We start from the raw sequence: 56,262 nt of genomic DNA, 5'->3' as shown, positions 1-56,262 counted from the left end.
ACCGGCGACTACATCGTCGTGATCAACGCCGAGCAGGTACGTGTCACTGGTGCCAAGACTTCGGACAAAATGTACTACTCCCACTCCGGCTTCCCGGGCGGTATCAAGGAAATCAACTTCGAGAAGCTGATTGCCAAGGCCCCAGAGCGCGTGATCGAGACCGCGGTCAAAGGCATGCTGCCTAAGAACCCGCTGGGTCGCGACATGTACCGTAAGCTGAAAGTCTATGCGGGCGCTACTCACCCTCATACTGCTCAGCAGCCCCAAGAACTGAAGATTTAACGGAATAGTTCATTATGTCGGCGACTCAAAATTACGGCACTGGCCGTCGCAAGACTGCAACCGCTCGCGTTTTCCTGCGTCCGGGCACTGGCAACATCTCCATCAACAACCGTTCTCTGGACGTGTTCTTCGGTCGTGAAACCGCGCGCATGGTCGTTCGCCAGCCGCTGGAGCTGACCGAAACCACCGAGAAGTTCGACATCTACGTCACCGTTATCGGTGGTGGTGTCAGCGGTCAGGCCGGTGCGATCCGTCACGGTATCACCCGCGCCCTGATGGACTACGACGAGTCCCTGCGTGGCGCACTGCGCCGTGCTGGCTACGTCACCCGTGACGCTCGTGAAGTCGAGCGTAAGAAAGTGGGTCTGCGTAAAGCACGTAAGCGTCCACAATACTCCAAGCGTTAATTCGCTCAGAGTTTCAAAAAAAGCCCGGTTCCAAGTGGAACCGGGCTTTTTTTATGTCTTGAATAAAGGGGGCTGGCCATTCGTGTGACAACTTGCCGCATAGACGCAGATCAACACCTGCGCGGGATGCAGGCCTTTGGCCAGGGTAATAACCTTGCCAGTCATGGGTCTTTTCTTTACCATGCGGCAAATTTTTAGCGCTTCAGAAATTACTTAGTAGATGCCTGTTTCAACAGGCCACAAAGCTGATGGGAGAGGACTGAATGAGCAATGACGGCGTCAATGCAGGCCGGCGTCGCTTCCTGGTTGCAGCCACATCCGTTGTGGGTGCCGCGGGAGCGGTGGGGGCTGCGGTCCCGTTCGTAGGGTCATGGTTCCCCAGTGCCAAGGCGAAAGCGGCCGGTGCACCGGTGAAGGTCAATATTGCCAAGGTCGAACCTGGGCAGCAGTTGGTGGCCGAATGGCGTGGTCAGCCGGTTTTCATCGTCCGTCGTACCGAGGAGATCCTTGGTAATTTGAAGAAGATCACCGGAGATCTCTCCGATCCCGAGTCCAAGGCATCGGTCCAGCCTGCCTACGTCGACCCTTCGAATCGCTCGATCAAACCGGAAATTCTGGTCCTCGTCGGCCTCTGCACCCACCTGGGTTGCTCGCCGACTTTCCGCCCTGAAGTCGCTCCCGTCGACCTGGGTCCGAAGTGGGTCGGTGGTTATTTCTGCCCCTGCCACGGTTCCCACTACGACCTCGCCGGCCGCGTCTACAAGTCCCAGCCGGCACCGCTCAACCTGCCGGTGCCACCGCATTCGTACGAATCGGACGAGATCATCGTCGTCGGTGTCGATCAGGAGAAAGCGTGATGAGCAAGTTCATGGAATGGGTGGATGCCCGCTTCCCCGCCACCAAGATGTGGGAAGATCACCTGAGCAAATATTACGCACCGAAGAACTTCAACTTCCTGTACTTCTTCGGCTCCCTGGCACTGCTGGTGCTGGTCAACCAGATCGTCACCGGCGTCTGGCTGACCATGAGCTTCACCCCGTCGGCCGAAGAGGCGTTCGCCTCGGTCGAATACATCATGCGTGACGTCGAGTACGGCTGGATCCTGCGCTACCTGCACTCCACCGGCGCGTCGGCGTTCTTCATCGTCGTCTACCTGCACATGTTCCGCGGCCTGCTCTACGGCTCCTACCAGAAGCCCCGCGAGCTGGTGTGGATCTTCGGCATGCTGATCTACCTGGCGCTGATGGCCGAGGCCTTCATGGGGTACCTGCTGCCATGGGGTCAGATGTCCTACTGGGGTGCCCAGGTGATCATCTCGCTGTTCGGCGCCATCCCGGTGATCGGCGACGACCTGACCCAGTGGATCCGTGGTGACTACCTGATTTCCGGCATCACCCTGAACCGCTTCTTCGCCTTGCATGTCATCGCGCTGCCGATCGTCATCCTCGGCCTGGTGGTCCTGCACATCCTGGCGTTGCACGAAGTGGGTTCGAACAACCCTGATGGTGTCGACATCAAGAAGAAAAAGGACGAAAACGGCATTCCGCTGGATGGTATTCCGTTCCATCCGTACTACACCGTGAAAGACATCGTCGGCGTGGTGGTCTTCCTCTTCGTGTTCTGTGCCGTGGTGTTCTTCTTCCCGGAAATGGGCGGTTACTTCCTGGAGAAACCGAACTTCGAGCAGGCCAACGCCTTCAAGACGCCTGAGCACATCGCACCGGTCTGGTACTTCACCCCGTTCTACGCGATTCTCCGCGCGGTTCCGGACAAGCTCCTTGGTGTCATTGCCATGGGTGCGGCCATCGCGGTGCTGTTCGTCCTGCCGTGGCTGGACCGCAGTCCGGTGCGCTCGATGCGCTACAAGGGCTGGCTGAGCAAGATCTGGCTGCTGGTGTTCTGCATCGCCTTCGTGATCCTCGGCATCCTTGGCGTACTGGCGCCGACGCCTGGCCGCACGCTGCTCTCGCAGGTATGTACCTTCCTGTATTTCGCCTACTTCATTCTGATGCCGTTCTACACCAGGCTTGAGAAGACCAAACCGGTTCCGGAAAGGGTGACTGGCTGATGAAAAAGCTATTTGCAGTATTGATTCTGGCAGTGATGCCCGCGTTGACCTTCGCCGCCGGTGAGCACGGACCCGAGTTGGACAAGGTCGATATCGACCTGACCGACAAGGCCGCCATGCAGGACGGTGCCCGCACCTTTGCCAACTATTGCATGGGTTGCCATGGCGCCAAGTTCCAGCGCTACGAGCGTGTTGCCGATGACCTGGGCATCCCCCACGAGCTGATGCTCGAAAAGCTGGTGTTCACCGGCGCCAAGATCGGTGATCACATGAACACCGGCATGCAGGCTGCCGATGCCAAGGTATGGTTTGGTGCCGCACCGCCCGACCTGACCCTGGTAGCCCGGGTTCGCGGTACCGACTGGCTGTACAGCTACCTGCGCGGCTTCTATGAGGATCCGGCGCGTCCATGGGGCGTGAACAACAAGATCTTCCCGAACGTCGGCATGCCGAACGTGCTGGTGGGGCTGCAAGGTCGTCAGGTCGTGGGTTGCAAGCAGATCCAGACCGTGGTCGACGGCAAGAAGCAGTTCGACCCGCTGACCGGTGCTCCGCTGACCCATGAAGCCTGTGACCAGCTGACCATCGTGCCGAAATCCGGTACCCTGAACGAAGAGCAGTTCGACGAGAAGGTCAAGAACCTGGTGACCTTCCTGGCCTACTCGGCCAACCCGGTCAAGCTGGAAAGCCAACGCATCGGCACCTACGTGCTGCTGTACCTGGCCTTCTTCTTCGTATTCGCCTACCTGCTCAAGCGCGAATACTGGAAGGACGTGCACTGATCACGCAGTAGTTTCTGGTAGTTGAACGCGCGCCCTGGGGCGCCTCCGGAATACCGGAGGTACCCCCAGGGCGCGTTTGCGTTTATAGCGTTTACCCATTCACGCGAGGAGGAACCTTATGGGCATGACCAACCGGTTGGCCTGCTACTCCGACCCCGCCGACCACTATTCTCATCGGGTGCGCCTCGTTCTCGCCGAGAAGGGGGTCAGCGTCGAGATCATCAGTGTCGCGGCAGGCAATCAGCCTGCCCGGCTGCTGGAGGCCAATCCGTACGGCACCTTGCCGACCCTGGTGGATCGCGATCTGGCGTTGTACGAGTCCACCGTGGTAATGGAGTACCTCGACGAGCGTTACCCGCATCCGCCTTTGCTGCCGGTGTATCCGGTGGCGCGGGCGAACAGCCGGCTGCTGATCCATCGAATCCAGCGCGACTGGTGCGCACTGGTGGACCAGATCCTCGATCCCCGAGCCAAGGACGCCATGCGCGTTCAGGCGCGAAAGGAGCTACGCGAGAGCCTGACGGGCGTGTCGCCGCTGTTTGCCGACAAGCCCTGTTTCCTCAGCGAGGAGCAAAGCTTGGTGGATTGTTGTCTACTGCCCATCCTGTGGCGTTTGCCACTCCTGGGTATTGAATTGCCACGGCAGGCCAAACCTTTGCTGGACTATATGGAGCGACAGTTTGCCCGCGAGTCTTTCCAGGCAAGCCTGTCCGCTGCTGAACGAGAAATGCGCAAGCTTTAAGGAGCTGTTGATGAACTCCAGTCGCCCCTACCTGGTGCGTGCACTGTACGAGTGGATCGTGGATAACGATTGCACGCCTCATATCCTGGTGAATGCCGAGTACCCTGCGGTGCAGGTACCCCAGGGTTTCGCCAGCGACGGCCAGATTGTCCTGAACATCTCGCCTAACGCCGTGCGCGGCCTGCAGATGGAAAATGATGCGGTCAGCTTCGAAGGCCGCTTCGGCGGGGTTGCCCACAGCCTGTACGTGCCGATCGGTGCCATCCTTGGTATCTACGCCCGTGAGAACGGCCAGGGCATGGTCTTCGAGCTGGAGCCGCCGATGGTCGATGACGAAGATGATGTCGAGCCGGATGACGATGGTCCGCCAGACGGCGGGCAGCCGCCGCGCCCGAGCGGGCGGCCAAGCCTGAAAGTGGTGAAATGAAAAAAGGCGACCCCGAGGGGTCGCCTTTTTCGTGGGGCGTTTTTTCGCGATCAGTCGATGTACTCGAACAGCTTGACGATCTTTTGCACGCCGCCCACACCTTGCACCAGGTTGGTGGCGCGATTGGCTTCCGCCTGGGTCATCAGGCCGAGCAGGTAGACGATGCCGTTCTCGGTCACCACCTTGATCCGCGAGCCGGGGATGCTGTTGTCGGCGAACATCTGGGTCTTGATCTTGGTGGTCAGCCAGGCGTCGTTGTTGCGCGCCAGCAAGGAGGACGGTTGCAGCACCTGCAGCTCGTTGTGGACTTTCTTGACCTTCTGTACCTGGCTGGCGGTTTGCTCGGCGAGGGCCTTCAGGTCGGCGCGCGGGGTCTGGCCGGCCAGCAGGACCACGCCGTTGAAGCTGCTGACGACGATATGGGAGCCCTGGTCAAGATCCGGGCTGGCCTTGGCCACGTTGACCGCGACCTTGGTTTCGATCAGCGAGTCGTCGATCTTGCTGCCCAAGGTGCGGGTGCCGCGGTCATCGTCGATCGGTGCTTCGCGGCTGGCATTGATCACCGAGCTGCAACCGCTCAGGCTCAGGCACAGGGTCAGGGCCATCAGGCCGAGGCGTCTTGGGGTCATTCTTCACTCCCGAACAGTTGGCTGTCGATCAGGTCGCAGAGGCAGTGGATCGCCAGCAGGTGGACTTCCTGGATACGTGCGGTGACGTTCGCCGGTACGCGGATCTCGACGTCTTCCGGCAGCAGCAGCGAGGCCATGCCGCCACCGTCACGTCCCGTCAGAGCTACGACAATCATTTCGCGATCATGTGCGGCCTGGATCGCCTGGATGATGTTCGCCGAGTTGCCGCTGGTGGAAATGGCCAGCAGTACGTCGCCCGGCTGGCCGAGGGCGCGGATCTGCTTGGAAAAGATTTCGTTGTAGCTGTAGTCGTTGGCGATCGAGGTGATGGTCGAGGTGTCGGTGGTCAGGGCGATCGCCGGCAGGCTCGGACGCTCGCGCTCGAAGCGGTTGAGCAGTTCCGAAGAGAAATGCTGGGCGTCACCGGCCGAGCCGCCGTTGCCGCAGGCGAGCATCTTGCCCTCGTTCAGCAGGGCGTTGACCATGATCTGGCTGGCTTGCTCGATGTGGGGTGCAAGGACTTCCATCGCCTGTTGCTTGGTATTGATGCTGGCCTGGAAAAGCTGGCGAATTCGGGATTGCATGTCCATCAGTGTGACCTTGAAAGGGGGCTGGCCGGGCGGGGATCGAAAGGTTCCCGGCACATGTCTGTGCAGCCCGCGAAGCAAAGAGCAAAAAGGTGAATGGGTAAAGATGCGTCCGTCGGCACGGGGTCAGCTGTCGAAGGCATTCTGCAGCCAGTCGAGCGGTTGTCCCGAATGGCCACTGCCTTGCAGGGCGATTACATCGAAACGGCAGGGGTGGTTGGCCCAGCGTGACTCCTCCATCAGGAAGTGCTGCGCGGCGAGCGTCAGTTTTTCCTGCTTGCGGGCATCGATGCTGCCGAGGGCGCCGCCAAAGCCTGCGTGCAGGCGATAACGAACTTCGACGAATACTACTGTATCGCGGTCGAGCATGACCAGATCAAGCTCGCCGCGCCTGCAGCGCCAGTTCCGCGCCAGAAGCACCAAGCCCTGGGCCAGAAGGTAGTCCAGGGCTTGTTGCTCGGCCGCCATTCCGGCGGCCTGGCGCGAAGGGTTGGGCATCAGCGTGGGGTGTCGGGCAGGCGCTTGATCTGGCCGCCGGCGAACTCGGCCCACGGCAGCTGGCGCTCGATGCGCTGGCCCGGGTTCATGCTCAGGCTGCCGGAGAGGCCTTCGATACGGTTGTCCGGCAGGGTCTTCAGCTGGCCCAGGCGCGGCGCCAGGCTGTAGGCGTCGACGCCCATGGCGTACAGGCGGCCCAGGCTGCCGGCGGCCTGTGGCCACTGGCGTACTACCTGCTGGCGCAGGCCGTTGCTGCTGTCGAGCAGCCAAGGGGTTTCGCAGAAGCGAATGCCGGTCATGTCGTTGTACTGGTTGACGTCGCCGCTGGCGCTGTAGACGTTGGAGGTCGCGTAGACCGGTACGTCGCCGGCGTACTGGAAGTTCAGGGTCGGCTTGATCTGCTGCGCTTGCTGCGGGGTAGAGGCGAGGAAGATGAAGTCGATGTCCTGGCGTCGCGATGGTTGTGCGGAGACGTTGCCGCCCACGGTGCTTTGCAGGCTCTTGGCGCGGCCTTCGCTCTGGCGCAACTGGAACAGGTCGGCGATCTGCTGGGCGAGGGCGACCGGCTGGGCCACGCGCTCGGCAGCGAGCAGGGTGCCGCCCTTGGCTTCCCAGTCCTGGCGGAAGGCGTTCAGCACGCGGTCGCCCCACTCGCCACTCGGCACCAGGGCCACGGCGCGGCGCATGCCGTCGGCGTAGGCGCGACGAGATACTTCGCGAGCTTCGTCCTCGGCGGCGAGGCCGAACTGGAACAGCTGCGGCGGATTGTTCTGGCCGGCGTCGCTGTAGTTCAGGGCCAGGGTGGTGATCGGCAGTTGCGGGTAGTTGGCGAGCTGCTTGACCAGCGGCTTCTCAAGAGGGCCGGCCACCAGTTGCACGCCGGCGGCCTGGGCCTGGCGGTAGAAGTCGTCGAGGGAGGTCAGGCGCGAGCTGTCGAAGACCTGGATCGCCGGCGGGTTCTGTCCGGCTTGCTGGGCCTGGAAGTGTGCGGCCATGAAGCCGTCGCGCAGCGCGCGGGCCACGCCGGCCAGTTGGCCTTCCTGGGGCAGGAGCAGGGCGATCTTGGTCAGCGGCTGGCTGGTCAGGCTTTTCAGCTTCACCAGTGGCGAAGGCAGTTGCAGTGCGGCCGGGTGCTCGGGATGCTGGGCTTTCCAGGAGTCGATGGCGGCTTGTTGCTGTTCGAGGGTGCCGGCGCTTTTAACGGCCAGGGCCAGGCTGGTCCAGCCGCCGAGGGTGTCGTTGCCGGCGCCTTGCAGTTGCTCTGGCGGCAGCGCGGCGACCAGGCTCCAGATGGCGTCATTGTTGGCCGCAGCGGCGTTGCCGCTGAGCAATGGTGCCAGGGCGATGCGCTCCTGGGCGGCGGCGAGGGTCTGGCCATCGGCTTCGAAGGCAGCGGCGTGGACGCTGCGGGTGCGCGCCTGGAGATCGGCCGGCAGCTCGTTCAGGTGGGCCAGGCTTGGGTGGCTCAGCGCGGTCAGCGCGGCTTTCGGCTGGTTGCGGCTCAGGGCCAGCTCGGCGGAGAGGGTGCTGGCGAACACCTGCTGGGCAGGTTTCAGCGAGTCGATCTGGACCTGTTCGAGGATGCGTGCGGCGCGAGCGTTGTCGTTTTGCCGGTGAGCCAGGTCGGCGGCGCTCAGGCGCAGCAAGGCGGCTTTCTCCGGCGTCTTGCTGGTGGCCGCCTGTTCGAGCAGTTGCTCGATGCTGGCGTCTGGTGTGCGTGGCAGCTCACCCAGGCTGGACGAGGGCGAACTGGCGCAGGCTGCCAGCAAGGCAGCGAGGCAGAGGGCTGAGAGCAGCCGCAGGCATGCGATCATGTAAGGGTCCTGTTACTCGATCCGATTTAACCTGCGATTGTACCCAAGCGCTGGCCGGGGCGCGATCTTGCTGGCGTGAAACCTTCGCAGCAGGTCGCAGGAAATGTCTCTGGAAGGGAATTGTTTCCGGCGATCACGCTACAATGGCGGCTTTCATCCAGATGACAGGTGTGTGCTGTGACCGATGCTCCAGGTGCTTCCAATCCCGCTGCCGGGACTCTTTATGTGGTGGCGACACCCATCGGCAACCTGGACGACATCAGTGCGCGAGCACTGAAGGTGCTGGCGGGCGTCGCGTTGATTGCCGCCGAGGACACCCGTCATTCGATTCGGCTGTTGCAGCATTTTGGCATCAATACCCCGTTGGCGGCCTGTCACGAGCACAACGAGCGCGATGAGGGCGGCCGTTTCCTCACTCGTCTGCTGGCCGGCGACGATGTCGCGCTGATCTCCGATGCCGGCACGCCACTGATTTCCGATCCTGGCTACCACCTGGTGCGCCAGGCTCGCGCGGCGGGTGTCAGCGTGGTGCCGGTGCCTGGCGCCTGCGCGCTGATTGCCGCGCTGTCGGCGGCAGGGCTGCCGTCCGACCGATTCATCTTCGAAGGTTTTCTCCCGGCCAAGGTCGCGGGGCGTCAGGCGCGCCTGAACCTGCTGAAGGAAGAGCCGCGCACCTTGATCTTCTATGAAGCGCCGCACCGCATCCTTGAATGCCTGCAGGACATGGAGGCGATCTTTGGTGGTGAGCGCCCGGCGGTACTGGGGCGTGAGCTGACCAAGACCTTCGAGACCCTCAAGGGGTTGCCGCTGGCACAGTTGCGTGAATTCGTCGAAAACGACAGCAATCAGCAGCGTGGCGAGTGCGTGGTGTTGGTGGCGGGGTGGAGTGCGCCCGAGGACGAGCAGTCGGTCAGTGCCGAAGTGTTGCGCATCCTGGAACTGTTGCTGGCGGAGATGCCACTCAAACGGGCAGCTGCATTGGCGGCGGAAATTACCGGTGTGCGCAAGAATGTGCTGTATCAAATCGCGCTGGAGAAACAGAAAAACAAATGATGTCACAGTGATATTATTTGTTTTGTCACTTGTTCTTGGCGCCTGCTCCCGTTAATCTTTCACGCGGAGAGTCGATTGGACAGTCGCTGCCTTCTTTTGTTCCGCAAAAGTAGGGGGAGGAAAGTCCGGGCTCCATAGGGCAGAGTGCCAGGTAATGCCTGGGAGGCGCGAGCCTACGGAAAGTGCCACAGAAAATAACCGCCTAAGTACTTCGGTGCCGGTAAGGGTGAAAAGGTGCGGTAAGAGCGCACCGCACGTCTGGCAACAGTTCGTGGCTAGGTAAACCCCACTCGGAGCAAGACCAAATAGGGTTCCATTGGCGCGGCCCGCGTTGGAACCGGGTAGGTTGCTAAAGACGTCCAGTGATGGCCGTCGTAGAGGAATGACTGTCCTCGACAGAACCCGGCTTACAGATCGACTCTCCACTCCTTCCTTTCTCTGCTTGGTTCGATAGCAGAAGCGCTTCGGTAATACCAAAAAAGTCTTACTCTTAATAAATCACTTTAACTTCACACTCTATTCGATTGAGTGCATTCGCATTTCCCCTCCGAAAACCCCGCCAAAGTAGCCCATTGTCTGTCCTTGTTACGCTAAATCGCCGATCTGTAAGGGTTTTCCTTATATGCGCGCCTTGACGGTGCGGTGGGCGGATTCCTATAGTGTGCGCAAGTGGCAGAAAGTGGCATGAAGTGGGTTTTCAGACACAAAAAAGCTAACATTTAGGGAAGCGCAGCCGTGTTCCGCGGAGCAAACGCAATCAACCTCGACGCCAAGGGACGTCTCGCCATGCCGAGCCGGTACCGTGACGAGCTTGATTCGCGCTGCTCGGGGCAATTGATCGTGACGATCGACGCTGTGGATCCGTGCTTGTGTGTGTACCCGCTCGATGAGTGGGAGCTGATCGAAGCCAAATTGCGCGCCTTGCCGTCGTTACGCGAAGAGAACCGCCGCCTGCAGCGTCTGCTGATCGGCAATGCGGTGGATCTGGAGCTGGACGGCAGCGGGCGTTTTCTGGTTCCGCCGCGTCTGCGCGAGTACGCCAAGCTCGACAAGCGCGCGATGCTGGTGGGGCAACTGAACAAATTCCAACTGTGGGACGAGGATGCCTGGAATGCTGTTTCTGCAGCGGACCTGGCAGCCATTCAACAACCGGGCGCGATGCCCGATGAACTGCGTGATCTGATCCTGTGACTATCGATAGCGGCTTTAACCACATCACTGTGCTACTGAACGAAGCCGTGGAGGCTCTTTCAGTGCGCGCCGATGGCTGCTATCTGGATGGCACCTTCGGGCGCGGCGGTCACAGTCGTCTCATCCTGGAAAGTCTCGGCCCGGAGGGTCGCCTGCTGGGGTTCGACAAGGATCCTCAAGCGATTGCCACCGGGCAAGCGCTGGCGGCCGAAGACGGCCGCTTTGTCATTGTGCAGCGCAGTTTTGCCGAACTGGGCGAGGAGGTCGCTGCGCGCGGCCTGGCCGGCAAGGTCAGCGGCGTGCTGTTCGACCTCGGTGTGTCGTCGCCACAGCTGGACGACCCTGAGCGCGGCTTCAGCTTCCTCAACGACGGCCCGCTGGACATGCGCATGGACCCGAGCCGTGGCGTCAGCGCCGCCGAGTTCATCGCCAGCGCGCCTGAAGAAGAAATCGCCCGGGTCTTCAAGGAATACGGCGAAGAGCGTTTCGCCAAGCGCATGGCCCGTGCCGTGGTCCTGCGTCGCGAAGAGCAGCCGTTCACCCGTACTGCCGACCTGGCGGAAGTACTCAAGGTTGCCAACCCGGCCTGGGAAAAGGGCAAGAACCCGGCAACCCGTGCCTTCCAGGGCCTGCGTATCCACGTCAACAATGAGCTGGGCGACCTCGAAACCGGCCTCGAAGCCGCGCTTGACGCTCTGGAAATCGGTGGCCGTCTGGCGGTGATCAGCTTCCACTCGCTCGAAGACCGCATCGTCAAGCTGTTCATGCGCAAGCTGGCCAAGGGCGAGCAGGACAACCTGCCGCGCAACCTGCCGGTCCAGCACAAGCCGTTCGAGCCGAAGATCAGGCTGATCGGCAAGGCCCAGTTCGCGTCCGACGCCGAACTCAAGGCCAACCCGCGTTCCCGTAGCGCCGTCATGCGCGTGGCGGAGAAGCTGCGGTGAGCAGGCTCTATGCCAAGCCTTTGCCAGGCGGGAGCTTCCTGATGCTCTTGCTGTTCATCGGCGTGCTCGTTTCCTCGGTGGCGGTGTCCTACAGCGCGCACTGGAACCGGCAGTTGCTCAACACCTTGTATGGCGAACTCAACGAGCGCGACAAGGCCCAGGCCGAGTGGGGCCGGCTGATCCTCGAACAGAGCACCTGGACGGCGCACAGCCGGATCGAGATCCTTGCCACTGAACAGCTGAAGATGCGCATTCCCGCTGCTGACGAAGTACGGATGGTGGCGCCATGATGAAGCTCGAAGGCGCCCTCTACCCGTGGCGTTTCCGGGTCGTGCTCGGCCTGCTGGGCCTGATGGTCGCTGCCATTTCCTGGCAGATCATCAACCTGCAGGTGATCGACCGTGACTTCCTCAAGGGTCAGGGCGACGCCCGCAGCATGCGGCACATCCCGATTCCCGCGCACCGTGGCCTGATCACCGACCGCAATGGCGAGCCGCTGGCCGTCAGTACGCCGGTCACCACGCTGTGGGCCAACCCCAAGGAAATGCAGGCAGCCAAGGATCGCTGGCCGGCACTGGCCGCAGCGCTCAAGCAGGATCCGAAGCAACTGGCCGAGCGCCTGGAGCAACAGGCGAGCAAGGAGTTCATCTACCTTGTCCGCGGCCTGACCCCGGAGCAGGGGCAGGTGGTGCTGGATCTCAAGGTTCCTGGTGTCTACGGCATCGAGGAATTTCGTCGTTTCTACCCCGCCGGCGATGTGGCGGCGCACATGGTCGGTTTCACCGACCTCGACGACCATGGTCGCGAGGGGGTCGAACTGGCCTATGACGAGTGGCTCGCCGGCGTGCCCGGCAAGCGGCAGGTGATCAAGGACCGGCGTGGTCGCTTGATCAAGGATGTCCAGGTTACCAAGAACGCCAAGGCCGGTAAGACCTTGGCGTTGTCGATCGACCTGCGCCTGCAATACCTGGCCACCCGCGAGCTGCGCAACGCCATTGCCGAGCAGGAGGCGAAAGCCGGCAGCCTGGTGATCATGGATGTGAAAACTGGCGAAGTACTGGCCATGGTCAACCAGCCGACCTACAACCCGAACAACCGTCGCAGCATGTTCCCGGCGGCGATGCGCAACCGCGCGATCATCGACGTGTTCGAGCCGGGTTCGACGGTCAAGCCGCTGTCCATGAGTGCCGCGTTGCAGAGCGGGCGCTGGAAGCCGACCGACAAGGTCGAGGTTTATCCGGGCACCCTTCAACTGGGCCGCTACACCATTCGTGACGTGTCCAAGACCGAGGGCCCGATCCTCGACCTGACCGGCATCCTGATCAACTCCAGTAACGTCGGGATGTCGAAGGTCGCCTTCGATATCGGCGGCGAAGCGATCTACCGGGTGATGTCCCAGCTGGGCCTGGGCCAGTACACCGGCCTGGGCTTCCCGGGTGAGCGCGTCGGCAACTTGCCGAACCACCGTGAATGGCGCAAGGCCGAGACCGCGACCCTTTCTTATGGCTACGGCCTGTCGGTTACCGCCCTGCAACTGGTGCATGCCTACGCCGCGCTTGCCAACGACGGCAAGATGGTGCCGCTGAGCATCCTCAAGGTGGACAAGGCGCCCGAGTCGACCCAGGTGGTACCGAAGGAAACCGCGGAAACCATCCAGCAGATGCTGCAACAGGTGATCGAGGCGCCACGCGGCGTGTTCCGCGCCCAGGTGCCGTCCTATCATGTCGCAGGCAAGTCGGGTACCGCGCGGAAAGCCACCATCGGCTCCAAGGGCTACACCGAAAACGCCTACCGTTCGCTGTTCGCCGGCTTCGGCCCGATGAGCGATCCGCGCTACGCGATCGTCGTGGTCATCGACGAACCGAGCAAGGGCGGCTACTTCGGTGGCCTGGTTTCGGCGCCGGTATTCAGCAAGGTCATGTCCGGCACCCTGCGCTTGATGAACGTGCCGCCAGACAACCTGCCCACGCCACAGCAGCAGGCCGATGCTGCGCTCGCCAAAGGAGGGCGCGGCTGATGACGATGCCACTGAGCAAACTGTTCGCCAATGCCAGCAGCGATCCGCTGATTCGCGAACTGACCCTGGACAGCCGCAACGTGCGGCCTGGCGACCTGTTCCTGGCCGTGCCAGGGGCCAAGGTCGACGGTCGCGACCACATTGCCGATGCGCTGAAGCGCGGTGCGGCGGCGGTCGCCTATGAAGTGCAGGGCGCTACCGTCCTGCCGATCACCGATGCGCCGCTGATTCCGGTCAAGGGCCTGATCGCACAATTGTCGGATATCGCCGGGCGCTTCTATGGCGAGCCGAGTCGGCTGCTGGACCTGGTGGGCGTCACCGGCACCAATGGCAAGACCAGCGTCACCCAGCTGGTGGCCCAGGCCCTGGACCTGCTCGGCCAACATTGCGGCCTGATCGGCACCCTCGGCACCGGCTTCTACGGCGCGCTGCAAAGTGGCCGCCTGACCACTCCCGATCCGCTTGCCGTGCAATCGACCCTCAACGACCTTAAGAAGGCCGGTGCCCGCGCCGTGGCCATGGAGGTGTCGTCCCACGCGCTGGAGCAAGGTCGTGTGGCCGCGCTGGCCTTCGATATCGTGGTGATGACCAACCTGTCCCGCGATCACCTCGACTATCACGGCAGCATGGAGGCCTATAAAGCGGCCAAGGCCAAGCTGTTCGCCTGGCCGAACCTGCGTTGCCGGGTGGTGAACCTGGACGATGACTTCGGTCGCGAGCTGGCTGCCGAAGCGCGCGAGTCGCGCCTGATCAGCTACAGCCTGAAGGATCCTTCGGCGACCCTTTATTGCCGCGAGGCCAGCTTCGACGACGACGGCGTGCGCGCCGTGCTGGTGACCCCGCAGGGCGAGCACATGCTGCGCAGTCGCCTGCTCGGTCGCTTCAACCTGAGCAACATGCTGGCAGCGGTAGGCACCCTGGTGGCGATGGATCATCCGCTGGACGAAATTCTCAAGGTCACCGCCAAGCTGGAAGGGCCGGTTGGCCGCATGCAGCGCCTCGGCGGGGGCAGCAAACCCTTGGTGGTGGTGGATTACGCCCATACCCCGGATGCCCTGGAAAAGGTGCTCGAAGCCCTGCGTCCGCATGCCCGTGGTCAGTTGACCTGCCTGTTCGGCTGTGGCGGCGACCGCGACCGTGGCAAGCGCCCGCTGATGGCGGAAGTGGCCGAGCGTCTCGCCGATCGTGTGATCGTCACCGATGACAATCCGCGCACCGAGGATCCGCAGGCGATCTTCGCCGACATCCGTCCGGGCTTTGCTCATGCCGATGCGGTCGAGTTCGTTGCCGGTCGTGGCGAGGCGATCGCCCTTGTCATCGCCAGTGCCGGCGTTGACGACGTGATCATTCTGGCCGGCAAGGGCCACGAGGATTACCAGGAAATCAACGGTGAACGTCACGATTTTTCCGATTTGGTGGAAGCCGAAAAGACGCTAGCAGTCTGGGAGGCTTCTCATGCTTGAATCCCTGTCCCTCAGCCAGTTGACCGAGGCGTTGCAGGGCCGCCTGGTGGGCGCCGACGCCCGTTTCGATGGCGTCAGCATCGACAGCCGCAAGATTGCGCCTGGCCAGTTGTTCGTTGCCCTGGCGGGACCGCGTTTCGACGGTCACGACTACCTCGATGAAGTCGCTGCCAAGGGCGCCGTCGCAGTGCTGGTGCAGCGTGAAGTGCCAGGTTCCAGCCTGCCTCAGCTGTTGGTGGCCGACACCCGCTTGGCCCTGGGCCAGTTGGGCGCCTTGAACCGTCGAGCGTTCAAGCATCCGGTCGCCGCCATCACCGGCTCCAGCGGCAAGACCACGGTCAAGGAAATGCTCGCCAGCATCCTGGCCACCCGTGGTCCGGTACTGATGACGCGCGGCAACCTGAACAACGATCTCGGCGCACCGCTGACCCTGCTCGAACTGGGGCCGGAGCACACGGCCGCGGTCATCGAGCTGGGCGCCAACCACGTGGGCGAGATCCGCTACACCGTCGGCCTGACCCAGCCCCACGTAGCCCTGATCAACAACGCCGGTACTGCTCATGTCGGCGAGTTCGGCGGGCCGGAAAAGATTGTCGAAGCCAAGGGCGAGATCCTTGAAGGGCTGGGAGAGGACGGCGTCGCGATATTGAACCTGGACGACAAGGCCTTTGGCATATGGAAACAGCGCGCCGGCAAACACGCCGTGCTGACCTTTGCCCTGGGCAATACGGCCGCCGATTTCCACGCCAGCGACATTGCCCATGACGAGCGCGGTTGCCCGTCGTTCGTCCTGCACGCGCCGCAAGGCAGCGTGTCGATCCAGCTCAATCTGCTCGGCACCCATAACATCGCCAATGCCCTGGCCGCGGCTGCTGCGGCGCAGGTCTTCGGCGTGACGCTGCAAGGCATCGCCGAAGGCTTGAATACGGTGCAACCGGTCAAGGGTCGCAGCGTGGCGCAGATGACCGCGAGCGGTACCCGGGTGATCGACGACACTTACAACGCAAACCCCACCTCCATGTGCGCGGCCGTTGATATACTCGCCGGCTTTTCCGGTCGCACCGTCCTGGTGCTCGGGGATATCGGTGAACTGGGCCAGTGGGCCGAGGAAGGCCACATCCAGGTCGGGAGCTATGCCAAGGGCAAGGTCGACGCCCTGTATGCCGTAGGTCCGATGATGGCCCATGCGGTCCGGGCCTTTGGCCAGAATGCCCGCCATTTCACCAATCAAGCTGACCTGATCGACGCTGTTCGCGCCGAGCAGGCCACCAACACCACCATTTTGATCAAGGGTTCGCGTAGCGCTGCGATGGAAAACGTCGTGGCGGCTTTGTGCGATTCCAGCGGGGAGAAACATTAATGCTGCTGCTGTTGGCTGAGTACCTGCAACAGTTCTACAAGGGCTTCGCGGTCTTCCAGTACCTGACCCTGCGCGGGATCCTGGGTGTGCTGACCGCGTTGTCGCTGGCCCTGTGGCTGGGCCCGTGGATGATCCGTACCCTGCAGATCCGCCAGATCGGCCAGGCCGTGCGCAACGACGGCCCGCAATCGCACCTGTCCAAGTCCGGCACCCCGACCATGGGCGGTGCGCTGATCCTCTCCGCCATCGGCGTGAGCACGCTGCTCTGGGCCGACCTGAGCAACCGCTACGTCTGGGTGGTGCTGATCGTCACCCTGTTGTTCGGCGCCATTGGCTGGGTCGACGACTACCGCAAGGTGATCGAGAAGAACTCCCGTGGCCTGCCGAGCCGCTGGAAATACTTCTGGCAGTCGGTGTTCGGCCTCGGCGCGGCTATCTTCCTCTACATGACCGCACCGACCAGCGTGGAAACCACCCTGATCGTGCCGATGCTCAAGGACGTCACCATTCCCCTGGGCGTGGGCTTCGTGGTTCTGACCTACTTCGTCATCGTCGGTTCGAGCAACGCGGTCAACCTGACCGACGGCCTCGACGGCCTGGCGATCCTGCCGACCGTGCTGGTGGGTGGTGCCCTGGGCATCTTCTGCTACCTGTCGGGCAACGTGAAATTCGCCGAATACCTGCTGATCCCGTACGTACCGGGCGCGGGCGAGCTGATCGTGTTCTGCGGCGCGCTGATCGGCGCCGGCCTTGGCTTCCTGTGGTTCAACACCTATCCGGCCCAGGTCTTCATGGGCGACGTCGGTGCCCTTGCACTGGGTGCCGCGCTGGGCACCATCGCCGTGATCGTGCGCCAGGAAATCGTCCTGTTCATCATGGGTGGCGTGTTCGTCATGGAGACCCTGTCGGTGGTCATCCAGGTCGCGTCGTTCAAGCTGACCGGCAAGCGCGTGTTCCGCATGGCGCCGATCCACCACCACTTTGAACTCAAGGGCTGGCCCGAGCCGCGGGTGATCGTCCGTTTCTGGATCATCACCGTGATTCTCGTGCTGATCGGCCTGGCAACCCTGAAACTGAGGTAGAACGCGTGTCCCTGATCGCATCTGATCACTTCCGCATCGTTGTCGGCCTCGGCAAGAGCGGCATGTCCCTGGTTCGCTTCCTGGCGAACCGGGGCGTTGCGTTTGCGGTCGCCGACACGCGCGAGAACCCGCCGGAGCTGGCGACCCTGCGTCGCGACTATCCGCAGGTGGAAGTGCGTTGCGGCGAGCTGGACGTCGAGTTCCTCTGCCGCGCCGACGAGCTGTACGTCAGCCCGGGCCTGGCCCTGGCCACACCGGCGCTGCAGCAGGCGGCGGCACGCGGGGTGAAACTGTCCGGCGATATCGAGCTGTTCGCGCGTAATGTCAAGGCGCCGATCGTCGCCATCAGCGGCTCCAATGCCAAGAGCACCGTGACCACCCTGGTGGGCGAGATGGCCGCAGCGGCGGGCAAGCGTGTGGCGGTGGGCGGCAACCTCGGCACTCCGGCGCTGGACCTGCTCGCCGATGACGTCGAACTGTATGTGCTGGAACTGTCGAGCTTCCAGCTGGAGACCACCGACCAGCTCAACGCTGAAGTGGCCACCGTGCTCAACGTCAGCGAAGACCATATGGACCGCTACAGCGGCCTGCCGGCCTATCACCTGGCCAAGCACCGGATCTTCCGTGGCGCGCGCCAGGTGGTGGTCAACCGCCAGGATGCCCTGAGCCGTCCGCTGCCGGTGGAGGGCCAGCCGTGCTGGACCTTCGGCCTGAACAAGCCGGACTTCAAGGCTTTCGGCCTGCGCGAAGAAGAGGGCGAGAAGTACCTGGCCTTTGAATTCCAGACCCTCATGCCGGTCCGCGAACTGAAGATTCGTGGCGCGCACAACCAGTCCAACGCCCTGGCCGCGCTGGCCCTCGGTCATGCCGTGGGCCTGCCGTTCGAAGCGATGCTGGAGAGCCTGCGCAGCTTTGCCGGCCTGGCCCATCGTTGCCAATGGGTGCGTGAGCTGAACGGCGTCAACTACTACGACGATTCCAAGGCCACCAATGTCGGTGCCGCCCTGGCGGCCATCGAAGGCCTGGGTGCGGATATCGACGGCAAGCTGGTGCTGATCGCCGGTGGCGACGGCAAGGGTGCCGACTTCTCCGGCCTGCGCGCGCCGGTCGCTGCACATTGCCGCGCCGTGGTCCTTCTGGGCCGCGACGCCGAACGGCTCGCCGAGGCGCTGGGTGACGGCGCTCCACTGGTGCGGGTGCAGACCCTGGAAGAAGCCGTGGCCAAATGTGCCGAACTGGCCCTGCCGGGCGACGCCGTGCTGCTGTCGCCAGCCTGCGCGAGCCTCGACATGTTCAAGAACTTCGAAGAGCGTGGGCGCCTGTTCGCCCAGGCCGTGGGAGCGCTGGCATGATCTTCGGCGCCATCAAGCCCTATCCATCGCCGCTCATCAGCGGCCGCGGCATCGACCTGGACTTCCCCTTCCTGGTCGGCTGCCTGGCCCTGCTCGGCCTGGGCCTGGTGATGATCACCTCCGCGTCCTCGGAAGTGGCCGCGGCGCAGTCGGGCAACCCGCTGTACCACATGATTCGCCACCTGATCTACGTGGCCATCGGCGTCGGCGCCTGCATCGTCACCATGATGGTGCCGATCGCCACCTGGCAGCGCATGGGCTTCCTCATGCTGATCGGCGCTTTCGGCCTGTTGGTAGCGGTATTGATTCCCGGGATCGGCCGTGAAGTGAACGGTTCGATGCGCTGGATCGGCTTCAGCTTCTTCAACGTGCAGCCTTCGGAAATCGCCAAGGTCTTCGTCGTGGTCTACCTCGCCGGCTATCTGGTGCGCCGCCAGCAGGAAGTGCGCGAGAGCTGGATGGGCTTCTTCAAGCCGTTCATCGTGTTGCTGCCGATGGCCGGCTTGCTGCTGATGGAGCCGGACTTCGGTGCCACCGTGGTCATGATGGGCTCTGCCGCCGCGATGCTGTTCCTCGGCGGGGTGGGGTTGTTCCGCTTCGGCCTGATGGTGGTGCTGGCGGTGGGCGCGGTGTTCGTCCTGGTGCAGGCCCAGCCGTACCGGATGGCGCGCCTGATTACCTTCACCGATCCCTGGTCCGATCAGTTCGGCTCCGGCTACCAGCTGACCCAGGCGCTGATCGCCTTCGGTCGCGGCGAGTGGTTCGGCGTTGGCCTGGGCAACAGCGTACAGAAGCAGTTCTACCTGCCGGAAGCGCACACTGACTTCGTGTTCTCCGTTCTCGCCGAGGAACTCGGCGTGGTCGGCTCGCTGCTGACCGTGGCGCTGTTCGTCTTCGTCACCGTGCGTGCCCTGTACATCGGCCTGTGGGCGGAGAAGGCCAAGCAGTTCTTCGCCGCCTACGTGGCGTTCGGCCTGGCGTTCCTGTGGATCGGCCAGTTCCTCATCAACATCGGGGTGAACGTCGGCCTGCTGCCGACCAAGGGCCTGACCTTGCCCTTCCTCAGCTACGGCGGCAGCTCCCTGGTGATCTGCTGTGCCTGCGTCGGGTTGCTGTTGCGTATCGAATGGGAGAGCCGTACGCATCTGGGCAGCGAAGAACACGAATTCGACGAAAACGATTTTGCCGAGGAGCCGAATCATCATGGCCGCTGACGGCAAGAACGTATTGATCATGGCCGGCGGTACCGGCGGCCATGTGTTCCCGGCGCTGGCCTGCGCGCGGGAATTCCAGGCGCGCGGCTTCACCGTGCACTGGCTGGGTACCCCGCGTGGGATCGAGAACGAACTGGTGCCGCAGGCCGGCCTGCAACTGCACCTGATCAACGTCACCGGCCTGCGTGGCAAGGGCAAGCTGTCGTTGCTCAAGGCGCCGTTCACCCTGGTCAAGGCGGTGCTGCAGGCGCGCCGGATCATTCGTCAGTTGAAGCCGGTCTGCGTGATCGGCTTCGGCGGTTATGTGACCGGCCCTGGTGGGGTGGCGGCGAAGCTGGCCGGCGTGCCGGTGGTGATCCACGAGCAGAATGCCCGTGCCGGTACCGCCAACCGCATGTTGGTGCCGCTGGCCGGACGGGTCTGTGAAGCCTTCCCGGACACCTTCGATGCCAGTGCCAAGCGTCGCACCACCGGTAACCCGGTGCGTGCCGAGCTGTTCCTGGAGCCGGTCCGCGAAGCCCTCGCCGGTCGGCGTGCGCGGCTGCTTGTGCTGGGTGGCAGCCTCGGCGCCGAGCCGCTGAACAAGCTGCTGCCGCAGGCCCTGGCCCTGGTGCCGGAAAACATCCGGCCCGAAGTGTTCCACCAGGCCGGCAGGAACCACGACCAGATCACTGCCGAGCGCTATCGCGAGGCGGGGATCGAGGCTCAGGTAGAGCCGTTCATCAAGGACATGGCCCAGGCCTATGGCTGGGCCGACCTGGTGGTGTGCCGCGCCGGCGCGCTGACCGTCAGCGAGCTGGCTGCCGCTGGCCTGCCATCGCTGCTGGTGCCGCTGCCCCACGCGATCGACGACCACCAGACCCACAATGCCCATTATCTGGCACGTGAAGGCGCCGCCTTCCTGATGCCACAAGCGACAACTGGCGCAGCGCAGCTCGCTGAACGCCTGAACGAGGTGCTGATGCAACCGGAAAAACTCGACACCATGGCGACCACCGCGCGTCGCCTGGCCAAACCCGCCGCTACCCGCACCGTGGTCGATATCTGCCTGGAGGTGGCCCATGGTTGAGAACCAGAAAGCCATGCCCCAGCCTGAAATGCGCCGTATCCGTCGCATTCACTTCGTTGGTATCGGCGGTGTGGGCATGTGCGGTATCGCCGAAGTGCTGCTGAACCTGGGCTATCAGGTCTCCGGTTCCGATCTCAAGGCCTCGGCGGTGACTGAGCGCCTGGAGTCCTTCGGTGCGCAGATCTTCATCGGCCACCGCGCCGAGAACGCCGCCAGCGCCGACGTGCTGGTGGTTTCCAGCGCCATCAACACGGCCAACCCGGAAGTCGCCACTGCCCTGGAACGCCGTATCCCGGTGGTGCCGCGGGCCGAGATGCTCGCCGAGCTGATGCGCTACCGCCACGGCATTGCCGTTGCCGGTACCCACGGCAAGACCACCACCACCAGCCTGCTGGCCTCGGTCTTTGCCGCCGGCGGCCTGGACCCGACCTTCGTCATCGGCGGCCGCCTGAACGCCGCGGGCACCAATGCCCAGCTCGGCACCAGCCGCTACCTGATCGCCGAAGCCGATGAAAGCGACGCCAGCTTCCTGCACCTGCAGCCGCTGGTGGCCGTGGTCACCAACATCGACGCCGACCACATGGCGACCTACGAAGGCGACTTCAACAAGCTGAAGAAGACCTTCGTCGAGTTCCTCCACAACCTGCCGTTCTACGGCCTGGCCGTGGTCTGCCTGGACGACCCTGTCGTTCGCGAGATCCTGCCGCAGGTCAAGCGCCCGGTGACCACCTACGGCTTCGCCGAGGAAGCCGACGTGCGCGCGATCAACGTGCGCCAGTCGGGCATGCAGACCCACTTCACCGTGCTGCGCCGCGACCGCGCGCCGCTGGACGTGTCGGTGAACATGCCGGGCAACCACAACGTGCTGAACGCCCTGGCGACCATCGCCATCGCCACCGACGAAGGCATCAGCGATGAAGCCATCGTCCAGGGGCTGTCCGGCTTCCAGGGCGTTGGCCGGCGCTTCCAGGTCTACGGCGAACTGCCGGTGGAAGGCGGCAACGTGATGCTGGTGGACGACTACGGCCACCACCCGACCGAAGTCGCCGCGGTGATCAAGGCCGTGCGCGGCGGCTGGCCGGAGCGCCGCCTGGTGATGGTCTACCAGCCGCACCGCTACAGCCGCACCCGCGACCTGTACGACGATTTCGTCCAGGTCCTGGCCGATGCCAACGTCCTGCTGCTGATGGAGGTCTACCCGGCCGGCGAAGAGCCGATCCCGGGCGCCGACAGCCGCCAGCTGTGCCACAGCATCCGCCAGCGCGGCCAGCTCGACCCGATCTACATCGAACGCGGTATCGAACTGGCGCCGCTGGTCAAGCCGCTGCTGCGCGCCGGCGACATCCTGCTGTGCCAGGGCGCCGGTGATATCGGTGGTCTCGCGCCACAACTGTTGAAGAGTCCGTTGTTCGCTGGTGCGGTTGCCAGTCAGGGGAAATCGAAATGACTGCCGAAGCCTACGCCAAGCTGCATTCCACCATCGCACCGAAGGACTTCGGCCGTGTCGCCGTGCTTTACGGCGGCAAGAGCGCCGAGCGCGAAGTGTCGCTCAAGTCCGGTGCCGCCGTGATCGAGGCGCTGACCAGCGCTGGTGTCGACGTGGTGGCCATTGATGTCGGTGACGACCTGCTCGATCGCCTGCAGCGCGAGAAGATCGACCGTGCCTTCATCATCCTCCATGGCCGTGGCGGCGAAGACGGCAGCATGCAGGGCCTGCTGGAGTGCCTGGGCATCCCCTACACCGGCAGCGGCATCCTCGCTTCCGCACTGGCCATGGACAAGCTGCGCACCAAGCAGGTGTGGCACAGCCTGGGTATTTCCACGCCGCTGCACGCCGTGCTGGCCAGCGAGGCCGACTGTATTTCCGCCGGCGCGGAACTGGGCTTCCCTTTGATCGTCAAACCGGCCCATGAGGGTTCCAGTATCGGTATGGCGAAAGTGACCAGTGTCGAGGAATTGATCGCGGCCTGGAAAGACGCCGCCCGTTATGACTCGCAAGTCCTGGTCGAGCAGTGGATCAAGGGGCCGGAGTTCACCGTCGCGGTGCTGCGCGACCAGGTCCTGCCGCCGATCGCCCTGGGTACCCCGCACTCCTTCTACGACTACGACGCCAAGTACCTGGCGTCCGATACCCAGTACCGTATCCCGTGTGGCCTCGACGCTGCCAAGGAACAGGAACTGATCGACCTCACCGCCCGCGCCTGCGACGCCATCGGCATCGCCGGCTGGGGTCGTGTGGACGTGATGCAGGACGAGCAGGGCCGCTTCTGGCTGCTCGAAGTCAACACCGCACCCGGCATGACCGACCATAGCCTGGTGCCCATGGCGGCACGTGCGGCCGGCCTCGATTTCCAGCAACTGGTGCTGGCGATCCTGGCGGCCAGTGTCGAGGCGCGAGGTTAAGCCCATGCAAGGCGCGATGTTACGTCATCAGCAACCCGCCACCGGCCGCAACAAGCCGGTGCCGCGTGGTGCCAGCCGTATGGTGGCCAAGGAGCCACTGGCGTCGCGCCTGCCCAAGCCGAACTTCAGCATCTTCAAGCGACTGTTGTGGCCGGTGCTGCTGGTCGCCGCCGGCTTTGGCGCCTACGAGGGCGCGCAGCGGCTGATGCCGTACGCCGATCGACCGATCACCAAGATCGCCGTGCAGGGCGACCTCAGCTACATCAGCCAGCAGGCGGTGCAGCAGCGTATCGCGCCCTACGTGGCGGCGAGCTTCTTCACCGTCGACCTGGCGAGCATGCGTACCGAGCTTGAGCAGATGCCCTGGATCGCCCATGCCGAAGTCCGTCGGGTGTGGCCGGACGAAGTGGTGATCCGTCTGGAAGAACAGTTGCCGGTGGCGCGCTGGGGCGAGGATGCCTTGCTCAACAACCAGGGCCAGGCCTTCACCCCGCGCGAGCTGGCCAACTACGAGCACCTGCCGCAGCTGTTCGGGCCGCAGCGGGCTCAGCAACAAGTGATGCAGCAATATCAGGTACTGAACCAGATGCTGCGTCCCATGGGCTTTTCGATCGCCCGCCTGGAACTGCGCGAGCGTGGCAGCTGGTTCCTGACCACCGGCGCCGGCAGTGCCGGACCGGGGATCGAACTGCTGCTGGGGCGCGACCACCTGGTGGAAAAAATGCGCCGCTTCATTGCCATCTACAACAAGACGCTCAAAGAACAGATCACGAACATCGCCCGCATCGATCTGCGTTACGCCAACGGTCTTGCCGTTGGCTGGCGGGAACCGATTGCACAGCCCGCGGCCCAACCCGCCGTGGCGAAGAATTAGAGAGAGGCAGGACCCATGGCAAATGCGCATAGCGGAAAAATGATCGTCGGGCTGGATATCGGCACCTCCAAGGTGGTTGCACTGGTGGGCGAAGTCGCCGCCGACGGCACCTTGGAAATCGTCGGTATCGGTACCCATCCATCGCGCGGGTTGAAGAAAGGCGTGGTGGTCAACATCGAGTCCACCGTGCAGTCGATCCAGCGCGCCGTCGAGGAAGCCCAGCTGATGGCCGGCTGCCGGATCCACTCGGCGTTCGTCGGCGTTGCCGGCAACCACATTCGCAGCCTGAACTCCCACGGCATCGTCGCGATCCGCGACCGCGAGGTCAGCTCGGCCGACCTGGAGCGGGTGCTGGATGCCGCGCAGGCCGTGGCCATTCCGGCCGACCAGCGGGTGCTGCACACCCTGCCGCAGGACTACGTGATCGACAACCAGGAAGGCGTGCGCGAGCCCCTGGGCATGTCCGGCGTGCGTCTGGAGGCCAAGGTCCACGTGGTGACCTGCGCCGTCAACGCTGCGCAGAACATCGAGAAATGCGTGCGTCGCTGCGGCCTGGAAATCGACGACATCATCCTCGAGCAACTGGCCTCGGCCTACTCGGTGCTGACCGATGACGAGAAAGAACTGGGCGTATGCCTGGTGGATATCGGCGGCGGTACCACCGACATCGCCATCTTCACCGAAGGCGCGATCCGTCACACCGCGGTGATCCCGATTGCCGGCGACCAGGTGACCAACGACATCGCCATGGCGCTGCGCACCCCGACCCAGTACGCCGAGGAAATCAAGATCCGCTACGCCTGCGCCCTGGCCAAGCTGGCCGGTGCCGGCGAGACCATCAAGGTGCCGAGCGTTGGCGACCGTCCGCCGCGCGAGCTGTCTCGTCAGGCCCTGGCCGAAGTGGTCGAGCCGCGCTACGACGAGCTGTTCACCCTGATCCAGGCCGAACTGCGTCGCAGCGGCTACGAGGACCTGGTGCCGGCCGGCATCGTGCTCACCGGTGGTACCTCGAAGATGGAGGGCGCGGTGGAACTGGCCGAGGAAATCTTCCACATGCCGGTGCGCCTTGGCGTGCCGCACAGCGTCCGCGGCCTGAGCGACGTGGTCCGCAACCCGATTTATTCCACTGGCGTGGGCCTGCTGACCTACGGCCTGCAGAAGCAGTCCGATGGCGTGCCCGTGCCAGGTATTCGAAACGACAGCTATGGCGATGAACCAAAGGCTCCTGTGCTTGAGCGTTTCAAGCGTTGGGTCCAGGGCAACTTTTAAGTTTCAAAGCAGTAGTGGTAGGCGCAAAAACTAGAGAAATGAAAGGAGAGGGAAAATGTTCGAGCTCGTAGACAACGTCCCGCAAAGTCCGGTCATCAAGGTGATCGGCGTCGGTGGCGGCGGTGGCAACGCCGTCAACCACATGGTCAAGAGCAGCATTGAAGGCGTCGAGTTCATCTGCGCCAACACCGATGCTCAGGCCCTGAAAAACATCGGTGCGCGCACCATCCTGCAACTGGGTACCGGCGTGACCAAGGGCCTGGGTGCTGGCGCCAATCCGGAAATCGGCCGCCAGGCCGCGCTGGAAGACCGCGAGCGTATCGCCGAGGTGCTGCAGGGCACCAACATGGTCTTCATCACCACCGGCATGGGTGGTGGTACCGGTACCGGTGCCGCGCCAATCATCGCCGAAGTGGCCAAGGAACTGGGCATCCTCACCGTTGCGGTGGTGACCCGTCCGTTCCCGTTCGAAGGCCGCAAGCGCATGCAGATCGCCGACGAAGGCATCCGCGCTCTGGCTGACAGCGTCGACTCGCTGATCACCATCCCGAACGAGAAGCTGCTGACCATCCTGGGCAAGGACGCCAGCCTGCTGTCGGCCTTCGCCAAGGCTGACGATGTACTGGCCGGTGCCGTCCGCGGTATCTCCGACATCATCAAGCGTCCGGGCATGATCAACGTCGACTTCGCCGACGTGCGCACCGTCATGAGCGAGATGGGCATGGCGATGATGGGTACCGGCTGCGCCAGCGGTCCGAACCGTGCACGCGAAGCCACCGAGGCGGCGATCCGCAACCCGCTGCTGGAAGACGTCAACCTGCAGGGCGCCCGCGGCATCCTGGTCAACATCACCGCAGGTCCGGACCTGTCGCTGGGTGAATACTCCGACGTGGGTAGCATCATCGAGGCGTTCGCGTCCGATCATGCGATGGTCAAGGTCGGTACCGTGATCGATCCGGACATGCGCGACGAGCTGCACGTCACCGTGGTCGCCACCGGCCTGGGTGCGAAGATCGAAAAACCGGTCAAGGTCATCGACAACACCCTGCAGGCTGCGGCCGCGCAAGTGTCGACCCCGGCTCCGGCGCCTGTGCGCAACGAGCAACCGGCCGTGAACTACCGCGACCTGGAGCGTCCTACCGTGATGCGCAACCAGACCCACGCGGGTGCTGCAGCGGCTGCCAAGCTCAATCCACAGGACGATCTGGATTACCTGGACATCCCGGCTTTCCTGCGTCGTCAGGCCGATTGATGGAATTTATCAGGGGTATTAGGGTGATTGGTGTTCAGCAAAGGCGGGGTCTGTTATCATCCCCAGCCTTTGTTGATACCAGTTCGCAATCTGTGCTGAAGCGGCCAATGCCATGATTAAACAACGCACCCTGAAAAATATCATCCGTGCCACAGGTGTCGGCCTGCACTCCGGGGAAAAGGTTTACCTGACCCTGAAACCCGCGCCTGTGGATACCGGCATCGTATTTTGCCGAGCCGACCTCGATCCCGTGGTGCATATCCCTGCCCGTGCGGAAAACGTCGGCGAGACCACCATGTCGACCACGCTGGTCAACGGCGATACCAAGGTAGACACGGTTGAGCACCTGCTCTCGGCCATGGCTGGCCTGGGCATCGATAACGCCTACGTCGAGCTCTCCGCCTCCGAAGTGCCGATCATGGACGGTAGCGCGGGCCCCTTCGTATTCCTGATTCAATCTGCCGGCCTGGAAGAACAGGACGCGCCGAAGAAATTCATCCGCATCCTGCGTGAAGTGACAGTGGAAGACGGCGACAAGCGCGCCACTTTCCTGCCGTTCGACGGGTTCAAGGTGAGTTTCGAGATCGATTTCGACCACCCGGTGTTCCGCAACCGGACCCAGAGCGCCAGCGTCGACTTTTCCAGCACCTCGTTCGTGAAGGAAGTCAGCCGCGCCCGCACCTTCGGGTTCATGAGCGACATCGAGTACCTGCGCAAGCACAACCTCGCCCTCGGCGGCAGCGTGGAAAACGCTATCGTGGTGGACAAGGATGGTGTACTGAACGAAGACGGTCTTCGCTATGAAGACGAGTTCGTCAAGCACAAGATCCTCGACGCCATCGGTGACCTCTACCTGCTGGGCAACAGCCTGATCGGCGAATTCCGTGGCTTCAAGTCGGGTCACGCGCTGAACAACCAGCTGCTGCGCAAGCTGATCGAGGAGAAGGACGCCTGGGAAGTGGTGACCTTCGAAGATGCGAGCACTGCACCGATCTCCTATATGCGTCCGGTTGCCGCTGTATAAGCTCGAATCCTCTCTCTAGTTTGAAGGCCACCCTCGGGTGGCCTTTTTTATTCCGCTTGCGGTTTGTCCTTGTTGCTCTTCCTGTGACTGGCCAGCCGTTCGAGGGCTGCGCGCAGGTTCGGATCACTGATCCCTTCCGCTGTAGCCTGGATGGTCTCCGCCGACTTGTCGGAGATATCGATGACATGGCTCGGACCGCGCACCGTCGTGGCGACCGGCTGGACCTTGAACAGGATCCTGCTCAGGTTCACGAACGCATCCAGTTGCTGCAACTGCCGCTGCAGGCGCTTCTGCTGGTAGCGCAGGCGGGTCGCCCAATGCCCGTCGGTGACGATCAGCAGCAAGGTCCCCTCGCGCCACGACGCCACATGGCAATGCTCCCGTGCAGCGGGCTGCAACTGGCTTTCCACCAGGCGCTGCAACTGCGCCAGGCGCTGCGCCTGGTTGAACAGCGCTTTCAGCGGACGGGCTTCGCGCAACAGCGTGCCTGGGGCGCGAGCGGGGGAGGGGCGATAGGCCATGGTGACACCTGGAAAGACGATCCAGGCATCTTAACAGATCACCCGCGAGGGGCTGGAGAGCCGCTATCCACGTGAATCTTGATCCACGCGGGTTGAAGTTGACGAAAAAGCCCTTATTGTAAAAAAGCCCCGTCACAGCGCTGTGCCAGCATCGTGGAACTCCACCACTTTCCTCACCATCGTTTCCGGGTAGAATGCTCGTTCGCATGCGGCCTATAAGCGCTGCACGGGCGACTCACGGGGCCGCCCTCCATCCCTACGTGTGGAAGATCCTGCCGATATGTTTGCGCCTTTGTTAAAGAAACTCTTTGGAAGCAAGAACGAGCGTGAAGTCAAGCGCATGCTCAAGACGGTCCAGATCGTCAACGGCTTCGAAGAGCAGATGGTGGCCCTCTCCGATGAACAGCTGCGGGGCAAGACCGCCGAGTTCAAAGAGCGCCTGGCCAAAGGCGAGACCCTCGACCAACTCCTGCCCGAAGCCTTCGCCGTCGCCCGCGAGGCCGGCAAGCGGATCATGGGCATGCGCCACTTCGACGTACAGCTGATCGGCGGCATGACCTTGCACGAAGGCATGATCGCGGAAATGCGTACCGGTGAGGGCAAGACCCTGGTGGCGACCCTCGGCGTATACCTCAACGCCCTGTCCGGCAAGGGCGTGCACGTGGTCACGGTCAACGACTACCTGGCCCGTCGCGACGCCAACTGGATGCGTCCGCTGTACGAATTCCTCGGCCTCACCGTCGGCGTCGTCACGCCGTTCCAGCCGCCGGAAGAGAAGCGCGCCGCCTACGCCGCCGATATCACCTACGGCACCAACAACGAGTTCGGCTTCGACTACCTGCGCGACAACATGGCGTTCAGCATGGACGAGAAATTCCAGCGCGAGCTGAATTTCGCCGTGATCGACGAAGTCGACTCCATCCTGATCGACGAGGCGCGGACTCCGCTGATCATTTCCGGCCAGGCCGAGGACAGCTCCAAGCTGTACATCGAGATCAACAAGCTGATCCCGCGCCTGACCCAGCACATCGAGGAAGTGGAAGGCCAGGTCACCCAGGAAGGCCACTTCAAGATCGACGAGAAGAGCCGCCAGGTCGAGCTCAACGAAGCCGGTCACCAGTTCATCGAGGAGATGCTCACCCAGGTCGGGCTGCTGGCCGAGGGCGAGAGCCTCTATTCCGCGCACAACCTGGGCCTGCTGACCCACGTCTACGCCGGCCTGCGCGCGCACAAGCTGTTCCACCGCAACGTCGAGTACATCGTCCAGGACGGCCAGATCCTCCTGATCGACGAGCACACCGGCCGTACCATGCCGGGCCGCCGCCTCTCCGAGGGCCTGCACCAGGCCATCGAGGCCAAGGAAAACCTGAATATCCAGGCCGAAAGCCAGACCCTGGCCTCGACCACCTTCCAGAACTACTTCCGCCTGTACACCAAGCTGTCCGGCATGACCGGTACCGCCGATACCGAAGCGTTCGAGTTCGCCCAGATCTACGCCCTCAACGTGATGGTCATCCCGCCGAACAAGCCACTGGCGCGCAAGGACTTCAACGACCTGGTGTACCTGACCGCCGACGAGAAATACGCCGCGATCATCGCCGACATCAAGGAAAGCATGACCCAGGGCCGTCCGGTCCTGGTCGGTACGGCGACCATCGAAACCTCCGAGCACATGTCCAACCTGCTCAAGAAGGAAGGTATCGACCACAAGGTCCTTAACGCCAAGTACCACGAGAAGGAGGCCGAGATCATCGCCCAGGCCGGTCGTCCGGGCGCGCTGACCATCGCCACCAACATGGCCGGTCGTGGTACCGACATCCTGCTGGGCGGCAACTGGGAAGTCGAAGTGGCTTCCATGGAGAACCCGACCCCCGAGCAGATCGCCCAGATCAAGGCCGACTGGCAGAAGCGCCACCAGCAGGTGATCGAGTCCGGTGGCCTGCACGTGATCGCCTCCGAGCGCCATGAATCCCGTCGTATCGACAACCAGTTGCGTGGTCGTTCCGGCCGTCAGGGCGACCCGGGTTCCAGCCGCTTCTACCTGTCGCTGGAAGACAGCCTGATGCGCATCTTCGCCTCCGACCGGGTGAAGAACTTCATGAAGGCCCTGGGCATGCAGTCCGGCGAGGCCATCGAGCATCGCATGGTGACCAACGCCATCGAGAAGGCGCAGCGCAAGGTCGAAGGTCGCAACTTCGACATCCGCAAGCAGCTTCTCGAATTCGACGACGTGGCCAACGAGCAGCGCAAGGTGATCTACCACATGCGCAACAGCCTGCTGGCCGCAGAGAACGTTGGCGACACCATCGCCGAGTTCCGCCAGGAGAGCCTCGACGCCACCTTCAGCCAGCACATTCCGCCGCAATCCCTGCCTGAGCAGTGGGACGTGGCCGGTCTGGAAGCATCGTTGGCCAGCGATTTCGGGGTGAAACTGCCGATCCAGCAATGGCTCGACGACGACGAGAAGCTGTACGAAGAGACGCTGCGCGAGCGCGTCCTGAAGGAACTGGTCGACGCCTACAACGAGAAGGAAGACAGCGCCGGTGCCGAAGCCCTGCGTACCTTCGAGAAGCAGATCCTCCTGCGCGTCCTCGATGACCTGTGGAAAGACCACCTGTCGACCATGGACCACCTGCGCCACGGCATCCACCTGCGTGGTTATGCGCAGAAGAACCCGAAACAGGAGTACAAGCGCGAGTCGTTCACCCTGTTCCAGGAACTGCTGGATTCGATCAAGCGCGACACCATCCGCGTGCTGTCCCACGTCCAGGTCCGCCGCGAGGACCCGGTCGAGGAAGAAGCCCGTCTGCGCCGCGAAGCCGAGGAACTGGCCCAGCGCATGCAGTTCCAGCACGCCGCCGCTCCGGGCCTGGAAGGCGCCGAGCAGCAGGAAGAGGGCGCTGAAGTGGCCGTCGCCACGCCTGCCCGCAACGACCTGAAACTGGGCCGCAACGAGCTGTGCTGGTGCGGTTCCGGCAAGAAGTTCAAGCACTGCCACGGACAGATCAACTGATCCAGCCGTGTCACGCTGAAACCTGAACACCGCGCCGCGACCGGGTCATCCCGTCGCGGCGTTGTTCCATTCCAAGCGCCGTTGACGAGAAGACGGCGATTTTTTTCTAGGAGCGCTTTCATGGCTGTTGGTCTTGGTCCTTTGCCAACGTTGCACCCGGTTCCCGGTTTCGAACTCGGCATCGCCTCTGCGGGCATCAAGCGCCCGGGGCGCAAGGATGTGGTGGTGATGCGCTGTGCCGAAGGCTCCAGCGTCGCCGGCGTCTTCACCCTGAACGCCTTCTGCGCTGCCCCGGTGATCCTCGCCAAGCAGCGCGTGCAGGGCACCGTGCGCTACCTGCTGACCAACACCGGTAATGCCAACGCCGGCACCGGCGCCCCGGGCCTGGCCGCCGCCGAGCGCACCTGCGCCAGGCTGGCCGAGCTGACCGGAGTCGACGCCAGCGCCGTGCTGCCGTTCTCCACCGGCGTGATCGGCGAGCCGCTGCCGGTCGAGAAGATCGAAGGCGCGCTGCAGGCCGCGCTGGACAACCTGTCCGAGAACAACTGGGCCGAAGCCGCCACCGGCATCATGACCACCGACACCCTGCCCAAGGGTGCCAGCCGTCAGTTCCAGCATGAAGGCGTGACCATCACCGTCACCGGCATCAGCAAGGGTGCTGGCATGATCCGTCCGAACATGGCCACCATGCTCGGCTACATCGCCACCGACGCCAAGGTCGCTCCGGCGGTGCTCAAGGACCTGATGCTGGACGGCGCCAACAAGTCGTTCAACCGCATCACCATCGATGGCGATACCTCGACCAACGACTGCTGCATGCTGATCGCCACCGGCAAGGCCGATGTCGCCGAGATCACCGAGGCCAGCGGCCCGCTGTTCGAAGCGCTGAAAAAGGCAGTGTTCGAGGTGTGCATGGAAGTGGCCCAGGCCATCGTCCGTGACGGCGAAGGTGCCACCAAGTTCGTCACCGTGCAGGTCAACGGCGGCGGCAACCACCAGGAGTGCCTGGACGTCGGCTACGCCGTGGCCCACTCGCCGCTGATCAAGACTGCGCTGTTCGCCTCCGACCCGAACTGGGGCCGGATCCTCGCCGCCGTCGGCCGTGCCGGCGTGCCGAACCTCGACGTAAGCCTGATCGACGTGTACCTGGACAGCGTCTGCATCGCCTCCAAGGGCGGCCGCAGCGCCACCTACACCGAAGACCAGGGCGCCGCAGTGATGGCCCAGGAAGAGATCACCATCCGTATCGAGCTGGGCCGCGGCCAGTGCAACGAGACCATCTGGACCACCGACCTGTCCCACGAGTACGTGAAGATCAACGCGGAATACCGCACCTGATCGAACGCCGCCGTTGCGCCTGTCGCGACGGCGGCATCCTTTCATCAGACGGAGTTCGAAGTTGAAACGGATTCATGTCGCCGCCGCCGTCATTCGTGGCGCGGATGGCCGTATTCTCATCGCCCGGCGTGGCGAAACCCAGCATCAGGGCGGCCTCTGGGAGTTTCCCGGGGGCAAGGTCGAAGCTGGCGAAGCCGTGCAGACCGCCCTGGCCCGCGAGCTGCGCGAAGAGCTGGGCATCGAGGTGACCGCCGCGCGGCCACTGATCAAGATCAAGCACGACTACCCGGACAAGCAGATCCTGCTCGACGTCTGGGAGGTCAGCGCCTTCACGGGCGAGCCCCATGGCGCCGAAGGCCAGCCGCTGGCCTGGGTCGCACCGCGTGACCTGGCCGATTACGAGTTCCCCGAGGCCAACCGGCCGATCGTCGCGGCAGCACGCCTGCCAGGCGAATACCTGATTACCCCGGATGACCTGGAAGTCCCGCAGATGCTGCGCGGCATTCAGAAGGCCATCGCCGGTGGGATCAAGCTGGTGCAACTGCGCGCGCCGAACATGTACGACCCCAAGTACCGCGATGTCGCGGTGGACGCGGTCGGGCTCTGCGCGGGCAAGGCGCAACTGATGCTCAAGGGACCGCTGGAGTGGCTGGGAGATTTCCCGTCTGCCGGCTGGCACCTGACCTCGCAGCAACTGCGCAAGTACGCGGCCAATGGTCGTCCTTTCCCCAAGGACCGCTGGTTGGCAGCGTCCTGCCACAATGCTGAAGAGCTGGCATTGGCCGAGCAGATGGGCGTGGACTTCGTCACCCTGTCGCCCGTGCAGGCCACCCAGACACACCCGGATGCTCAACCGCTGGGCTGGGATGCGGTGCAGCAGATGATCGACGGCTTCAACAAGCCGGTGTTCCTGCTGGGTGGCGTAGTTCCGAACGAGCGCGAGCGGGCCTGGCAGGTCGGCGCGCAGGGTGTGGCCGGCATCCGCGCGTTCTGGCCGGAGATCTAGAGAGCGATATGCCCTTGTGGGAGCGGGTTTACCCGCGATTACGTCGGTGAATTCACCACCGCAATCGCGGGTAAACCCGCTCCCACAAAGGACTGTGTTCCGCTTCAGGGTTTGGCGGCAGCCTGCCAGAGGATTTCGCCGATGCCCTGGCGGCGGGCGATCAAGCGTGCTGCTACGAACAACAGATCCGAAAGCCGGTTGATATACGCCAACCCAACCCCCTCCAGCGGCTCCACCGCATTCAACTGCTGACACCGCCGCTCCGCACTCCGCGCCAGGCTCCGGCACACATGCGCCTGTGCCACCAGCATCGATCCTCCTGGCAGGATGAAGTTCTCCAGCGGCCCCAGCTCCTCGTTCCAGCGATCGATGGCCGCCTCCAGCCGCTCTACCTCGGCCGCGTCCAGCGCCTGGTAGCTGGGCATCGCCAGCTCTCCGCCCAGATCGAACAGGCGATGCTGACAGGGCGCCAGCACCTCGACTACTTCCTCCAGCCCTTGTTCGGCCAGGCCGGCCAGCAACACCCCCAGCTGACTGTTGAGCGTATCCACCTCGCCGATGGCTTCGATGCGCGGGTGATCCTTGGGCACCCGGCGACCGTCGCCGAGCCCGGTCTCGCCCTTGTCACCGGTGCGTGTGTAGATCTTCGACAGGCGAAAGCCCATGGTTCAAGACTCCAGTTTGCTCGGGCTCGGCAGCGGCGTGGCGATCAGCGGCAGGCGCAGGGTGAAACAGGTGCCCTGGCCCGGGGTCGACTGCACTTCCATCTGGCCCTTGTGGTTGTTGGTGATGATGAAGTACGAGACGGACAGGCCAAGGCCGGTGCCCTGGCCGATTTCCTTGGTGGTGAAGAACGGCTCGAAGGTGCGCTTGCGCACTGCCTCGGGCATGCCGACGCCGTTGTCTTCCACCTGGATCTCCGCCCATGGCGGGTTCAGGCGGGTGCGCAGGGTAATGCGGCCCGGCTCGCGGTTGTCCTCGCGCAGGTGAATGGCCTGGGCGGCGTTCTTCAGCAGGTTGAGCAGCACTTGCTCCAGCTCGTTGGCGGTGCCCGGTACCGGGCCCAGCTCGGGGTCGAACTGGCGGACGATGGCCTGGCCCTTGAAGTCGAAACCGATGGCCAGGTCGAAGTCGTTGCCGGCGATCTCCACCGCCTGGTCGATCAGCGCCGGCAGGTCGCAAGGCGCCATCTGCCGGTTGCTGCGCCGGCTGAAGCTGAGCATGTGGGTGACGATCTTCGCCGCCCGGGCCCCGGCCTGCTGGATGCCGTCGAGCAACTGCGGGACCTGGCGGGTGTCCAGGTACTGGTTGACCGTCGCCAGGTCGATGCCGGTCTCGTTGGCGCTTTCCAGGTTCTTCGGCAGGTCTGGCGACAGGCGCCGGCGAATGTTCTGCACGTTGTGCAGGATCGCGCCCAGCGGGTTGTTGATCTCGTGGGCCATGCCCGCGGCGAGTCCGCCGACGGAGAGCATCTTTTCCGACTGCACCATCATTTCCTCCAGCGACAGGCGCTGGGTGATGTCGTCGATGCGGATCACCACGCCGCGTCCACCGCCGCCCATCAACGGGTAGAAGGTCAGGGCGTAGTGGCGGGTGTCGTCGCCGCGGGTCCAGGTCACCCGTTCGATCTTCGCCACCCGGTGTTTCTCTACGCTTTCCTTGAGCTGCGGGAGGAACGGCTTGAGCGGTTCGAAGGCGAGGAAGATCGGCTGGTTCAGCGCTTCGTCCAGCGGCGTCCCGGAGAGGACACTGGCTTCCTGGTTCCATTGGGTGACATAGAGCTGCTCGTCGAGGGCGATCAGCGCCGAGGGCATGGAGTCGATGATGCTGTTCAGGTAGTTCTGGAAGCCGGTGAGCTTGCGCTCGATCTTGCTGCGGACCTGCACCTCCAGCTCCAGCTTGCGGTTGGTGTGGCGGGTTTCCTCGGCCAGGCCCTGGGCCTGGTCGAAGGCGCGCTGGAATTCGTCACGCGCGCGCTTGAGCTGTTGCTCGCGAGCCTCGATGCGCGACAGCATGGTGTTGAAGGCTTCGGCCAGGCTGCCGATCTCGTCGTGGTTGCCGGGGGCGGCGCGCAGGGCGTAGTTCTCTTCCCGGGTGACCTGGCGCGTCAGCTGTTCCAGCTGGTAGATCGGCTGGGTGATCAGGCGCTTGATCTGGCGGGCGATGATCATCCACAGCAGCACGCTGAACACCAGGATGCCAAGGCTGGCGGTGAGGGTGCCGGTGTAGAAGGCGGTGGGCAGTTCGCTGCTGGCCACCAGCAGCAGGTGGCCAGGCGGGCTGCCAGGGCGCGGCAGGCGCACCAGCTGGGTGCTGCGGAATTCGGTCAGGCGCCAGCTTTCGATATTGCGAAAGCGTTTGGGCAGGGCGATCGGTTCGCCATGCTGCAGTTGCGCCAGCAGCTTGCCGTCCGGGCCGTACAGTGCGGCGGCACGCAGTGGGGAGTAGGTGTCCAGTTCGTCCAGCAGGCGGTTCGCCGCTTCCGGTGAGTCAGTGGCTTCTTGTGCCATCTGCGGGTTGGACACCAGCCGGCCGATGGTCTGCAGGGCTTGCGGGGCCATGGCCTCCTGGGAAATCCAGTAGGCGGCGCTGATGAAGGTGAGGTTGGCCACCAGCAGGATGGTGATCAGAAGTACCAGCAGGGCGGCCAGCAGTTTCTGGCCGACCGGCAGGTTTTCCAGGCGTTCGCGCAAGGGCATGGTGAAGGCATGGTCCTGTGGGTGGGAGGGCAGGGTAGCGCTGCCCTCAGTCGCTGGGCAATCCGTGGCCGTCGAGGTGTTCGACCAGGCGTCGATAGAGCCGTTCCAGGTGCGGCAGCGGCTGGCCGTGGCGGGTTGCGCTGCGGCAGGCATGGCCGAGCAGGTAGTGGATCTCGGTGCGGCGGCCGTTGCGTACGTCCTGGTACATCGAAGAGTAGTTGGCCGCGGTGGCGTTGATCACCCGTTGCACTTCGCTTTCCAGGGCTTCGGCGGCTTGCGGCTGGCCGCAGGTGTGCAGCAGTTCGGCGAGCTCGGCGCACAGTGTGGCGACTTCGCAATGGTGCTCGGCAAGACCGCCGTTGCGGCAGTCGTAGAGCACGGTCAGCGGATTGATCGCGCAGTTCAGGGCGAGCTTGCGCCACAGGCGGGTGAGGATGTCCGGGGTCCATTCATGGGGAATGCCGGCGTCGGCGAGGTCGTCGAGCCACGTAGGCGCCAGCGGATTTGCCGGATCGCCCAGCCAGTTGAAGCCGTGGCCGGCGAAGTTCACCTGGAAGTCCCGCTCGCGGAAGGCGCCTTCGGTGCTGGAGGCGAAGACGCAGCGCGCCAGCGGCACGCGGGCGGCGACATCGTCCTGGCTGCCGAGACCGTTCTGCAGCAGGATCAGTTCGGCGCCCGGGCTCAGGCGGTGGGCGATGCTGGCGACGGCCTTTTCCGCATCGTAGGCCTTGCAGGCCAGCAGAAGGCGCTGGATCGGCGCTGGATCGGCGACCGTCTGTGCCTCGATGGCGAAGGTCTGCGCGCATCCCTGTTCGACCAGGGTCAGGCCACCGGCGGTCTGGTAATCGCGCAGGCGCTGCTCATCGCGCAGGATCAGGCGGACCGTCTTGCCCGCGCGGGCCAGGCGACAGGCCCAGAGGCTGCCGAGGCTTCCGGCGCCGAGAATATGCCAGGTGCTGCTCATCAGCGTTTCGCAACCGTTTATAATGAGCCCGCATTTTAACCGTCAAACCCCGGTGCGCTCCATCGCGCTTCCCTGTACAGAAGCGCCAGCGCACCTTTTATTTTTTGGAGAAGGGTATGCCGTCGTTCGACGTGGTATCGGAACTGGACAAGCACGAAGTCAAGAACGCGGTGGACAACGCCGTCAAGGAGCTGGATCGCCGCTACGACCTGAAGGGCAAGGGCAACTTCGAGTTCAAGGAAAAGGAACAGACCGTGCTGATGACCGCCGAGGCGGAATTCCAGCTCGAAGCGATGCTGGACATCCTGCGCCTGGCCCTGGTCAAGCGCAAGATCGACGCGAAGAGCCTGGAGGTCAAGGATGCCTACGCTTCCGGCAAGGAAATGAAGCAGGAGGCCGTGTTCAAGGAAGGTATCGACAAAGAACTGGCGAAGAAGATCGTTGCCCATATCAAGGACGCCAAGCTGAAAGTCCAGGCGGCGATCCAGGGCGAGCAGATCCGCGTCACCGGCAAGAAGCGCGACGACCTGCAGGAATGCATCGCCGCCCTGCGCGCCAAGGAATTCGACATGCCGCTGCAGTTCAACAATTTCCGCGACTGACAGCGCCGGTCCGGGAACCTTGGCGTTTTGATGGCGTCCGAGGTTCCTGGGGTCGCTGAATCGTTTGCGGCTCCCTATTTTCTGCTTTAGCCGCACTTTTGGAGGGCACATGGATTTGAATGCAGAGGTCGATCAACTGGTCAGGACTTCGCAGACCTGGATTCCGTTGATCATGGAATACGGCAGTCGCCTGGCCCTGGCCCTGATTACCCTGGCGATCGGCTGGTGGCTGATCAACAAGTTCACCGCGAAACTGGGCAAGCTGCTGTCCCTGCGCAATGCCGACACGGCGCTGCAAGGCTTCATCAGCACCCTGGCCAACATCATCCTGAAGATCCTGCTGTTCGTCAGCGTGGCCTCGATGATCGGCGTGGAAACCACCTCGTTCGTCGCCGCCATCGGTGCCGCCGGCCTGGCAATCGGCCTGGCCCTGCAGGGCAGTCTGGCGAACTTCGCCGGCGGCGTGCTGATCCTGCTGTTCCGTCCGTTCCGCCTGGGCGACTGGATCGAGGCGCAGGGTGTCAGCGGTACCGTGGACAGCATCCAGATCTTCCACACCGTGCTGCGCACCGGCGACAACAAGACGGTGATCGTGCCCAACGGTAACCTGTCCAACGGCATCATCACCAACTACAACCGCCAGCCGACCCGCAAGGTGGTGTTCGATGTCGGCGTCGACTACGAAGCCGACCTGCAGAAGGCGCGCAATGTGTTGCTCGACCTGGCCAGGAACGACCCGCGGGTGCACAAGGACCCGGCGCCGCAGGCGGTGGTCGCGACCCTGGGCGACAGTGCCATCACCGTTTCCCTGCGCATCTGGGTGAACACCGCGGACTACTGGGACGTGATGTTCATGCTCAACGAGCATGCCCGTGACCGCCTGAAGAGCGAGGGGATCGACATTCCCTTTCCGCAACGGGTGATTCGCGTGGTGCAGGAGACTGCCACTCAGTAATACGGTAGGGACCTTGTGGGAGCGGGTTCACCCGCGATTACGGTGGTGAATGCGCCATAGCAATCGCGGGTGAACCCGCTCCCACAAGCCATGCATTACACTTCTTCACCTCTTCCCGCTATCGGTCCGACAGGCTTTTCTGGCATACAAGCCGGTCTCGTTTCCCACTGCCGACCGAACCATGACCCCGCTCCTCAAGATCACCCCGTTCAGGGCCCTGTGCTTCGCCCTGACCCTGGCCCTGTTCGAACTGCTCACCTACCTCGCCAGTGACGTGGTCATGCCCGCCATGCCCCAGGTGGTGACCGAGCTGAATGCCAGCCCCGAGTACATTCCCCACGCGTTGAATCTGTATCTGCTTGGCGGCGTACTCCTGCAATGGCTGATCGGCCCGCTGGCCGACCGCTATGGCCGGCGTCCGCTGTTGCTCGGCGGTTGTGCGTTCTTCGGCGTCGTGTGCCTGGCCGCTTTCTGGGTCGACGGTATCGAGGTTTTCAACCTGCTGCGCCTGCTCCAGGGGATCGGCCTGGGCTTCGTGGTCACGGTCAGCTACCCGGCGCTGAACGAGGCGTTCAGCGAGGCGGACGCCGTACGGATGATGGCACTGCTGGCGAACATTGCCCTGCTGTCGCCACTGCTCGGCCCGCTGGTGGGCACGCTGCTGCTGGAATGGGTGTCGTGGCGCTGGCTGTTCGTGCTGTTCGGCATCACCGCCGTGGTGACCTGGGTCGCCCTGTACCGCTTCATGCCGGAAACCCTGGGCGTCGAGCGCCGCGATGGCTCGCGCCTGGGGTTCCAGCCGATCCACTTGCTGCCGTTGCTCTCGGGTTACGCGCAGCTGCTCGGCAACCGGCGTTTCGTCGCCGGCAGCGCCGCACTGGGCCTGATCGGCCTGCCGCTGATCGGCTGGATCGGCCTGTCGCCGGTACTGCTGATCCATGACGAGGGGCTCAGCACCCTGGCCTATGCGATGTGGCAATTGCCGGTGTTCGGCGGGTTGATCCTGGGCAACCTGATCATCAACCGGATTGCCGACCGCTATCCGCTCACAGCTCTGGTGCGCGGCGCCCTGTGGCCGTTCCTGGCCGGACTGCTGGTGGCCTTGCTGGCAACCTGGTTCTACCCGAGCGTACCGAGCCTGGTGGTAGGGCTATCGATCTACGCCCTCGGACTGGGCATCGGCAACGCCGTGCTGTACCGCATGACCCTGTTCAGCAGCGAGCAGAGCAAGGGCCTGGTTTCGGCGATGCTGGGAATGATCACCATCGCTCTGCTGGGCCTGGGCGGCGCGGTGATGGCGATGTTTGGCGCCGGCGCCAGCCTGCTGGCCTTTGCCGTGGCGTCGGGCGTGGCCGGCGTGCTGGCGCTGTGGCCGTTGCGGACGGTGTTGCGGGAGGGCGCGGCGCAGCCCTGAATCAGGGCTGCTGCTGTTCGCTGGTGGGGGTGGTGGCAGGCTGCTCCGGCTGGGCTGCCGGTTCCTTTTCGCGGTTGCTCTCCTGGTGCCAGTGCAGGGCAATCAGGATCAGGGTCGGCACGCCGAGCAGCGCGGTGATCAGGAAGAAGTCGTGGTAACCGAACTTCTCCACCAGCACTCCCGAGTAGCCGCCGATCAGGCGCGGCAACAGCAGCATGATCGAGCTGAGCAGGGCGTACTGGGTGGCGGAGAATTTCAGGTTGGTCAGGCTCGACAGGTAGGCGACGAACGCCGAGGTGGCCAGGCCCGAGCTGAAGTTGTCGAGGGAAATGGTCACCACCAGCATTTCCACGTTCGGCCCCATGTCGGCCAGCATCAGGAACAGGATGTTGGTGCCCGCCGAGGCCACGCCACCGATGAACAGGATCGGCAGGATGCCGAAGCGCACGATCAGCAGGCCGCCGACGCCCGCGCCGAGCAGGGTCATGACCAGGCCGAAGATCTTGCTGATACTGGCGATCTGGTCCTTGGTGAAGCCCTGGTCGATGTAGAACACGTTGGCCATCACCCCCATGACCGTATCGGACATGCGGTAGGTGGCGATCAGGCCGAGCAGCAGCAAGGCCTGCCAGCGGTAGCGGTGGATGAAGTCGTTGACCGGCGTCAGTACCGGCGCCAGGCCGCGACGGCCCATGGTCGAGAGGCACAGGCAGGTCAGGGTGGTGTAGAGGATGGCGCGCAGGAAGGCGCGGTCCTCCAGGAGCAGGTCGAGCAGGCTGACGCCCTCGAACAGCACGCTGGCGAAGTCGGTGTTGTACAACTGGGTGAACATCGCCGGTACCGAGACCAGCAACACGATCAGCACGAACACCGACATCAACTGGTGGGTGAAGCCGTAGCGCGCGGCCTTCAACTGCGTGCGCAGGGAGACCGGCGGTTCGCGCATCAGCAGGGTGGTGAACACGGCGGGCAGCATCATCACGCCGAACAGCACGTAGGTGCCGGTCCAGGCCTTGTGCAGGTAGCTGAAGCCGGTGGAGCCGAACCATTCGGCGAAGAACAGGGCGCCGGCGGTGGCGAGCAGGGCGGCGACCCGGTAGCCGGCCATGTAGCTGGCGGCGAGGGCGGCCTGGCGCTGGTCGTCGGCGATTTCCAGGCGGTAGGCGTCGACGGCGATGTCCTGGGTGGCGGAGGCGAAGGCCACCAGCACCGCCAGGGCGATCAGCCAGGACAGGTGTTTCTGCGGATCGCAGAAGCCCATGCCGATCAGGCCGATGACCACCAGCAACTGCGACAGCACCAGCCACGAGCGGCGACGGCCGAGCTTGCCGAGCAAGGGCAGGCGCCATTGGTCGAGCAGCGGCGACCAGACCCACTTGAACGCGTAGGCCAGGCCGATCAGGCTCGCGTAGCCGATCGTCTCGCGGGCCACACCGGCCTCGCGCAGCCAGACCGACAGGGTCGAGAACACCAACATGTAAGGCAGGCCGGCGGCGAAGCCGAGCAGCAGAAGCACCACGGTCGACGGGCTGGCATAGGCAGCGAGCGCAGCGCGCCAGGTTTTACGGGGCATGGGCCAACATCTGCCTCAAGATTACGGACACAAAGCGCGCACTCTAACTGGTGTGATCCATCGGACGCCAGCCATGGCGCGACATATCGACGCGATTATTGCGCAGGCTGACACCTTCGGCGCGCAGGCGCGCCCTTTGTTCATCCCCCGACGGCGTGCCTTGCTGGAGGCTGAGCCGACCGCCGGCACCCAGCACCCGGTGCCAGGGCAGCCGCGTGTCCGGAGGCAACTGGCTGAGCGTACGCCCGACCCAGCGCGCGGCACGGCCAAGTCCGGCCATCTGCGCCAATTCACCGTAGCTGGTGACCTTGCCTGGTGGAATCTGGTTCAGCACCAGGTAGAGCGCCGTTCGTCGGGACTCGGCATTTTCCTGGGTCATGTCGCCAGCGCCCGTCATCCGCGACGCTCCGGGGTAACGGCGGATTTCTTGTAACCGTTGGGAATTGAACTCATTGGCATTGCTTGGGTCTGTCCTTGCTCTGGTGCTGGGCATCCGGATAATGCCCGACTTTTTTCGCCAACCTTGATGTCAGTATTGCCTATGTATTCTAGAACCCTGTTGTGCCTTGCATTGGTCGGCGTGAGCGCGCCGGCTCTCGCCGATACCGTGTGGATGAAGAACGGTGACCGCCTGAGCGGCAAGATCAAGGTGTTCGACGGTGGCAAGCTGCTGCTGGAAACACCCTACGGTGGCTCCATTCCGCTGGACTGGAAACAGGTCAAGACCCTGGAAAGCGACCAGGAACTGCTGGTCAAGCAGGACGAATACAGCGGCGAGCGGGCCAAGTCTTTGCAGGCCGCCGAGCAGGGCAAGGTGATCCTGGCCAACGGCGAGGCGCCGAAGACCGTCGAACTGGCGAGCATCCAGCAGATCATGAAGCCCAAGCCGGTGGTCGAGGACCTGGTGTGGAAGGGCAACGTCGACCTGGCCCTGGACTACAAGCGCGCCGAGTCCAACACCGACGACTACGACGTCGACTTCAAGACCACTGCCCGCCACGGCCGCTGGCGGCACAACGCCGAAGGCGAGTACAACCGCGACAGCAAGGACGACGTCACCACCACCAACAACTGGAGCGCCGAGTACGCGCTGGACCGCTTCATCACCGACAAGTGGTTCTGGCAAGGGCGCCTGGAGTACAAGCGCGATCACATCGAGGACCTGGCTCGCCAGCGTACCGTGGGTACCGGCCCGGGCTACCAGTTCTGGGATGACGAACTGGGCGCCTTCTCCCTCGGTTCGCTGCTCAACCGGACCGACTACGAATACGCCGACGGCGGCAAGGACAACTTCTACTCCATCGGCATGAAGTGGAACTACAACCGCTTCCTGATCGGCAAGACCGTGGAGCTGTTCACCAACGGCGAAGTTGGCCGGCCGCTGGGCAATGTCGCCGACTACAGCCTGGATGCCGAGGTCGGCCTGCGCTACAAGGTCACCGAGTGGGCCTCGCTCAACCTCAAGGCCGAGAAGGACCTGATCAGGGGCACCAACGACAGCGACCTGGACAAGACCCGCTACACCGCAGGCTTTGGCGTGACCTGGTAAGCCCCTTGGCAGCGACAGGTGATAATGATTAGCTTGTCGCTATCACCGCCCGTGCCGGGCGGCCTGTTTCCAGGAGTCCAGACGTGAGCGCCACCGTTGCCAGGCAAGCCCGAGAACTGCTGCTCAAGGAGTACCGCGGGGTACTCTCGACCCATTCCAAGTCGATGCCCGGCTTTCCGTTCGGTTCCGTGGTGCCGTACTGCCTGGACGCCGACGGCAATCCGCTGATCCTGATCAGCCGCATCGCCCAGCACACCCACAACCTGCAGAAGGACCCGAAGTGTTCGCTGCTGGTGGGCGAGCGTGGTGCCGAGGACGTCCAGGCGGTGGGCCGCCTGACCGTGCTGGCCCAGGCGCGCAAGCTGGAGGACGCCGCGGCCATCGAGGCGGCTGCCGAACGCTACTACCGTTACTTCCCCGACTCGCGCAACTACCACAGCGCCCACGACTTCGATTTCTGGGTGCTGCAGCCGGTGCGCCATCGCTACATCGGCGGTTTTGGCGCGATCCACTGGATCGACCAGCTGACCCTCGCCAACCCGTTCGCCGGCAAGGCCGAGCTGAGCATGGTCGAGCACATGAACAGCGACCATGCCAAGGCCATCGCCCACTACGTCGCCCTGAGCGGCCTGCCGGATACGCAGCCGGCGCAACTGGCCGGGATCGACAGCGAGGGCATGCACCTGCGTATCGGCCAGGCGTTGCATTGGCTGGCCTTCCCGGAGCCTTGCAATACCCCGACACAAGTTCGCGAAGCCTTGGTTTTGCTGGCCCACGCCGAACAATGGCCGCAGCGACAGGCTGCCGAGGCTTGAAATTGGCAGCTAAAGTTACCATTTGAGGTCTATTGGAAGATGTCTTCCGCTGAGGAACCCTCGATGCGTGCTTTTCTACTGCTGTTTCTGATTTTCCCGATCCTTGAGCTGTATGCCTTCTTCAAGGTGAGCAGCGCCATCGGCTTCTTCCCGGCGCTGCTGCTGATCTTCGCCGGCTCCGCCCTGGGGCTGCTGGTGGTGCGCGTCGCCGGTCTGGCGACGGCACTGCGTACCCGTGACAGCCTGCAGCGCGGCGAAATGCCGGCCGAGGAGATGTTCCACGGCCTGATGCTGGCGCTGGGCGGTGGCCTGCTGCTGATCCCTGGCTTCATTAGCGATGTGTTCGGCCTGGTCCTGCTGTTGCCGTTCGTCCGCCGTCTGCTCGGGCGCAAGCTGCGCCAGCGGGCGGAAGCCCAGGCCATGCGCCAGCGCGCGTTTGCCGAGGATGCCTTCAACGGTCAGCCGGGTGCGCCGGGGCGTGGGCCGCGGCAGCCGAACGTCATCGAAGGTGAGTACGAGCACCGCGATTCCTGATTTTCACTGCACTGAGAAACGGCCCCTTGCGGGCCGTTTCTCGTTCCTGCGGGTTCATTTCAAAAAAAAACATTTGCGAGCCTTGTAATCGCGCAGGGCGCCCCTATGTATGGGTCACCGCAAGGTTTCTGGGCATCCGCACCAGACAAGACATACGTGGCCCGCCCCGCGGACCACGACCGGCGAAGCCGGAATGCATCCACCCGCCGGTAACGAAACCGGCCGATGAAAACCACAATCAGGAGAGATCGACAATGAAACTTCGTCCTCTGCATGACCGCGTCGTTATCCGCCGCAGCGAAGAAGAATCGAAAACCGCTGGCGGTATCGTTCTGCCAGGCTCGGCTACCGAGAAGCCAAACCGTGGCGAAGTCGTCGCCGTTGGCGCCGGTCGCATCCTGGACAACGGTGAAGTGCGCGCGCTGGCCGTGAAAGTGGGTGACAAAGTGGTTTTCGGCCCTTACTCGGGCAGCAACACTGTGAAAGTTGACGGCGAAGACCTGCTGGTAATGAGCGAGAACGAAATCCTCGCCGTTGTCGAAGCTTGATTCCGCTGGTTTCCCGTTACTCCAAAGTATTCAAGGATTAAACGATCATGGCTGCTAAAGACGTAAAATTCGGCGATTCCGCCCGCAAGAAAATGCTCGTTGGTGTCAACGTACTGGCTGACGCGGTAAAAGCGACCCTGGGCCCGAAAGGCCGCAACGTGGTCCTGGCCAAGAGCTTCGGCGCTCCGACCATCACGAAGGACGGCGTTTCCGTCGCCAAAGAGATCGAGCTCAAAGACGCCTTCGAGAACATGGGCGCCCAGCTGCTGAAAGACGTTGCCTCCAAGGCCAACGACGAAGCCGGTGACGGCACCACCACCGCTACCGTACTGGCCCAGGCCATCGTCAGCGAAGGTCTGAAATCGGTTGCCGCCGGCATGAACCCGATGGACCTGAAGCGCGGCATCGACAAGGCCACCCTGGCCATCGTCAAGGAACTGAAAGCCCTGTCCAAGCCATGCGCCGACTCCAAGGCCATCGCCCAGGTAGGCACCATCTCCGCCAACTCCGACAACTCCATCGGCGACATCATCGCCGAAGCCATGGAAAAAGTCGGTAAAGAAGGCGTGATCACCGTCGAAGAAGGCTCGGGCCTGGAAAACGAACTGTCCGTCGTCGAAGGCATGCAGTTCGACCGTGGCTACCTGTCCCCTTACTTCGTCAACAAGCCGGACACCATGGTTGCCGAGCTGGAAGGCCCGCTGCTGCTGCTGGTCGACAAGAAGATCTCCAACATCCGCGAACTGCTGCCAGTCCTGGAAGCCGTTGCCAAGTCCGGCCGTCCGCTGCTGATCGTGGCTGAAGACGTCGAAGGCGAAGCCCTGGCGACCCTGGTCGTCAACAACATGCGCGGCATCGTCAAGGTCGCTGCGGTCAAGGCACCAGGCTTCGGCGACCGCCGCAAGGCCATGCTGCAGGACATCGCCGTCCTGACCGGCGGTACCGTGATCTCCGAAGAAATCGGCCTGAGCCTGGAATCGGCTACCTTGGAGCACCTGGGCAACGCCAAGCGCGTCACCCTGTCCAAGGAAAACACCACCATCATCGATGGCGCTGGTGCAGAAGCCGACATCGAATCTCGCGTCAAGCAGATCCGTGCCCAGATCGAAGAGACTTCCTCCGACTACGATCGTGAAAAACTGCAAGAGCGCCTGGCCAAGCTGGCTGGCGGTGTTGCCGTGATCAAGGTCGGTGCCGGCACCGAAGTTGAAATGAAAGAGAAGAAAGCCCGCGTTGAAGACGCCCTGCACGCTACCCGCGCAGCCGTCGAAGAAGGCGTGGTACCTGGCGGTGGCGTAGCCCTGGTTCGCTCCCTGCAGGCCATCGCTGACCTGCGTGGCGACAACGAAGACCAGAACGTCGGTATCGCCCTGCTGCGTCGCGCTGTTGAAGCGCCACTGCGCCAGATCGTTGCCAACGCCGGCGACGAGCCAAGCGTCGTGGTCGACAAGGTCAAGCAAGGTTCGGGCAACTTCGGTTACAACGCTGCTACCGGCGAGTACGGCGACATGATCGAGATGGGCATCCTGGACCCAGCCAAGGTTACCCGTTCCGCGCTGCAGGCAGCTGCTTCGATCGGCGGTCTGATGATCACCACCGAAGCCATGGTTGCCGACCTGCCGGAAGACAAGCCAGCCGGCATGCCTGACATGGGCGGCATGGGCGGTATGGGTGGCATGGGCGGCATGATGTAAGCCAGCCTCATCCTGCTGCAAGAAAGAGCCCCGCTAGATGCGGGGCTTTTTTATGCCTGGAGGTCAGGCATGGACCTCATCCCGCCTGCGCAACCTTGCTGGCTTCGGCGCTCTCGACCGGTGCCTTGCGACGGTACAGCACCAGGTAATAGCAGCCCAACCCGATCAGCCAGCAGAACACCGCCGTCCACACGTTGTGCGAGAAGAAATGCGCACCTTGCATCATGCGCCCGACAGAGAACACCGTGCCGAGGGCAAAGGCGAACGCCAGCGCGGCCTTGGCCATGCGCGGACGGCGATCGCGCAACACGAAGAACAGCGCAAACAGGGTGAAGCCGGTAGCGGCATGGCCACCAGGCCAGCAACGGCCGGGCTTGTCGGTCTGCGGACGGGCTTCCAGCAGCTTGCTGTAGGTTTCCTTGCCGCCGAACTCGCTCAGGCTCCAAGGGCACTGCACCGCGGTCACGGCTTTGAGTGGGGTGACGAAGGCGGTGGACAAGCCCATTGCCAGTACCAGGCAACCCAATTCGCGGCGGATCGGCTTCAGGCGTTGCAGGATGAAACTGCCGGCGAAACCGATGATGGCGAACACGCTGAAGGCGATGACCACCTGCTTGGCGCGGTCGTGCAGGATGTCTTCGAGGAAGTAGCTGTGACGGCCGATGAACTGCCCGGCGCTATGGTCGTAGAACAGGTTGGCCAGGATCATGTCCAGGTCGGTCAGTTCCAGCAGCATCAGGATGACGGCGGTAAACAGTGGAATGCCCAGCACGATCCAGGGATTGAGCGGGCGGGAAGGGCGGAAATCGTTGGCTTCAGGCATGAGGGATCCTGGTTGGGCGGGAGACGACCGGCGATTCTCCACCTCGTCACATGGGTCGTTCGTGAATCCATCGTGAAAAAAACGTCAGGTGACAATATCGTCCGGATGCCCTAGCGGGTTGTCTACTATGACCGTAAGCTGCGCCACCTGAAGGCCATAGCAGAAGCAGACGAGAGGGAGCCATGCGCATTCTACTGGTTGAAGACAACCGCGATATCCTGGCCAACCTGGCCGATTACCTGGGGCTCAAGGGCTACACCGTGGATTGTGCCCAAGATGGGCTTTCCGGCCTGCACCTTGCCGCCACCGAGCATTACGACCTGATCGTCCTTGACATCATGTTGCCCGGCATCGACGGCTACACCCTGTGCAAGCGCCTGCGCGAAGACGCCCGTCGCGACACGCCGGTGATCATGCTCACCGCCCGCGACCAGCTCGACGATCGCCTGCAGGGCTTCCGCTCCGGCGCCGACGACTACCTGCTCAAGCCGTTCGCCCTGTCCGAGCTGGCCGCGCGCATCGAGGCGGTGCTGCGTCGGGCCCAGGGTGGCGGGCGCCGCAGCCTGCAGGTGGGTGACCTGAGCTACGACCTCGATACCCTCGAAGTCACCCGCCAGGGACGTCACCTCAAGCTCAACCCGGTCGGCCTCAAGCTGCTGGCGGTGCTGATGCAGAAAAGCCCCCACGTCCTGCGCCGCGAAGTGCTGGAAGACGCCCTGTGGGGCGACGACTGCCCGGACAGCGACAGCCTGCGCAGCCATGTTCACCAGTTGCGCCAGGTGATCGACAAACCGTTCGACAAACCGCTGTTGCACACTGTCCATGGTGTCGGCTATCGCCTGGCCGAGGGGCGTGATGGAGTTTAAGCAGAGTCTTGCGCAGCGGATCATCATCGCGTTTGCCCTGATGAGCGCACTGGTGGCCGGGGCATTCGCCTTCGGCATCGTCGCCACCGTGCATCTGGTGGAAGAACGGCTGATCTCCTCGGTGCTGGGGGGGGACCTGCAACGCCTGCTGCTGATGGACAACGTCAGCGAGTGGAGCCACCGGCCGCGGCCGGACCAGCTGTTCTACTACAGCGGTGGGCGCGACGATTTCGCCCTGCCGTCGGACTTGCGCCACTTGAATCCCGGCTTCCACGAGGTGTTTCGCGAGCACCTGTCGTACCACGCCATGGTCGAGGTGGTGGATGGCCGGCGCTACGTGCTGCTGCAGGACCAGAGCGACTTCGAGGAGCGCGAGCGGGTGCTCTTCGCCGTGGTGGTGGTGGGCTTCGTGCTCAGCCTGGCGCTGGCGGTGTTCCTTGGCTGGATCCTGGCCCGCCGGGTGATGGCGCCGGTTGTCCGCCTGGCGCGCCAGGTTCGCCACCGTGACCAGTTGCTCGGCCTGGCGCCGCCGCTGGCGCCGGACTATGCCGCCGACGAAGTGGGCCAGCTGGCGGTGGCTTTCGATGCCACCCTGGGCCGTTTGCGCGATGCGCTGAACCGCGAGCGTCTGTTCACCAGTGACGTCAGCCACGAATTGCGCACGCCGTTGATGGTGCTGGCCACTTCCTGCGAGCTGTTGATGGAGAACCCTGCTCTTGAAGGCCGGGCCCGCACCCAGGTGGAGCGTATTGCCCGCGCCACCGAGGAAATGCGCGAGCTGGTGAAGACCTTCCTGATGCTCGCCCGCGCCCAGCGCGATGAAGGTGCGGTGGCATCGCAGACGACGCTGAAGGAGGTCGGTGAAGAGCTGGTCGGGGTCTGGCGCGACACCATCGAGCAGAAAGGCCTGAAGCTCAGCTTCGTGGTCAGGGAAACATCGGCGACGCTGTACAACGCCACCTTCCTCCAGTCGGTCATGGGCAACCTGCTGCGCAATGCGGCCCACTACACCGACCATGGTTTCATCCGCCTGACCATCGAGGCCAACAGCTTCACTGTCGAGGACAGCGGTGTCGGCATCCCCGAGGAACAGCGCGAGGCGATGTTCCAACCGTTCGTCCGCGGCGGCGAGAAACGCGGTGAGGGCCTGGGACTCGGGCTTTCGCTGGTCCAGCGGATCTGCGACGACCAGGGCTGGGTGGTCACCCTCAGCGAAACCCAGCCCCATGGCTGCCGCTTCCATGTCAGCCTGGGCGACAAGGGCCTGTCGCCGGACCTCTGAGTCCGGTGGCAAGCACCGTAATACTTTGTAAAGTCTGTTCTTTCGACTGACATTTTTTTCACGAAGACATGACCTGACGGCGACGTCGCCCCCCGTAACGTGGGCCCATTGCAGTCAGGAGTCCTTCCATGTCCAGTCCGACCAAACTCGAATTTTCCGACAAGTACGACCAGCAGCACGCCCAGCAGTACTTCGAGAAACACCACGCCAGCTTCTCCCGGCGCATGTCCCACAATCGCGACGAGCAACTGGCTCGCCGCGCACTAACCCTGGCCGGCGAGCCAGGCCTGGTCCTTGACTTGCCATGTGGTGCCGGCCGTTTCTGGCCGTTGCTGGCCGAGAAGCCCAATCGCGTGATCATCGGTGCCGACAATTCCGAGGCCATGCTGGAAACCGCCTGCCGCTCGCAATCGCCCGAGATCGTGAAACGGGTACGTCCCTTGCAGACCTCTGCCTTCGATATCGATCTGCCCGACAACGCTGTCGACAGCATTTTCTGCATGCGTCTTTTCCACCATATCGGCGAAGCGCCTCACAGAATGCAGATTCTCAAGGAATTTCAACGAGTTACCCGTGATAGCGTAATTCTGTCGTTGTGGGTGGATGGCAATTTCAAGGCGTGGCGCCGGAAAAAACTCGAAGACCAGCGTATCGCCCGGGGTGAAACCGGGAGTTACCAGAACCGCTTTGTGTTACCGGCGGCCACGGTCGAAGAAGAATTCAAGGCCGCCGGCTTCCGGATTCAGGAACGAATGGACTTCCTGCCGTTCTATGCGATGTGGCGAGTCTATGTATTGCGAAAAGGTTGAAAACTATGGACGTGGCAAGCGCGGACCGGACTTCCGGTACTGATCAGTTCGAGTACTTCTGGCAGCAGCAGGGCGAGTGGGTGGAGGAGCCCAACCAGCGCCGCGGGGGCGAAAGTGGCGTACAGCGCCTGCGCGATGATCGCGGACACATGCTGTATGCCAAGCGCCAGGTCGGGCATATCTACCGCAGCGTGCTGCATCCGTTCGGTCGCCCCACCGTGTTGCGCGAGTACGAGGCGCTGCACAGTTTCGAACAGCTCGGCGTGCGCGTGCCGCATATCGTCTATTGCGGGGTCGAGCGTGATGCCGACCGCCAATGGCGGGCATTGCTGATCAGCGAGGCGCTGGACGGTTTCGAGGAAATCGACGTCTGGTACGCCAAGGGCGGTCGCGAGCGCTACGGCGAAGTGCTGCATGAGCGGATGCTCGAAGACCTGGCGCGCAACCTGGCGCGCATGCACTTGGGCCATTGGCAGCACGGTTGCCTCTACGCCAAGCATGTCTTCGTCAAGGTCGTGGGCGAGGGGGATGAGGCCCGGGCGGAGGTGGCGCTGCTGGACCTGGAGAAATGCCGCCGGCGGATCAGCAAGCACAAGGCCGCCGCCAACGATCTGCGTCAATTGCGTCGCCATTCGTCGTTCAGCGATGCCGACTGGGAAAAGCTGCTCTACTTTTACCGTGTGGCGTTTGGCAGCGCTGTCAAAGGTTTAGAGTGATGAAACTAGAAATAGCTCGAAGTCTGTTTCTGTTGGCTGCCCTGGCTACCGCGACCGTTGCGGTGGCGGCCTGGGAGGAGCCTCGCCCGGGTGTGATCAATGCGTCCGCGACATTGACGCATTGCCCATTGCCGCGAGCGGTGAAACCGCAGGTCGATGCCAAGCCCGACCACGACCTGCTGCTGTTTCTGTTCGGCATGAGCCAGGGGTTGCGTGCCCAGGGCTGAACAGGGTGAGTTGCAAGCGAAAAGGCCCCGTCCGTGGACGGGGCCTTTTGCTGTGTCGATCCTGAGGGCATCAGGTTGCCGGTTGTTCGACCGCCTTCACCTCATCCTTGCGCGCCAGCAAGGTATACACGCAGGGCAACACGAACAGCGTGAACAACGTCCCCACCGACATCCCCGTGGCGATCACCATGCCGATGTCGAAGCGGCTCACTGCCCCCGCTCCCGTGGCGATGATCAGCGGCACCATGCCGAACACCATCGCCGCCGTGGTCATCAGCACGGGGCGCAGACGGATCGCCGCGGCTTCCTCGATTGCCTCGCGCACCGACAGGCCCTTCTGCTCACGCAACTGGTTGGCGAACTCGACGATCAGGATACCGTGCTTGCTGATCAGGCCGATCAGCGTCACCAGGCCGACCTGGGTGTAGATGTTCAGGCTCGACAGGCCGAGGAACAGCGGGATCAGCGCGCCGCAGATCGACATCGGCACCGTCACCAGGATCACCAGCGGGTCGCGGAAGCTCTCGAACTGCGCTGCCAGCACCAGGAAGATGATCGCCAGGGCCAGGCCGAAGGTCACCCACAGCGCGCTGCCTTCCTGCACATACTGGCGCGCCGCGCCGCCGTAGTCGAAGGCGAAGCCGGCAGGTGCTTCCTCCTGGGCGATGGTGCGCACGGTGTCGATGGCTTCACCCATGCTCACCACCGGGAAGCCGGAGATGATCGCCGAGTTGAGTTGCTGGAACTGGTTGAGCTGGCGCGGACGGGCGCGGTCGGTGACCGTGATCAGTGTCGACAGTGGCAGCATCTGGCCGTCCTGGTTCTTCACGTAGTAGTTGTTCAGCCAGTCCGGGTTGTCGCGGTAGGCGCGCTCGACCTGGGCGATGACCTTGTAGCTGCGCCCGTCGATGGTGAAACGGTTGATTTCCGCCTCGCCCAGCAGGGTCGCCAGGGTGCTGCCGAGCACGTCCATGGACACGCCCATCTGCGCGGCCTTGGCGCGGTCGATGTCCACCACCACCTCGGGTTTGTCGAAGGCCAGGTCGATGTCGAGGAAGGCGAACTTGCCCGAGGCCTCGGCGCGCTCCTTGACCCGCTGGGCCACGTCCAGCAGTGACTCGTAGTCGTTCGGCGTGTTGATCACGAAGGCGAACGGCAGGCCTTCGCCGGTGCCCGGCAACGAGGGCAGGTTGAAGCCGAAGATCTGCAGGCCGGCGATATCGTTGAGCTTGGCCTGGACCTCCGGCAACAACTCCATCTGCGTGCGCTGGCGATCGCCCCAGGGCTTGAGCAGGAAGCCGCCGATCCCCGATTGCACACCATTGAAGCCGTTGATCTGGAATGACGAGTAGTACTCGGGGAATTCCTTGAACAGCGTGGTGAACTCATCGGTGTAGGCATTGAGATAGTCGAGGTTGGCCGGTTGCGGCGCGGTGGCCATCATGAAGATGATGCCCTGGTCCTCGTTCGGCGCCAGTTCCGAGGTACTGAACTTGAGGAACACCGGGATCAGGCACAGCACGATGAGGCCGAACACGATCACCACCGGGCGGGTATCCAGGGTGGCGTGGAGGATCTTCTGGTAGCGCTGTTTCAGGCGCTCGAAGATCAGGTCGAGGCGATGGGCCAGGCCGCTGGGGTTTTCCTCGTGGCGCAGGAGGAAGGCGCACATCATCGGCGACAGGGTCAGGGCGACCACGCCGGAGATGATCACGGCGCCGGCCAGGGTCAGGGCGAATTCCTTGAACAGCGCTCCGGTCAGGCCTTCGAGGAAGCCGATTGGCGCGTACACCGCAGCCAGGGTGATGGTCATCGACACCACCGGCATGGCGATCTCCCGCGCACCTTCCAGCGCGGCCTCGAAGGGTGTCTTGCCTTCCTCGATATGGCGGTGGATGTTCTCCACCACGACGATGGCATCGTCCACCACCAGGCCGATGGCCAGTACCATCGCCAGCAAGGTCAGCAGGTTCAGCGAGTAGCCCATGAGCTGCATGAAGAACAGCACGCCGATCATCGACAGCGGGATGGTTACCACCGGGATCAGCACCGAGCGGAAGGCGCCAAGGAACAGGAAGACCACGACGATGACGATGAGCACCGCCTCGGCCAGGGTCTTCACCACTTCGTCGATGGAGGCCTGGATGAACAGGGTGGCGTCGTAGGCGATGGAGGCCTTGAGGTTGGGCGGCAACTGGCCTTCCAGCTCGGGCATCAGCTTGCGCACCTCCTTGATCACGTCCAGCGGGTTGGCCCCTGGCGTGGCCTTGATGCCGATGTAGACCGACGGCGTGCCGTCGAAGGAGCTGACCGTGTCGTAGTTCTCCGCGCCCATTTCCACCCGTGCCACGTCACCGAGCAGGACCCGGCTGGTGCCGCTGGTTTTCAGCGGGATGTTGGCGAAGGCCTCGGCGGACTTCAGCTCGGTGCTGGCATTGATGCTGGTGACCACGTATTCGCCCTTCACCTCGCCGGCGGCGGAGAGGAAGTTGTAGCGCCGTACCGCATCGGTCACGTCACTGGCGGCGAGGCCGTAGCCGGCCAGGCGCACCGGGTCGAGCCACAGGCGCATGGCGAACACCTGGTTGCCGAGGATCTCCGCCTCGGCCATGCCCGGCAGGGTCGCCAGCTTGGGCTGGATCACCCGCGACAGGTAGTCGGTGATCTGCGGGTTGCTCAGTTCCTTGCTGTAGAAGCTGATGTACATCAGCGCCGAGGCGTCGGCGGCCTCCTTGCTCAGTACCGGGTCCTCGGCGTCCTGCGGCAGCTTGTTCTTGACCTCGTTGGCCTTGGCCAGCAGCTCGGTGAACAGGCGGTCGCTGTCCGAACCGATGCGCGCGTAGATCGAGATCACCGAGAAGTTCTGCCGGCTCACCGAGGTCATGTAGTCGATGCCCTCGGCACTGGCCAGGCTCTGTTGCAACGGCTGGGTGATATAGCCCTGGATGGTCTCGGCGTTGGCTCCGGGGTAGGCGGTGGTCACCGTGATCAGGGCGTTTTCCATCTGCGGGTATTGGCGGATGGGCAGCTTGCTCCAGGCCTGGAAGCCGAGCAGGACGATCAGCAGGCTGACCACGCTGGCCAGCACCGGGCGGCGGATGAACGGATCGGTAAATGCCATGGTGCCTCCTTGTCAGTTGGCGCCAGGCTGGCCGTTGGGTTGGTCCTGGAGGGTCTTGTCCGGGCTGACGGTGATGTGTGCGCCCTGGGTCAGCTTGAGCTGGCCGGCGGTGACCACGGTCTCGCCAGCAACGAGGCCCTTGCTTACCACCACCAGGCCGTCGCGGTGCTCGCCGGTAGTGACGAAGCGCCGTTCGGCCATCAATGCCGGCTTGCCCTCGGCGTCCTTCTCTTGCTCGCCGTTCTCGGCCTTCTTCGGCACCGCGACGTACACCGAGTTGCCGTACAGGGTGTAGGTCAACGCGCTCTGTGGCACCACCACTTCGTCGCGCGGGTTGGGCAGCAGCACCTGGACGTTGGCGAACATCCCCGGCAGCAGCTTGCCATCGGGATTGGCCAGGGTGGCGCGGACCAGCACGTTGCGGGTGGCGTCCTCGACCTTGGGGTTGATCGCGCTGACGCGAGCGGCGAAGGTCTCGCCGGGGAAGGCGGCGACGCCGATCAGCACCTGCTGGTCGAGGCTCACCCGTGGCAGGCTCTGCTCGGGCACCGAGAAGTCGACGTAGAGGCTGCTGAGGTCCTGCAGGGTGGCGATCCGGGTACCGCTGGGCAGGTACTCGCCAACATCCACCTGGCGAATGCCGATGGTGCCGCTGAAGGGCGCGGCGATGCTTTTCTTGGCCAGGGAGGCCTTGAGCTGGTCGACCACTGCCTTGTTGCGACGGAACTGCGAGGTCAGGCGATCATATTCGCCCTTGGAGATGGCCTGGCTGCCCACCAGCTGGCTGCCGCGACCATAGTCCACTTCCGCCAGCTTGAGGTCGGCCAGTGCGGTGCCGAGCAGGGCGGTCTCGACCTGGCTGTCGAGCTCCAGCAGCGGCTGGCCCCGGCTGACCTTCTGCCCGGACTCGAACATCAGCCTGGTCACCGTGCCATCGGTTTCCAGGCTGAGGTCGACGCCCTGCAGGGCCTTGAGGCTGCCCACCGCCGGCAGGCGGCTTTGCCAGGCCAAGGTGCGCGCCTGTGTCGCCGCCACGCTGACCGGCGGTTTCGGTGCGGAGAACATCTGGATCTGCTTGTAGATGGAGAAGGCCTTGTAGCCCCCCAGCACGAGCACGATCAACAGCACGATGCCCAACATGATCAGCATGCGACGGCGCAGCATAGTTCCATTTCCCTGGATGCGAATTGGCGAAGTTTAGTCCGTTTGCCCTACGCCCGGCAGTAACACTTCAGACGAGGTGCAAATGGTTGTCCCACAGTCCTGACGGCAGTTGCAGCGGCTGGCCTATCAGTTCGTTCTTGCGACAGTCGTACAGGCGGCAGCGGCCCTGTCCCGAGGTGACCACGAAGCCGTCGGCCACCGCACCGACCCCGGCGCAATCCGGCAT

54 protein-coding genes and 1 other RNA gene (2 of these 55 cut by a window edge) are annotated in these 56,262 nt (G+C 63.5%); 41 read left to right on the top strand and 14 right to left on the bottom strand.

The features are described from left to right. The 7 genes from rplM to V0R59_RS04810 all read left to right on the top strand — a co-directional run. Positions 1-282 carry the 3' portion of a 50S ribosomal protein L13 gene (gene rplM, locus V0R59_RS04840; RefSeq protein WP_009404632.1) on the top strand. It extends 147 nt beyond the left edge of the window, so only the last 282 of its 429 coding nucleotides appear in the window; the start codon falls outside the window, past its left edge; it ends in the stop codon at positions 280-282. 14 nt (positions 283-296) lie between these two features. After that, positions 297-689, top strand: a complete 393-nt coding sequence (rpsI, locus tag V0R59_RS04835; RefSeq protein WP_316920020.1) for a 30S ribosomal protein S9 — start codon at positions 297-299, stop codon at positions 687-689. A gap of 263 nt (positions 690-952) precedes the next feature. Next, the gene (gene petA, locus V0R59_RS04830) at positions 953-1,546 is read left to right on the top strand and encodes a ubiquinol-cytochrome c reductase iron-sulfur subunit (protein ID WP_330076635.1); all 594 of its coding nucleotides are present in this window, start codon (positions 953-955) and stop codon (positions 1,544-1,546) included. Further along, positions 1,546-2,757 carry a cytochrome b gene (locus V0R59_RS04825; protein ID WP_330076636.1) on the top strand — a complete coding sequence of 404 codons (1,212 nt, stop codon included), beginning with the start codon at positions 1,546-1,548 and terminating at the stop codon, positions 2,755-2,757. The genes petA and V0R59_RS04825 overlap by 1 nt, the downstream gene beginning before the upstream one ends. Then, positions 2,757-3,539 (top strand): cytochrome c1, encoded by a 783-nt coding sequence (locus tag V0R59_RS04820; protein WP_330076637.1) that lies wholly within the window; start codon positions 2,757-2,759, stop codon positions 3,537-3,539. Before V0R59_RS04825 ends, V0R59_RS04820 begins: the two co-directional genes overlap by 1 nt. 118 nt (positions 3,540-3,657) lie before the next feature. After that, positions 3,658-4,281: a glutathione S-transferase N-terminal domain-containing protein gene (locus tag V0R59_RS04815; RefSeq protein WP_330076638.1), complete on the top strand. Its 624-nt coding sequence runs from the start codon at positions 3,658-3,660 to the stop codon at positions 4,279-4,281. A gap of 10 nt (positions 4,282-4,291) precedes the next feature. Beyond that, on the top strand, positions 4,292-4,708 hold the full coding sequence (locus V0R59_RS04810; RefSeq protein ID WP_330076639.1) for a ClpXP protease specificity-enhancing factor: 417 nt from the start codon (positions 4,292-4,294) through the stop codon (positions 4,706-4,708). Positions 4,709-4,758: 50 nt separating this feature from the next. Here the strand turns inward: V0R59_RS04810 and V0R59_RS04805 are convergent, their stop codons facing one another. From V0R59_RS04805 to V0R59_RS04790, 4 genes are all read right to left on the bottom strand, one after another. Then, complete coding sequence (locus V0R59_RS04805; protein ID WP_330076640.1) at positions 4,759-5,337, bottom strand: BON domain-containing protein; 579 nt, start codon at positions 5,335-5,337, stop codon at positions 4,759-4,761. After that, positions 5,334-5,927 carry a phosphoheptose isomerase gene (locus V0R59_RS04800; protein ID WP_330076641.1) on the bottom strand — a complete coding sequence of 198 codons (594 nt, stop codon included), beginning with the start codon at positions 5,925-5,927 and terminating at the stop codon, positions 5,334-5,336. Before V0R59_RS04800 ends, V0R59_RS04805 begins: the two co-directional genes overlap by 4 nt. A gap of 123 nt (positions 5,928-6,050) precedes the next feature. Continuing rightward, entirely contained in the window at positions 6,051-6,422 is a 372-nt protein-coding gene (locus V0R59_RS04795) for a YraN family protein (RefSeq protein ID WP_330076642.1), read from the bottom strand. Then, entirely contained in the window at positions 6,422-8,236 is a 1,815-nt protein-coding gene (locus tag V0R59_RS04790) for a penicillin-binding protein activator (protein WP_330076643.1), read from the bottom strand. The genes V0R59_RS04795 and V0R59_RS04790 overlap by 1 nt, the downstream gene beginning before the upstream one ends. A 177-nt stretch (positions 8,237-8,413) precedes the next feature. Between V0R59_RS04790 and rsmI the strand changes: the two genes are divergently transcribed. The 18 genes from rsmI (at position 8,414) to lpxC (ending at position 27,803) form a co-directional block, all read left to right on the top strand. Beyond that, complete coding sequence (gene rsmI / locus V0R59_RS04785) at positions 8,414-9,289, top strand: 16S rRNA (cytidine(1402)-2'-O)-methyltransferase (protein WP_330076644.1); 876 nt, start codon at positions 8,414-8,416, stop codon at positions 9,287-9,289. Between the two features lie 67 nt (positions 9,290-9,356). Then, positions 9,357-9,715: RNase P RNA component class A (gene rnpB / locus V0R59_RS04780), an RNA gene on the top strand. Positions 9,716-10,024: 309 nt separating this feature from the next. Beyond that, positions 10,025-10,480: a division/cell wall cluster transcriptional repressor MraZ gene (gene mraZ, locus V0R59_RS04775; protein WP_330076645.1), complete on the top strand. Its 456-nt coding sequence runs from the start codon at positions 10,025-10,027 to the stop codon at positions 10,478-10,480. Next, positions 10,477-11,424, top strand: coding sequence for a 16S rRNA (cytosine(1402)-N(4))-methyltransferase RsmH (gene rsmH, locus V0R59_RS04770; protein ID WP_375547403.1), 948 nt, complete (start codon positions 10,477-10,479; stop codon positions 11,422-11,424). The genes mraZ and rsmH overlap by 4 nt, the downstream gene beginning before the upstream one ends. Further along, positions 11,421-11,714 (top strand): cell division protein FtsL, encoded by a 294-nt coding sequence (ftsL, locus tag V0R59_RS04765; protein ID WP_330076646.1) that lies wholly within the window; start codon positions 11,421-11,423, stop codon positions 11,712-11,714. The genes rsmH and ftsL overlap by 4 nt, the downstream gene beginning before the upstream one ends. After that, entirely contained in the window at positions 11,714-13,441 is a 1,728-nt protein-coding gene (locus V0R59_RS04760; RefSeq protein WP_330076662.1) for a peptidoglycan D,D-transpeptidase FtsI family protein, read from the top strand. The genes ftsL and V0R59_RS04760 overlap by 1 nt, the downstream gene beginning before the upstream one ends. Beyond that, complete coding sequence (locus V0R59_RS04755; RefSeq protein WP_330076647.1) at positions 13,441-14,904, top strand: UDP-N-acetylmuramoyl-L-alanyl-D-glutamate--2,6-diaminopimelate ligase; 1,464 nt, start codon at positions 13,441-13,443, stop codon at positions 14,902-14,904. Before V0R59_RS04760 ends, V0R59_RS04755 begins: the two co-directional genes overlap by 1 nt. After that, positions 14,897-16,264, top strand: a complete 1,368-nt coding sequence (locus V0R59_RS04750) for a UDP-N-acetylmuramoyl-tripeptide--D-alanyl-D-alanine ligase (protein WP_330076648.1) — start codon at positions 14,897-14,899, stop codon at positions 16,262-16,264. The genes V0R59_RS04755 and V0R59_RS04750 overlap by 8 nt, the downstream gene beginning before the upstream one ends. Further along, positions 16,264-17,346, top strand: coding sequence for a phospho-N-acetylmuramoyl-pentapeptide-transferase (gene mraY, locus V0R59_RS04745; protein WP_042122971.1), 1,083 nt, complete (start codon positions 16,264-16,266; stop codon positions 17,344-17,346). The genes V0R59_RS04750 and mraY overlap by 1 nt, the downstream gene beginning before the upstream one ends. A 5-nt stretch (positions 17,347-17,351) precedes the next feature. After that, positions 17,352-18,698: a UDP-N-acetylmuramoyl-L-alanine--D-glutamate ligase gene (gene murD / locus V0R59_RS04740; protein WP_330076649.1), complete on the top strand. Its 1,347-nt coding sequence runs from the start codon at positions 17,352-17,354 to the stop codon at positions 18,696-18,698. Beyond that, entirely contained in the window at positions 18,695-19,912 is a 1,218-nt protein-coding gene (gene ftsW / locus V0R59_RS04735) for a putative lipid II flippase FtsW (protein WP_375547404.1), read from the top strand. Before murD ends, ftsW begins: the two co-directional genes overlap by 4 nt. Beyond that, positions 19,902-20,981 carry an undecaprenyldiphospho-muramoylpentapeptide beta-N-acetylglucosaminyltransferase gene (gene murG / locus V0R59_RS04730; protein WP_330076650.1) on the top strand — a complete coding sequence of 360 codons (1,080 nt, stop codon included), beginning with the start codon at positions 19,902-19,904 and terminating at the stop codon, positions 20,979-20,981. Before ftsW ends, murG begins: the two co-directional genes overlap by 11 nt. Further along, on the top strand, positions 20,974-22,428 hold the full coding sequence (gene murC, locus V0R59_RS04725) for a UDP-N-acetylmuramate--L-alanine ligase (RefSeq protein ID WP_330076651.1): 1,455 nt from the start codon (positions 20,974-20,976) through the stop codon (positions 22,426-22,428). Before murG ends, murC begins: the two co-directional genes overlap by 8 nt. Continuing rightward, on the top strand, positions 22,425-23,384 hold the full coding sequence (locus V0R59_RS04720) for a D-alanine--D-alanine ligase (protein WP_330076652.1): 960 nt from the start codon (positions 22,425-22,427) through the stop codon (positions 23,382-23,384). The genes murC and V0R59_RS04720 overlap by 4 nt, the downstream gene beginning before the upstream one ends. Positions 23,385-23,388: 4 nt before the next feature. Further along, entirely contained in the window at positions 23,389-24,258 is an 870-nt protein-coding gene (locus V0R59_RS04715) for a cell division protein FtsQ/DivIB (RefSeq protein WP_330076653.1), read from the top strand. 15 nt (positions 24,259-24,273) lie between these two features. Further along, the gene (gene ftsA / locus V0R59_RS04710; protein WP_330076654.1) at positions 24,274-25,527 is read left to right on the top strand and encodes a cell division protein FtsA; all 1,254 of its coding nucleotides are present in this window, start codon (positions 24,274-24,276) and stop codon (positions 25,525-25,527) included. Between the two features lie 55 nt (positions 25,528-25,582). Beyond that, positions 25,583-26,779, top strand: coding sequence for a cell division protein FtsZ (ftsZ, locus tag V0R59_RS04705; RefSeq protein WP_042122979.1), 1,197 nt, complete (start codon positions 25,583-25,585; stop codon positions 26,777-26,779). A 112-nt stretch (positions 26,780-26,891) separates the two neighbouring features. Beyond that, positions 26,892-27,803, top strand: a complete 912-nt coding sequence (lpxC, locus tag V0R59_RS04700) for a UDP-3-O-acyl-N-acetylglucosamine deacetylase (RefSeq protein ID WP_042122980.1) — start codon at positions 26,892-26,894, stop codon at positions 27,801-27,803. Between the two features lie 47 nt (positions 27,804-27,850). Here lpxC and V0R59_RS04695 read toward each other — a convergent pair whose 3' ends face one another. After that, the gene (locus V0R59_RS04695; protein ID WP_330076655.1) at positions 27,851-28,324 is read right to left on the bottom strand and encodes a DUF721 domain-containing protein; all 474 of its coding nucleotides are present in this window, start codon (positions 28,322-28,324) and stop codon (positions 27,851-27,853) included. A 280-nt stretch (positions 28,325-28,604) separates the two neighbouring features. Between V0R59_RS04695 and secA the strand changes: the two genes are divergently transcribed. The 3 genes from secA (at position 28,605) to V0R59_RS04680 (ending at position 33,681) form a co-directional block, all read left to right on the top strand. After that, positions 28,605-31,337: a preprotein translocase subunit SecA gene (gene secA / locus V0R59_RS04690; RefSeq protein ID WP_330076656.1), complete on the top strand. Its 2,733-nt coding sequence runs from the start codon at positions 28,605-28,607 to the stop codon at positions 31,335-31,337. 120 nt (positions 31,338-31,457) lie between these two features. Beyond that, positions 31,458-32,675: a bifunctional glutamate N-acetyltransferase/amino-acid acetyltransferase ArgJ gene (argJ, locus tag V0R59_RS04685; protein WP_330076657.1), complete on the top strand. Its 1,218-nt coding sequence runs from the start codon at positions 31,458-31,460 to the stop codon at positions 32,673-32,675. Between the two features lie 61 nt (positions 32,676-32,736). Continuing rightward, entirely contained in the window at positions 32,737-33,681 is a 945-nt protein-coding gene (locus V0R59_RS04680; protein ID WP_330076658.1) for a Nudix family hydrolase, read from the top strand. Between the two features lie 104 nt (positions 33,682-33,785). On the opposite strand, the gene V0R59_RS04675 is transcribed toward V0R59_RS04680, so the two are convergent. Genes V0R59_RS04675 through V0R59_RS04665 form a run of 3 tightly spaced genes read right to left on the bottom strand, consistent with a single transcriptional unit; the run spans position 33,786 to position 37,344 of the window. Further along, complete coding sequence (locus V0R59_RS04675; RefSeq protein WP_330073315.1) at positions 33,786-34,346, bottom strand: cob(I)yrinic acid a,c-diamide adenosyltransferase; 561 nt, start codon at positions 34,344-34,346, stop codon at positions 33,786-33,788. Between the two features lie 3 nt (positions 34,347-34,349). Beyond that, positions 34,350-36,380, bottom strand: a complete 2,031-nt coding sequence (locus V0R59_RS04670) for an ATP-binding protein (protein ID WP_330073316.1) — start codon at positions 36,378-36,380, stop codon at positions 34,350-34,352. 46 nt (positions 36,381-36,426) lie between these two features. Continuing rightward, the gene (locus V0R59_RS04665; RefSeq protein ID WP_330073317.1) at positions 36,427-37,344 is read right to left on the bottom strand and encodes a putative 2-dehydropantoate 2-reductase; all 918 of its coding nucleotides are present in this window, start codon (positions 37,342-37,344) and stop codon (positions 36,427-36,429) included. Between the two features lie 116 nt (positions 37,345-37,460). Between V0R59_RS04665 and V0R59_RS04660 the strand changes: the two genes are divergently transcribed. From V0R59_RS04660 to V0R59_RS04650, 3 genes are all read left to right on the top strand, one after another. Beyond that, complete coding sequence (locus V0R59_RS04660; protein ID WP_330073318.1) at positions 37,461-37,946, top strand: YajQ family cyclic di-GMP-binding protein; 486 nt, start codon at positions 37,461-37,463, stop codon at positions 37,944-37,946. A 109-nt stretch (positions 37,947-38,055) separates the two neighbouring features. Next, the gene (locus V0R59_RS04655; RefSeq protein ID WP_330073319.1) at positions 38,056-38,901 is read left to right on the top strand and encodes a mechanosensitive ion channel family protein; all 846 of its coding nucleotides are present in this window, start codon (positions 38,056-38,058) and stop codon (positions 38,899-38,901) included. Positions 38,902-39,082: 181 nt separating this feature from the next. Then, a complete protein-coding gene (locus tag V0R59_RS04650) occupies positions 39,083-40,315 on the top strand; it encodes an MFS transporter (protein WP_330073320.1) in 1,233 nt (410 codons plus the stop codon). Position 40,316: 1 nt separating this feature from the next. Here the strand turns inward: V0R59_RS04650 and V0R59_RS04645 are convergent, their stop codons facing one another. Both V0R59_RS04645 and V0R59_RS04640 read right to left on the bottom strand, forming a co-directional pair. After that, on the bottom strand, positions 40,317-41,888 hold the full coding sequence (locus V0R59_RS04645; protein ID WP_330073321.1) for an AmpG family muropeptide MFS transporter: 1,572 nt from the start codon (positions 41,886-41,888) through the stop codon (positions 40,317-40,319). Positions 41,889-41,931: 43 nt separating this feature from the next. After that, a complete protein-coding gene (locus V0R59_RS04640) occupies positions 41,932-42,285 on the bottom strand; it encodes an MGMT family protein (RefSeq protein ID WP_330073322.1) in 354 nt (117 codons plus the stop codon). Positions 42,286-42,429: 144 nt separating this feature from the next. Here V0R59_RS04640 and V0R59_RS04635 point away from each other — a divergent pair, with 144 nt between their 5' ends. From V0R59_RS04635 to groL, 5 genes are all read left to right on the top strand, one after another. Then, positions 42,430-43,437 carry a DUF481 domain-containing protein gene (locus V0R59_RS04635; RefSeq protein WP_330073323.1) on the top strand — a complete coding sequence of 336 codons (1,008 nt, stop codon included), beginning with the start codon at positions 42,430-42,432 and terminating at the stop codon, positions 43,435-43,437. 83 nt (positions 43,438-43,520) lie between these two features. Next, positions 43,521-44,252: a HugZ family pyridoxamine 5'-phosphate oxidase gene (locus V0R59_RS04630; RefSeq protein ID WP_330073324.1), complete on the top strand. Its 732-nt coding sequence runs from the start codon at positions 43,521-43,523 to the stop codon at positions 44,250-44,252. A 63-nt stretch (positions 44,253-44,315) separates the two neighbouring features. Then, on the top strand, positions 44,316-44,786 hold the full coding sequence (locus V0R59_RS04625) for an FxsA family protein (RefSeq protein WP_330073325.1): 471 nt from the start codon (positions 44,316-44,318) through the stop codon (positions 44,784-44,786). 254 nt (positions 44,787-45,040) lie between these two features. Beyond that, positions 45,041-45,334, top strand: a complete 294-nt coding sequence (locus V0R59_RS04620; protein WP_042122995.1) for a co-chaperone GroES — start codon at positions 45,041-45,043, stop codon at positions 45,332-45,334. A gap of 47 nt (positions 45,335-45,381) precedes the next feature. Continuing rightward, complete coding sequence (groL, locus tag V0R59_RS04615; RefSeq protein ID WP_330073326.1) at positions 45,382-47,028, top strand: chaperonin GroEL; 1,647 nt, start codon at positions 45,382-45,384, stop codon at positions 47,026-47,028. A gap of 76 nt (positions 47,029-47,104) precedes the next feature. On the opposite strand, the gene V0R59_RS04610 is transcribed toward groL, so the two are convergent. Beyond that, a complete protein-coding gene (locus V0R59_RS04610) occupies positions 47,105-47,851 on the bottom strand; it encodes a phosphatase PAP2 family protein (protein WP_330073327.1) in 747 nt (248 codons plus the stop codon). A 182-nt stretch (positions 47,852-48,033) separates the two neighbouring features. Between V0R59_RS04610 and colR the strand changes: the two genes are divergently transcribed. From colR to V0R59_RS04585, 5 genes are all read left to right on the top strand, one after another. Next, positions 48,034-48,717, top strand: a complete 684-nt coding sequence (colR, locus tag V0R59_RS04605) for a two-component system response regulator ColR (protein ID WP_075806470.1) — start codon at positions 48,034-48,036, stop codon at positions 48,715-48,717. Then, entirely contained in the window at positions 48,707-49,999 is a 1,293-nt protein-coding gene (locus tag V0R59_RS04600; RefSeq protein ID WP_330073328.1) for a sensor histidine kinase, read from the top strand. Before colR ends, V0R59_RS04600 begins: the two co-directional genes overlap by 11 nt. Before the next feature lie 128 nt (positions 50,000-50,127). Next, on the top strand, positions 50,128-50,808 hold the full coding sequence (locus V0R59_RS04595; RefSeq protein WP_330073329.1) for a class I SAM-dependent methyltransferase: 681 nt from the start codon (positions 50,128-50,130) through the stop codon (positions 50,806-50,808). Positions 50,809-50,813: 5 nt separating this feature from the next. Next, complete coding sequence (locus V0R59_RS04590; protein WP_330073330.1) at positions 50,814-51,524, top strand: lipopolysaccharide kinase InaA family protein; 711 nt, start codon at positions 50,814-50,816, stop codon at positions 51,522-51,524. Next, complete coding sequence (locus tag V0R59_RS04585; protein WP_330073331.1) at positions 51,524-51,751, top strand: hypothetical protein; 228 nt, start codon at positions 51,524-51,526, stop codon at positions 51,749-51,751. The genes V0R59_RS04590 and V0R59_RS04585 overlap by 1 nt, the downstream gene beginning before the upstream one ends. A 70-nt stretch (positions 51,752-51,821) precedes the next feature. Here V0R59_RS04585 and V0R59_RS04580 read toward each other — a convergent pair whose 3' ends face one another. From V0R59_RS04580 to V0R59_RS04570, 3 genes are all read right to left on the bottom strand, one after another. Continuing rightward, the gene (locus V0R59_RS04580) at positions 51,822-54,872 is read right to left on the bottom strand and encodes a multidrug efflux RND transporter permease subunit (RefSeq protein ID WP_330073332.1); all 3,051 of its coding nucleotides are present in this window, start codon (positions 54,870-54,872) and stop codon (positions 51,822-51,824) included. 12 nt (positions 54,873-54,884) lie between these two features. Continuing rightward, positions 54,885-56,036, bottom strand: coding sequence for an efflux RND transporter periplasmic adaptor subunit (locus V0R59_RS04575; protein ID WP_330073333.1), 1,152 nt, complete (start codon positions 56,034-56,036; stop codon positions 54,885-54,887). Between the two features lie 67 nt (positions 56,037-56,103). Then, a protein-coding gene (locus V0R59_RS04570) for a DUF1513 domain-containing protein (protein ID WP_330073334.1) crosses the window boundary here: on the bottom strand, positions 56,104-56,262 show its final stretch. It continues 939 nt past the right edge of the window; the window shows 159 of its 1,098 coding nt (coding positions 940-1,098); its start codon lies off the right edge, out of view — the gene reads right to left on this strand; the stop codon is at positions 56,104-56,106.

Source organism: Pseudomonas ulcerans, from assembly GCF_036324125.1.
Lineage (GTDB): Bacteria > Pseudomonadota > Gammaproteobacteria > Pseudomonadales > Pseudomonadaceae > Aquipseudomonas > Aquipseudomonas ulcerans.
The sequence above is the reverse complement of the archived record's forward strand: the minus strand, read 5'-3'. Positions and strand labels throughout refer to the sequence as shown.

Bases quoted from the DNA above. Each gene is read 5' to 3' on its own strand.
- V0R59_RS04720 (WP_330076652.1), top strand. From the start codon at position 22,425: ATGACTGCCGAAGCCTACGCCAAGCTGCATTCCACCATCGCACCGAAG.
- V0R59_RS04760 (WP_330076662.1), top strand. From the start codon at position 11,714: ATGAAGCTCGAAGGCGCCCTCTACCCGTGGCGTTTCCGGGTCGTGCTC.
- V0R59_RS04755 (WP_330076647.1), top strand. From the start codon at position 13,441: ATGACGATGCCACTGAGCAAACTGTTCGCCAATGCCAGCAGCGATCCG.
- V0R59_RS04580 (WP_330073332.1), bottom strand. From the start codon at position 54,872: ATGGCATTTACCGATCCGTTCATCCGCCGCCCGGTGCTGGCCAGCGTG.
- ftsZ (WP_042122979.1), top strand. From the start codon at position 25,583: ATGTTCGAGCTCGTAGACAACGTCCCGCAAAGTCCGGTCATCAAGGTG.
- V0R59_RS04625 (WP_330073325.1), top strand. From the start codon at position 44,316: ATGCGTGCTTTTCTACTGCTGTTTCTGATTTTCCCGATCCTTGAGCTG.
- V0R59_RS04675 (WP_330073315.1), bottom strand. From the start codon at position 34,346: ATGGGCTTTCGCCTGTCGAAGATCTACACACGCACCGGTGACAAGGGC.
- V0R59_RS04790 (WP_330076643.1), bottom strand. From the start codon at position 8,236: ATGATCGCATGCCTGCGGCTGCTCTCAGCCCTCTGCCTCGCTGCCTTG.
- V0R59_RS04620 (WP_042122995.1), top strand. From the start codon at position 45,041: ATGAAACTTCGTCCTCTGCATGACCGCGTCGTTATCCGCCGCAGCGAA.
- argJ (WP_330076657.1), top strand. From the start codon at position 31,458: ATGGCTGTTGGTCTTGGTCCTTTGCCAACGTTGCACCCGGTTCCCGGT.
- V0R59_RS04665 (WP_330073317.1), bottom strand. From the start codon at position 37,344: ATGAGCAGCACCTGGCATATTCTCGGCGCCGGAAGCCTCGGCAGCCTC.
- V0R59_RS04815 (WP_330076638.1), top strand. From the start codon at position 3,658: ATGGGCATGACCAACCGGTTGGCCTGCTACTCCGACCCCGCCGACCAC.
- murC (WP_330076651.1), top strand. From the start codon at position 20,974: ATGGTTGAGAACCAGAAAGCCATGCCCCAGCCTGAAATGCGCCGTATC.
- V0R59_RS04695 (WP_330076655.1), bottom strand. From the start codon at position 28,324: ATGGCCTATCGCCCCTCCCCCGCTCGCGCCCCAGGCACGCTGTTGCGC.
- V0R59_RS04575 (WP_330073333.1), bottom strand. From the start codon at position 56,036: ATGCTGCGCCGTCGCATGCTGATCATGTTGGGCATCGTGCTGTTGATC.
- groL (WP_330073326.1), top strand. From the start codon at position 45,382: ATGGCTGCTAAAGACGTAAAATTCGGCGATTCCGCCCGCAAGAAAATG.
- V0R59_RS04805 (WP_330076640.1), bottom strand. From the start codon at position 5,337: ATGACCCCAAGACGCCTCGGCCTGATGGCCCTGACCCTGTGCCTGAGC.
- V0R59_RS04820 (WP_330076637.1), top strand. From the start codon at position 2,757: ATGAAAAAGCTATTTGCAGTATTGATTCTGGCAGTGATGCCCGCGTTG.
- ftsA (WP_330076654.1), top strand. From the start codon at position 24,274: ATGGCAAATGCGCATAGCGGAAAAATGATCGTCGGGCTGGATATCGGC.
- ftsW (WP_375547404.1), top strand. From the start codon at position 18,695: ATGATCTTCGGCGCCATCAAGCCCTATCCATCGCCGCTCATCAGCGGC.
- V0R59_RS04635 (WP_330073323.1), top strand. From the start codon at position 42,430: ATGTATTCTAGAACCCTGTTGTGCCTTGCATTGGTCGGCGTGAGCGCG.
- secA (WP_330076656.1), top strand. From the start codon at position 28,605: ATGTTTGCGCCTTTGTTAAAGAAACTCTTTGGAAGCAAGAACGAGCGT.
- lpxC (WP_042122980.1), top strand. From the start codon at position 26,892: ATGATTAAACAACGCACCCTGAAAAATATCATCCGTGCCACAGGTGTC.
- V0R59_RS04660 (WP_330073318.1), top strand. From the start codon at position 37,461: ATGCCGTCGTTCGACGTGGTATCGGAACTGGACAAGCACGAAGTCAAG.
- V0R59_RS04750 (WP_330076648.1), top strand. From the start codon at position 14,897: ATGCTTGAATCCCTGTCCCTCAGCCAGTTGACCGAGGCGTTGCAGGGC.
- V0R59_RS04715 (WP_330076653.1), top strand. From the start codon at position 23,389: ATGCAAGGCGCGATGTTACGTCATCAGCAACCCGCCACCGGCCGCAAC.
- murG (WP_330076650.1), top strand. From the start codon at position 19,902: ATGGCCGCTGACGGCAAGAACGTATTGATCATGGCCGGCGGTACCGGC.
- V0R59_RS04810 (WP_330076639.1), top strand. From the start codon at position 4,292: ATGAACTCCAGTCGCCCCTACCTGGTGCGTGCACTGTACGAGTGGATC.
- V0R59_RS04670 (WP_330073316.1), bottom strand. From the start codon at position 36,380: ATGCCCTTGCGCGAACGCCTGGAAAACCTGCCGGTCGGCCAGAAACTG.
- V0R59_RS04645 (WP_330073321.1), bottom strand. From the start codon at position 41,888: ATGCCCCGTAAAACCTGGCGCGCTGCGCTCGCTGCCTATGCCAGCCCG.
- V0R59_RS04610 (WP_330073327.1), bottom strand. From the start codon at position 47,851: ATGCCTGAAGCCAACGATTTCCGCCCTTCCCGCCCGCTCAATCCCTGG.
- V0R59_RS04600 (WP_330073328.1), top strand. From the start codon at position 48,707: ATGGAGTTTAAGCAGAGTCTTGCGCAGCGGATCATCATCGCGTTTGCC.
- rpsI (WP_316920020.1), top strand. From the start codon at position 297: ATGTCGGCGACTCAAAATTACGGCACTGGCCGTCGCAAGACTGCAACC.
- V0R59_RS04590 (WP_330073330.1), top strand. From the start codon at position 50,814: ATGGACGTGGCAAGCGCGGACCGGACTTCCGGTACTGATCAGTTCGAG.
- V0R59_RS04640 (WP_330073322.1), bottom strand. From the start codon at position 42,285: ATGACGGGCGCTGGCGACATGACCCAGGAAAATGCCGAGTCCCGACGA.
- V0R59_RS04800 (WP_330076641.1), bottom strand. From the start codon at position 5,927: ATGGACATGCAATCCCGAATTCGCCAGCTTTTCCAGGCCAGCATCAAT.
- V0R59_RS04655 (WP_330073319.1), top strand. From the start codon at position 38,056: ATGGATTTGAATGCAGAGGTCGATCAACTGGTCAGGACTTCGCAGACC.
- mraY (WP_042122971.1), top strand. From the start codon at position 16,264: ATGCTGCTGCTGTTGGCTGAGTACCTGCAACAGTTCTACAAGGGCTTC.
- V0R59_RS04795 (WP_330076642.1), bottom strand. From the start codon at position 6,422: ATGCCCAACCCTTCGCGCCAGGCCGCCGGAATGGCGGCCGAGCAACAA.
- V0R59_RS04585 (WP_330073331.1), top strand. From the start codon at position 51,524: ATGAAACTAGAAATAGCTCGAAGTCTGTTTCTGTTGGCTGCCCTGGCT.
- V0R59_RS04650 (WP_330073320.1), top strand. From the start codon at position 39,083: ATGACCCCGCTCCTCAAGATCACCCCGTTCAGGGCCCTGTGCTTCGCC.
- V0R59_RS04595 (WP_330073329.1), top strand. From the start codon at position 50,128: ATGTCCAGTCCGACCAAACTCGAATTTTCCGACAAGTACGACCAGCAG.
- colR (WP_075806470.1), top strand. From the start codon at position 48,034: ATGCGCATTCTACTGGTTGAAGACAACCGCGATATCCTGGCCAACCTG.
- petA (WP_330076635.1), top strand. From the start codon at position 953: ATGAGCAATGACGGCGTCAATGCAGGCCGGCGTCGCTTCCTGGTTGCA.
- V0R59_RS04825 (WP_330076636.1), top strand. From the start codon at position 1,546: ATGAGCAAGTTCATGGAATGGGTGGATGCCCGCTTCCCCGCCACCAAG.